The sequence below is a fragment of the Pseudomonas sp. SH10-3B genome (genome assembly GCF_019891415.1).
Taxonomy (GTDB): domain Bacteria; phylum Pseudomonadota; class Gammaproteobacteria; order Pseudomonadales; family Pseudomonadaceae; genus Aquipseudomonas.
In genome coordinates, this window is record NZ_JAFLXD010000042.1 from 1 (window position 1) to 55,482 (window position 55,482).

The 55,482-nt window shown below is 58.8% G+C and carries 48 protein-coding genes, 1 tRNA gene and 3 pseudogenes; 22 read left to right on the forward strand and 30 right to left on the reverse strand.

Going from position 1 to position 55,482, the window contains the following annotated elements:
• A partial coding sequence (locus tag J1G35_RS24290) for a retention module-containing protein (RefSeq protein ID WP_223016221.1) occupies positions 1–3,472 on the reverse strand: 3,472 nt, incomplete at its 3' end.
• 346 nt (positions 3,473–3,818) lie between these two features.
• Between J1G35_RS24290 and J1G35_RS24295 the strand changes: the two genes are divergently transcribed.
• From J1G35_RS24295 to J1G35_RS24315, 5 genes are all read left to right on the forward strand, one after another.
• Positions 3,819–5,171 (forward strand): TolC family outer membrane protein, encoded by a 1,353-nt coding sequence (locus tag J1G35_RS24295; RefSeq protein WP_053140902.1) that lies wholly within the window; start codon positions 3,819–3,821, stop codon positions 5,169–5,171.
• Between the two features lie 45 nt (positions 5,172–5,216).
• Positions 5,217–7,370, forward strand: coding sequence for a type I secretion system permease/ATPase (locus J1G35_RS24300; RefSeq protein WP_053140905.1), 2,154 nt, complete (start codon positions 5,217–5,219; stop codon positions 7,368–7,370).
• Positions 7,360–8,736 carry an HlyD family type I secretion periplasmic adaptor subunit gene (locus J1G35_RS24305; RefSeq protein WP_223016222.1) on the forward strand — a complete coding sequence of 459 codons (1,377 nt, stop codon included), beginning with the start codon at positions 7,360–7,362 and terminating at the stop codon, positions 8,734–8,736. Before J1G35_RS24300 ends, J1G35_RS24305 begins: the two co-directional genes overlap by 11 nt.
• 121 nt (positions 8,737–8,857) lie before the next feature.
• Positions 8,858–8,933 (forward strand) — tRNA-Thr (locus J1G35_RS24310).
• A 350-nt stretch (positions 8,934–9,283) separates the two neighbouring features.
• Positions 9,284–9,517 (forward strand): hypothetical protein, encoded by a 234-nt coding sequence (locus J1G35_RS24315; RefSeq protein ID WP_223016223.1) that lies wholly within the window; start codon positions 9,284–9,286, stop codon positions 9,515–9,517.
• Between the two features lie 132 nt (positions 9,518–9,649).
• Here the strand turns inward: J1G35_RS24315 and J1G35_RS24320 are convergent.
• Positions 9,650–9,847: pseudogene (locus J1G35_RS24320) on the reverse strand (hypothetical protein); the annotation flags it as partial.
• A 1,026-nt stretch (positions 9,848–10,873) separates the two neighbouring features.
• Between J1G35_RS24320 and J1G35_RS24325 the strand changes: the two are divergent.
• A complete protein-coding gene (locus J1G35_RS24325) occupies positions 10,874–12,307 on the forward strand; it encodes a hypothetical protein (RefSeq protein ID WP_223016224.1) in 1,434 nt (477 codons plus the stop codon).
• Between the two features lie 6 nt (positions 12,308–12,313).
• Here the strand turns inward: J1G35_RS24325 and J1G35_RS31060 are convergent.
• Positions 12,314–12,517 (reverse strand): annotated as a pseudogene (locus J1G35_RS31060) (AraC family transcriptional regulator); the annotation flags it as partial.
• Between the two features lie 570 nt (positions 12,518–13,087).
• Positions 13,088–13,825, reverse strand: coding sequence for a hypothetical protein (locus J1G35_RS24335; RefSeq protein ID WP_223016225.1), 738 nt, complete (start codon positions 13,823–13,825; stop codon positions 13,088–13,090).
• A 277-nt stretch (positions 13,826–14,102) separates the two neighbouring features.
• Here J1G35_RS24335 and J1G35_RS24340 point away from each other — a divergent pair, with 277 nt between their 5' ends.
• Entirely contained in the window at positions 14,103–14,921 is an 819-nt protein-coding gene (locus J1G35_RS24340) for a hypothetical protein (protein WP_223016226.1), read from the forward strand.
• Positions 14,922–15,281: 360 nt separating this feature from the next.
• On the opposite strand, the gene J1G35_RS24345 is transcribed toward J1G35_RS24340, so the two are convergent.
• The 3 genes from J1G35_RS24345 to J1G35_RS24355 form a co-directional block, all read right to left on the reverse strand.
• Positions 15,282–15,893 carry a hypothetical protein gene (locus tag J1G35_RS24345; protein ID WP_223016227.1) on the reverse strand — a complete coding sequence of 204 codons (612 nt, stop codon included), beginning with the start codon at positions 15,891–15,893 and terminating at the stop codon, positions 15,282–15,284.
• 325 nt (positions 15,894–16,218) lie between these two features.
• Positions 16,219–16,854: a hypothetical protein gene (locus J1G35_RS24350; protein ID WP_223016228.1), complete on the reverse strand. Its 636-nt coding sequence runs from the start codon at positions 16,852–16,854 to the stop codon at positions 16,219–16,221.
• A 17-nt stretch (positions 16,855–16,871) separates the two neighbouring features.
• Positions 16,872–17,921, reverse strand: coding sequence for a DUF262 domain-containing protein (locus tag J1G35_RS24355; RefSeq protein WP_223016229.1), 1,050 nt, complete (start codon positions 17,919–17,921; stop codon positions 16,872–16,874).
• Between the two features lie 523 nt (positions 17,922–18,444).
• Between J1G35_RS24355 and J1G35_RS24360 the strand changes: the two genes are divergently transcribed.
• Positions 18,445–19,221 carry a hypothetical protein gene (locus J1G35_RS24360; RefSeq protein ID WP_223016230.1) on the forward strand — a complete coding sequence of 259 codons (777 nt, stop codon included), beginning with the start codon at positions 18,445–18,447 and terminating at the stop codon, positions 19,219–19,221.
• Positions 19,222–19,388: 167 nt separating this feature from the next.
• Here J1G35_RS24360 and J1G35_RS24365 read toward each other — a convergent pair whose 3' ends face one another.
• From J1G35_RS24365 to J1G35_RS24440, 16 genes are all read right to left on the reverse strand, one after another.
• Entirely contained in the window at positions 19,389–20,495 is a 1,107-nt protein-coding gene (locus tag J1G35_RS24365) for a hypothetical protein (protein ID WP_223016231.1), read from the reverse strand.
• Positions 20,496–20,642: 147 nt separating this feature from the next.
• Positions 20,643–21,077 carry a hypothetical protein gene (locus J1G35_RS24370; protein ID WP_223016232.1) on the reverse strand — a complete coding sequence of 145 codons (435 nt, stop codon included), beginning with the start codon at positions 21,075–21,077 and terminating at the stop codon, positions 20,643–20,645.
• Positions 21,078–21,120: 43 nt separating this feature from the next.
• Positions 21,121–21,705: a tail assembly protein gene (locus tag J1G35_RS24375; RefSeq protein WP_223016233.1), complete on the reverse strand. Its 585-nt coding sequence runs from the start codon at positions 21,703–21,705 to the stop codon at positions 21,121–21,123.
• Positions 21,702–22,280, reverse strand: a complete 579-nt coding sequence (locus tag J1G35_RS24380; RefSeq protein WP_223016234.1) for a tail assembly protein — start codon at positions 22,278–22,280, stop codon at positions 21,702–21,704. The genes J1G35_RS24375 and J1G35_RS24380 overlap by 4 nt, the downstream gene beginning before the upstream one ends.
• An 8-nt stretch (positions 22,281–22,288) precedes the next feature.
• A complete protein-coding gene (locus tag J1G35_RS24385; protein WP_223016235.1) occupies positions 22,289–22,669 on the reverse strand; it encodes a hypothetical protein in 381 nt (126 codons plus the stop codon).
• Positions 22,670–22,774: 105 nt separating this feature from the next.
• Positions 22,775–23,383 carry a hypothetical protein gene (locus J1G35_RS24390; protein WP_223016236.1) on the reverse strand — a complete coding sequence of 203 codons (609 nt, stop codon included), beginning with the start codon at positions 23,381–23,383 and terminating at the stop codon, positions 22,775–22,777.
• A 323-nt stretch (positions 23,384–23,706) separates the two neighbouring features.
• Complete coding sequence (locus J1G35_RS24395; protein WP_223016237.1) at positions 23,707–24,054, reverse strand: hypothetical protein; 348 nt, start codon at positions 24,052–24,054, stop codon at positions 23,707–23,709.
• Entirely contained in the window at positions 24,044–25,837 is a 1,794-nt protein-coding gene (locus J1G35_RS24400; RefSeq protein ID WP_223016238.1) for a DUF927 domain-containing protein, read from the reverse strand. The genes J1G35_RS24395 and J1G35_RS24400 overlap by 11 nt, the downstream gene beginning before the upstream one ends.
• The gene (locus J1G35_RS24405) at positions 25,824–26,705 is read right to left on the reverse strand and encodes a toprim domain-containing protein (protein ID WP_223016239.1); all 882 of its coding nucleotides are present in this window, start codon (positions 26,703–26,705) and stop codon (positions 25,824–25,826) included. Before J1G35_RS24405 ends, J1G35_RS24400 begins: the two co-directional genes overlap by 14 nt.
• A complete protein-coding gene (locus tag J1G35_RS24410; RefSeq protein WP_223016240.1) occupies positions 26,702–26,929 on the reverse strand; it encodes a hypothetical protein in 228 nt (75 codons plus the stop codon). The genes J1G35_RS24405 and J1G35_RS24410 overlap by 4 nt, the downstream gene beginning before the upstream one ends.
• The gene (locus J1G35_RS24415; RefSeq protein ID WP_223016241.1) at positions 26,922–27,209 is read right to left on the reverse strand and encodes a hypothetical protein; all 288 of its coding nucleotides are present in this window, start codon (positions 27,207–27,209) and stop codon (positions 26,922–26,924) included. The genes J1G35_RS24410 and J1G35_RS24415 overlap by 8 nt, the downstream gene beginning before the upstream one ends.
• 106 nt (positions 27,210–27,315) lie before the next feature.
• Positions 27,316–27,633, reverse strand: a complete 318-nt coding sequence (locus tag J1G35_RS24420; RefSeq protein WP_262417403.1) for a hypothetical protein — start codon at positions 27,631–27,633, stop codon at positions 27,316–27,318.
• Between the two features lie 472 nt (positions 27,634–28,105).
• Positions 28,106–28,624 (reverse strand): Rha family transcriptional regulator, encoded by a 519-nt coding sequence (locus tag J1G35_RS24425; RefSeq protein ID WP_262417404.1) that lies wholly within the window; start codon positions 28,622–28,624, stop codon positions 28,106–28,108.
• Entirely contained in the window at positions 28,621–28,920 is a 300-nt protein-coding gene (locus J1G35_RS24430; RefSeq protein ID WP_218819888.1) for a helix-turn-helix domain-containing protein, read from the reverse strand. The genes J1G35_RS24425 and J1G35_RS24430 overlap by 4 nt, the downstream gene beginning before the upstream one ends.
• A 1-nt stretch (position 28,921) precedes the next feature.
• Complete coding sequence (locus tag J1G35_RS24435; RefSeq protein ID WP_223016242.1) at positions 28,922–29,089, reverse strand: hypothetical protein; 168 nt, start codon at positions 29,087–29,089, stop codon at positions 28,922–28,924.
• A gap of 1,273 nt (positions 29,090–30,362) precedes the next feature.
• Positions 30,363–31,718 (reverse strand): site-specific integrase, encoded by a 1,356-nt coding sequence (locus J1G35_RS24440; RefSeq protein ID WP_223016243.1) that lies wholly within the window; start codon positions 31,716–31,718, stop codon positions 30,363–30,365.
• An 838-nt stretch (positions 31,719–32,556) separates the two neighbouring features.
• Between J1G35_RS24440 and J1G35_RS24445 the strand changes: the two genes are divergently transcribed.
• Positions 32,557–32,841: a DUF3077 domain-containing protein gene (locus tag J1G35_RS24445; protein WP_053140378.1), complete on the forward strand. Its 285-nt coding sequence runs from the start codon at positions 32,557–32,559 to the stop codon at positions 32,839–32,841.
• A 366-nt stretch (positions 32,842–33,207) separates the two neighbouring features.
• Positions 33,208–35,337 (forward strand): M48 family metallopeptidase, encoded by a 2,130-nt coding sequence (locus J1G35_RS24450; protein ID WP_223016244.1) that lies wholly within the window; start codon positions 33,208–33,210, stop codon positions 35,335–35,337.
• A 73-nt stretch (positions 35,338–35,410) separates the two neighbouring features.
• On the opposite strand, the gene J1G35_RS24455 is transcribed toward J1G35_RS24450, so the two are convergent.
• Positions 35,411–36,703, reverse strand: coding sequence for an OprD family porin (locus J1G35_RS24455; protein WP_053140367.1), 1,293 nt, complete (start codon positions 36,701–36,703; stop codon positions 35,411–35,413).
• A gap of 409 nt (positions 36,704–37,112) precedes the next feature.
• Here J1G35_RS24455 and J1G35_RS24460 point away from each other — a divergent pair, with 409 nt between their 5' ends.
• Positions 37,113–39,185: a TonB-dependent siderophore receptor gene (locus tag J1G35_RS24460; protein ID WP_223016245.1), complete on the forward strand. Its 2,073-nt coding sequence runs from the start codon at positions 37,113–37,115 to the stop codon at positions 39,183–39,185.
• A gap of 77 nt (positions 39,186–39,262) precedes the next feature.
• Here J1G35_RS24460 and J1G35_RS24465 read toward each other — a convergent pair whose 3' ends face one another.
• The 3 genes and pseudogenes from J1G35_RS24465 to J1G35_RS31245 all read right to left on the reverse strand — a co-directional run.
• The gene (locus J1G35_RS24465) at positions 39,263–39,478 is read right to left on the reverse strand and encodes a hypothetical protein (RefSeq protein ID WP_223016246.1); all 216 of its coding nucleotides are present in this window, start codon (positions 39,476–39,478) and stop codon (positions 39,263–39,265) included.
• Positions 39,479–39,712: 234 nt separating this feature from the next.
• Positions 39,713–40,819, reverse strand: a complete 1,107-nt coding sequence (aguA, locus tag J1G35_RS24470; RefSeq protein WP_053140357.1) for an agmatine deiminase — start codon at positions 40,817–40,819, stop codon at positions 39,713–39,715.
• A gap of 184 nt (positions 40,820–41,003) precedes the next feature.
• Positions 41,004–41,184 (reverse strand): annotated as a pseudogene (locus J1G35_RS31245) (hypothetical protein); the annotation flags it as partial.
• Between the two features lie 35 nt (positions 41,185–41,219).
• Between J1G35_RS31245 and rfbB the strand changes: the two are divergent.
• Genes rfbB through J1G35_RS24505 form a run of 7 tightly spaced genes read left to right on the forward strand, consistent with a single transcriptional unit; the run spans position 41,220 to position 48,294 of the window.
• The gene (gene rfbB, locus J1G35_RS24475) at positions 41,220–42,302 is read left to right on the forward strand and encodes a dTDP-glucose 4,6-dehydratase (RefSeq protein WP_223016247.1); all 1,083 of its coding nucleotides are present in this window, start codon (positions 41,220–41,222) and stop codon (positions 42,300–42,302) included.
• Positions 42,299–43,174 carry a glucose-1-phosphate thymidylyltransferase RfbA gene (gene rfbA, locus J1G35_RS24480; protein WP_223016248.1) on the forward strand — a complete coding sequence of 292 codons (876 nt, stop codon included), beginning with the start codon at positions 42,299–42,301 and terminating at the stop codon, positions 43,172–43,174. The genes rfbB and rfbA overlap by 4 nt, the downstream gene beginning before the upstream one ends.
• Positions 43,171–43,716: a dTDP-4-dehydrorhamnose 3,5-epimerase gene (gene rfbC / locus J1G35_RS24485; RefSeq protein ID WP_053140347.1), complete on the forward strand. Its 546-nt coding sequence runs from the start codon at positions 43,171–43,173 to the stop codon at positions 43,714–43,716. The genes rfbA and rfbC overlap by 4 nt, the downstream gene beginning before the upstream one ends.
• On the forward strand, positions 43,713–44,594 hold the full coding sequence (gene rfbD, locus J1G35_RS24490; RefSeq protein WP_223016249.1) for a dTDP-4-dehydrorhamnose reductase: 882 nt from the start codon (positions 43,713–43,715) through the stop codon (positions 44,592–44,594). Before rfbC ends, rfbD begins: the two co-directional genes overlap by 4 nt.
• Before the next feature lie 36 nt (positions 44,595–44,630).
• On the forward strand, positions 44,631–46,439 hold the full coding sequence (locus tag J1G35_RS24495) for an ATP-binding protein (protein ID WP_053140339.1): 1,809 nt from the start codon (positions 44,631–44,633) through the stop codon (positions 46,437–46,439).
• Positions 46,436–47,812, forward strand: a complete 1,377-nt coding sequence (locus tag J1G35_RS24500) for a sigma-54 dependent transcriptional regulator (RefSeq protein WP_053140336.1) — start codon at positions 46,436–46,438, stop codon at positions 47,810–47,812. Before J1G35_RS24495 ends, J1G35_RS24500 begins: the two co-directional genes overlap by 4 nt.
• Before the next feature lie 26 nt (positions 47,813–47,838).
• Positions 47,839–48,294 (forward strand): YiiD C-terminal domain-containing protein, encoded by a 456-nt coding sequence (locus J1G35_RS24505; RefSeq protein ID WP_223016250.1) that lies wholly within the window; start codon positions 47,839–47,841, stop codon positions 48,292–48,294.
• Between the two features lie 64 nt (positions 48,295–48,358).
• Here J1G35_RS24505 and cysQ read toward each other — a convergent pair whose 3' ends face one another.
• Together cysQ and nudE are read right to left on the reverse strand one after the other, a co-directional pair.
• Positions 48,359–49,195 (reverse strand): 3'(2'),5'-bisphosphate nucleotidase CysQ, encoded by an 837-nt coding sequence (cysQ, locus tag J1G35_RS24510; protein ID WP_223016251.1) that lies wholly within the window; start codon positions 49,193–49,195, stop codon positions 48,359–48,361.
• Complete coding sequence (gene nudE, locus J1G35_RS24515; RefSeq protein WP_053140327.1) at positions 49,192–49,758, reverse strand: ADP compounds hydrolase NudE; 567 nt, start codon at positions 49,756–49,758, stop codon at positions 49,192–49,194. Before nudE ends, cysQ begins: the two co-directional genes overlap by 4 nt.
• Positions 49,759–49,845: 87 nt before the next feature.
• Between nudE and yrfG the strand changes: the two genes are divergently transcribed.
• Positions 49,846–50,508, forward strand: coding sequence for a GMP/IMP nucleotidase (yrfG, locus tag J1G35_RS24520; protein WP_223016252.1), 663 nt, complete (start codon positions 49,846–49,848; stop codon positions 50,506–50,508).
• A 109-nt stretch (positions 50,509–50,617) separates the two neighbouring features.
• Here the strand turns inward: yrfG and lysM are convergent, their stop codons facing one another.
• On the reverse strand, positions 50,618–51,064 hold the full coding sequence (gene lysM / locus J1G35_RS24525; RefSeq protein WP_223016253.1) for a peptidoglycan-binding protein LysM: 447 nt from the start codon (positions 51,062–51,064) through the stop codon (positions 50,618–50,620).
• Positions 51,065–51,196: 132 nt separating this feature from the next.
• Here lysM and J1G35_RS24530 point away from each other — a divergent pair, with 132 nt between their 5' ends.
• The 3 genes from J1G35_RS24530 to J1G35_RS24540 all read left to right on the forward strand — a co-directional run bounded on the left by J1G35_RS24530 (position 51,197) and on the right by J1G35_RS24540 (position 55,366).
• On the forward strand, positions 51,197–52,084 hold the full coding sequence (locus tag J1G35_RS24530) for a LysR family transcriptional regulator (RefSeq protein WP_048725293.1): 888 nt from the start codon (positions 51,197–51,199) through the stop codon (positions 52,082–52,084).
• A gap of 97 nt (positions 52,085–52,181) precedes the next feature.
• Positions 52,182–53,021, forward strand: coding sequence for a formate dehydrogenase accessory sulfurtransferase FdhD (gene fdhD, locus J1G35_RS24535; RefSeq protein WP_223016254.1), 840 nt, complete (start codon positions 52,182–52,184; stop codon positions 53,019–53,021).
• Positions 53,018–55,366 carry an FdhF/YdeP family oxidoreductase gene (locus J1G35_RS24540; protein ID WP_223016255.1) on the forward strand — a complete coding sequence of 783 codons (2,349 nt, stop codon included), beginning with the start codon at positions 53,018–53,020 and terminating at the stop codon, positions 55,364–55,366. Before fdhD ends, J1G35_RS24540 begins: the two co-directional genes overlap by 4 nt.
• Positions 55,367–55,482: the final 116 nt, after the last annotated feature.

Genomic DNA, 55,482 nt, shown 5'->3' on the forward strand with positions numbered 1-55,482 from the left:
GCAGTTGATTGCCGGCGTTAACGAAGTCAGCGCCCTTCTGCGTCAGTACAACGTTGTTGCCAGACAGGCTGTAGTAACCGTCTACGTTGCTGTTGCCAGTAAAGGAAACAGTCAGACCTTCGCGAGGGGTTTCTTCATCGGTCGCAGTGAAGCGGCCGGCGACAGTACCCGCTGCGGCGGAGTTTTCATCGATGGTTTCTGGCGCGACGCTGATGACCGGCACGTCGTTATGCAGCGTGACGGTTGGTTGGCCGGTGCCATTGGAGCTGAGCCCCTCAGGATCGGTAACGGTCAGGTCGATCTTCGGCAGTTGATTGCCGGCGTTAACGAAGTCAGCGCCCTTCTGCGTCAGTACAACGTTGTTGCCAGACAGGCTGTAGTAACCGTCTACGTTGCTATTACCAGTAAACGAAACAGTCAAACCTTCGCGTGGCGTTTCCTCATCAGTCGCAGTGAAACGGCCAGCGACGGTGCCCGCAGTAGCAGAGTTCTCATCAATGGTGACTGGCGCAACGCTGATCACCGGCACATCGTTATGCAGCGTAACGGTCGGCTGACCGGTGCCATTGGAGCTGAGCCCCTCAGGGTCGGTAACCGTCAGATCAATCTTCGGCAGTTGATTGCCGCCGTTAACGAAGTCGGCGCCTTTTTGAGTCAGTACAACGTTATTGCCAGACAGGCTGTAGTAGCCGTCTACGTTGCTGTTACCGGTGAAGGAAACAGTCAGGCCTTCGCGTGGTGTTTCTTCGTCGGTTGCGGTGAAGCGGCCGGCGACGGTGCCCGCTGTGGCGGAGTTTTCGTCGATGGTTTCTGGGGCGACGCTGATCACTGGCACGTCGTTATGCAAGGTGACAGTCGGCTGGCCGGTGCCATTGGAGCTAAGCCCCTCAGGGTCGGTAACCGTCAGATCGATCTTCGGCAGTTGATTGCCAGCGTTAACGAAGTCGGCACCTTTTTGCGTCAGTACAACGTTGTTGCCGGACAGGCTGTAGTAGCCGTCTACGTTGCTGTTGCCAGTGAAGGAAACAGTCAAACCTTCGCGTGGGGTTTCTTCGTCGGTCGCAGTAAAGCGGCCGGCGACGGTGCCCGCTGTCGCAGAGTTTTCATCGATGGTTTCTGGCGCGACGCTGATGACCGGCACGTCGTTGTGCAGAGTGACGGTTGGTTGACCGGTGCCGTTGGAGCTGGCGCCCTCAGGATCCGCAACGGTCAGGTCGATCTTCGGCAGTTGATTGCCGGCGTTAACAAAGTCGGCGCCCTTTTGAGTCAGTACGACGTTGTTATCAACGATGGCGTAGTAGCCATCCACGTTGCTGTTGCCGGTGAAGGAAACAGTCAGGCCTTCGCGTGGGGTTTCTTCGTCAGTCGCGGTGAAGCGGCCGGCAACGGTACCCGCTGTGGCGGAGTTTTCATCGATGGTTTCCGGAGAAACACTGATGACCGGCACATCGTTATGCAGGGTGACGGTCGGTTGGCCAGTGCCATTGGAGCTAAGCCCCTCAGGATCGGTGACAGTCAGGTCGATCTTCGGCAATTGATTGCCGGCGTTGACGAAATCCGCGCCTTTCTGGGTCAGTACGACGTTGTTATCAACGATGGCGTAGTAGCCATCAACGTTGCTGTTACCAGTAAAGGAAACAGTCAAACCTTCGCGTGGGGTTTCTTCGTCAGTCGCGGTGAAGCGGCCAGCAACGGTGCCCGCTGTGGCGGAATTTTCGTCGATGGTTTCCGGGGAAACACTGATGACCGGCACGTCGTTATGCAGCGTGACCGTCGGCTGACCGGTGCCATTGGAGCTAAGCCCCTCAGGATCGCTGACGGTCAGGTCGATCTTCGGTAGTTGATTGCCGGCGTTAACAAAATCCGCGCCTTTTTGCGTGAGCACAACGTTATTGCCAGACAGGCTGTAATAGCCGTCTGCGTTGCTGTTGCCGGTGAAGGAAATCGTCAGGCCCTGGCGCGGTGTTTCTGCATCGGTGGCGCTGAACGTACCTGCGACGGTACCGGCTGTAGCGGAGTTCTCGTCGATGGTTTGCGGCGCAATGCTGATCACCGGCGCGTCGTTGACCGGTGTAATCGTCACCGTCAGCGTGCTGCTCGACCCGGTATTGGTGGTGTAGCCAATCTGCGGCACTTCACCGCTGTAATCCTTGACCGGCGTGAAGGTATACGCTCCATCGGTGCCAATCGTGATGCTGCCCACGCCCTGGATAATGGCGGTCTGGCCTGCGCTGTAGGTGGTACCACCCACATTGAAGGTCGCGACGGTCAACACGTTATCAATGTCGCTGTCGTTGCTCAGCACGTTGCCGGTAGCGACGTTATCTTCGACGATAGTGTTGGTATCGGCGACCAAAACGCTTGGATCATCCACAGCAACAACAGTGGAAGTGGCCGGCGCGGGATTGATCGCCAGGTTTTCGTAGTTACCACCGGTCGCACTGGTAATGGTGGCGCTGACGGTCAGGTCCTTGCCATCTGCCAGGTTGGCAGGTGTATCGACACTGACCGTGCCGGTGGTTTTACCGGCTTCGATGGTAATGGTCTGGTCGTTGGACAGCTTGATGACAACGTCGGTCTGCGCCGCGTTGGTCACGGTCGCGGTGTAGACGATCTTGCCACCCTCATCCACCGATGCAGTCGCGGTCAGTGTGACGGTGGTGGTGTCGATGGTGTCGTTGACCTGCGTCACCGCCGGCGTCGGGTCGGTGGTGATGATCAGGTTGCCGCCGCCGGAGGTGCCGGCAATGGTGGCGGAAATCGACGAGGCGTCCAGGTAAGGCGTGTCGTTTCCGGCAAACGTGACGTTGAGTGCACCCGAGGTCTGGCCGGCAGCGATCACGACAGAGAGGCCGTTGGACAAGGTCACGGTGAGGTCGCTGGTCGGCGCCTGAGTGATAAACACCGTGTAGACAACAACGCCACCGGCTTCGGTGATGCTCGGCGTGGCGGTCAGGGTGATGGTGACGTTGCGCGGGTCGACGCCGTTATTGTTGGCGCCGGTGAAGGTACTGTTCACTGCATCACCGGCATTCAAGCCGGTCGTCGGGTAGCCAATGGTGGGGTCAACCGCGCCTGCGGTGGCCTCCAGCACGACAAAGCTGTGGCCGCCACCGACGGCACCGTCGGAACCAGCAGCCGTTGGGCCGGCTGCGGTGGCTTCGAGGTCTTGGGTCGGGTCGGCGCCGGCAGCGATGGCTTGCTGGAGTTCGGCGACGGACGGTGCGGCTTGAGCAGTGGCGGCGCTCAGGTCGGTGGACGAGTCAGGAGCGTTTGCGCTCCACTGACTGTCGCGGCCCAGGTCAATCACGCGGCCATCAGCCAGTTCCAGCGACACAGCGCCTGCAGGGCCGGTATCGACCTGCTCCCCAGCGAACAGGCGATCACCTTCTACGAGCAGGCGACGAATCCCTTCCGGGGAAACTGCGAACACTTGACCGACAATGCTTTTGACGACCGCAACGCTGCTCATAAAAGACTCTCCGTGTATTACCGTTCAGGGGGTATCCATCAAGGAGACCGGCCCTCTCGCTGGTGCCGATTCAATAGCTGGAGTACTTAATTTCTTTGATAAAATATTGGCGTCAATATTTTGTTGTTCCGTCGGAATAATTACTTTTCCGTCAAGGTATTGACCTATTGGGCGTCATCCTAAACAATCCGCCCGGTAATGTCACATTGATATTTATGCGGCCTCGCGACTTTCTGTTTGCGCCCTCTGGCGCCCTAGAAAAACGGGCATTTCGAGTTGCCACTCCAATGCAATATTCCAAGTTTGTTGCGGTTTTCAGGCAACCAATCTCCGGGGAAACATCAGAATGCGTTTGCACCTCTTTAAAGCTGTGCCCTTTGCTCTAGCCGCCAGTTTCGTCCAGGCTCAAACCTTGCCTGAAGCCATGCAAAGCGCTGTGGAAAACCACCCGGAGATCCAGGCAGCTATTAATGCGCGCATTGCCGCCGATTATCAGGTCAGAGAGGCGCAGGGCGGTTACCTGCCTAAAGTCGACGTGCTGGGCGGTTATGGCCGTGAAAGCTCCGACAACACCTCGACCCGTGCCGCCAGCAACAGCCATGATTGGAAAACCTTGAATCGCGGCGAGTCGACCATCCGCCTGCAACAAAATTTGTTCCAAGGCTTTGGCACCATCAATGAAGTCGGCCGCCAACAAGCCACCGCCAATTCCCGTGGCTATGCACTGCTCAATACCTCCGAGCGCACCGCACTGACGGTCGCCCAGGTTTATCTGGATGTCTTGACCCGTCGCGAGATGGTGCAATTGGCAGAAGACAACCTGAAAAGCCATGAACGCATTTTTGATCAGATCAAACTGCGCACCAGCCGTGGCGTCGGAAGAATGGCGGACATGGATCAGGCCGAAGCCCGACTGGCTCAGGCGCAAAACAACCTGATCACCGAGCAGACCAACCTGGCGGACGCCAACACCAACTTCCTGAGCGTGGTGGGCAAAGAACCGGACCAGCTGGAAAAACCCATGGGGATTGTGACCGCCCTGCCGGCCAGTCTGGATCAAGCACGCCGTGAGATGATCGCGGACAGCCCGGTATTGCGCTCTGCCGAGTCGGACATCGCCGCTGCCGAAAAGCAGTACGAAGCCGCCAAGTCGACCTTCTACCCGCGCTTTGACGCGGTGCTGCAACGCTCGGCCAACAACAACATCGGCGGCGAAGAAGGCCATGACAATGGCTACTCCGCCATGCTGAACATGCAGTTCAACCTGTACAACGGCGGCAGCGACAAGGCCAGCCTGCAGTCCAAGGCCTCCCAGGCCACTCAGGCGCTGGACATCCGCAACAACGCCCTGCGCCAGTTGAACGAAGAGCTGGGCCTGGCATGGAACGCCTATAACAATGCCAGCCAGCAGGTGCCGATCGCACAGCAATACGTCGACCGCAGCACCAAAGTGCGCACGTCATACCAGCAGCAGTTCAGCCTGGGTGAGCGTACACTGCTCGACTTGCTCGACAGCGAGAACGAACTGTTCACCGCTCAACAGCGTTTGGCACAAATCAAAAGCCTCTATATCTACACCCAGTATCGAATCAAGGCCGACATGGGCCAACTGCTGAGAAGTCAGGGTGTGGTTGCCCCGCTGGCATCAGTTGTGCAGAACGATATTAAACCGTCGGTAAACCTGCCAGGGATGAACTGATTCTTGACGGCGTTGGACCACACAACCGTTTAAGAGAGAGTCAGCTTGGATTCTGAAATAGGTTTGGCGCAACTCAACCATGACCCGCGCACTCAGCATGACGACCCGTTGCTGGATGGGTTGTTGGCTCTCTGCTCACTGCATTACAAGCCCGCCAGCCGGGCCATGCTGACCACCGGCCTGCCCTTGGCGGGGCAGCGCCTGAGCCCAGACTTGCTGCCGCGCGCAGCAGCTCGGGCGGGTTTGCAGGGGCGTTTGCTGCAGCGCACGCTGGAAAAGATCCCATCTATCGCACTGCCAGCCTTGCTGCTGTTAAAGGAAGGACGCAGTGCGGTGCTGTTGGGATGGGACGGTGATACCGCCCGCCTGTTGCTCAGCGAAAGTGACGGCGGCGAAGTCCAGGTCAGCCGTGAGGTGTTGAGTCAGGACTACAGCGGCCGGGTTTTCTTCGCCCAACCGCAACATAAATTCGACATCACCAGCGGCACGCTGATCCCGCGCGCGCACTCGTGGTTCAAAGACACCCTCAAACGCTCGCGCTGGCTGTACGCCGACGCCATCGCCGCGAGCCTGGTGATCAACCTGATCGCCCTGGCTGCACCGTTGTTTGTGATGAACGTGTACGACCGTGTGGTGCCGAACCAGGCCACCGCCACCCTGTGGGTGCTGGCAATCGGTATTTGCGGCGCCTACCTGTTCGACCTGCTGCTCAAGAGCATGCGCAGTCTGTGCCTGGACCTTGCCGGCAAGAAAACCGACCTGATCATCTCCGCGACGCTGTTCGAGCGCATCGTGGGCATGTCGATGAAAATGCGCCCGGCGCGCGTCGGCAGCTACGCCTCCAACATCCACGAGTTTCAGGGGATGCGCGACTTCCTCACCTCCCTGACCCTCACCAGCCTGATCGATTTGCCCTTTACCCTGATTATCCTGGGCGTGATCGCGCTGCTGGGTGGCCACCTGGTGTGGATTCCCATCGTGGCCTTCCCGTTGGCCCTGGGGATCGGCCATTTCCTGCAAAAACCGCTGACCGCGACACTTGAGCGCACCATGGCCCTGGGGGCCGAGCGTCAGTCGAGCCTGATCGAAACCCTCGCCGGGCTGGATGCGGTGAAGGTCAACAACGCCGAAAGCGAACGCCAATACCAGTGGGAACAGACCATTGGCACCCTCAGCCGCCTGGAACTGCGGGTCAAGGTCTTGTCCGGCCTGGCGATGAACATCACGCTGCTGATCCAGCAAGTGGCCGGCGTGGCGATGATCATCTTCGGCGTGTACCAGATCATCGACGGCACCCTCAGCATGGGCGGCCTGGTGGCGTGCTACATGCTCAGCGGCCGCGCGCTTGGCCCGCTGGCCCAACTGTCGGGCCTGCTGACACGCTACCAGCAAGCCAAGGTGACGATGGTCTCGGTGGACCAGATGATGGAGCTCCCGCAGGAACGCAACTTCGACGAGCGCCCGCTCAGCCGCAAGGCGCTGCAAGGTGCGATGACGTTCCGTGAGGTCGACTTTACCTACCCGAACCAGCAAACCCTGGCCCTGCGCGGGATTAACCTGAATGTTCGTCCCGGCGAGAAAATCGGCATCATCGGCCGCAGCGGCTCGGGTAAAAGCTCGCTGGCCAAGCTGCTGGTCGGCCTGTATCAGCCGGACTCCGGCTCGTTGCTGGTCGATGGCGTGGACATCCGCCAGATCGACGTCAGCGAGTTGCGCCACAACATCGGCTATGTCGCCCAGGACATCCAACTGCTGGCCGGCACCTTGCGTGACAACCTGGTCTCGGGTGCGCGCTACGTGGACGATGAGATGGTGCTGCAAGCCGCCGAACTCGCCGGCGTGCACGAATTCGCCAGGCTGCATCCGCAAGGTTACGAACTGCAAGTGGGCGAGCGCGGGCAAAACCTCTCCGGCGGCCAGCGTCAGAACGTCGCCCTGGCGCGCGCGTTGCTGCTGAACCCGCCGATCCTGCTGCTGGATGAACCCACCAGCGCCATGGACAACACCGGTGAAGAGCGCCTGAAACAGCGTCTGCAGTCGGTTATCGAAAACAAGACGGTGATTCTCGTCACCCACCGCGCTTCGCTGCTGAGCCTGGTCGACCGCCTGTTGGTGATCGACCGTGGCCAGATACTCGCAGACGGTCCAAAGGCGGCCGTTATGGAAGCGCTGAAAAAGGGGCAGATCAGTGTTGCTTAAGTCCGGCGCAGGCCGTTTGAAGGACGTCATCTTCCGCTATTTCAAGGGCCGCGACTCACTCGATGACCAGCCACTGCCCGAGGTCGAAAAAGCGCTGATCGACGACGCACCCCGCATCGTGCGCCTGACCATCTGGGGCGTGATCGGCTTCTTTGTGTTCCTGCTGCTCTGGGCCCACTTCGCGATCATCGACGAAGTGACCAAGGGCGAAGGCAAGGCAATCCCCTCGTCGCGCATCCAGAAGATCCAGAACCTGGAAGGCGGCATCGTCGCGCAGATCTACGTGCATGAAGGGCAGATCGTCGAAGCCGGCGCGCCGTTGATCCGCCTGGATGACACCCGATTTGCCTCCAACGTCGGCGAAACCGAAGCCGACCGCGTGGCCATGGAACTGCGCGTGGAACGCCTCAGCGCCGAGGTCGACAATCGACCGCTGAACATCACCGATGCAGCACGCAAAGCCGTGCCCAACCAGGCCTCGAACGAAGAATCCCTGTACCTCAGCCGCCGCCAGCAGTTGGCAGATGAAATTGGCGGGCTGCAACAGCAACTGCTGCAACGCCAGCAGGAACTACGTGAATTCAGCTCCAAGCAGGAGCAATACCGCAACAGCCTGAACCTGCTGCGCCAGGAGATCGGCATGTCCGAACCGCTGGTACAGCAAGGCGCGATCTCGCCGGTAGAAGTGCTGCGCCTCAAGCGCTCCGAGGTCGAAACCCGTGGCATGCTCGACGGCACAACCCTGGCCATCCCCCGCGCCCAGGCCGCCATCAACGAAGTGCAGCGCAAAGTCGACGAAACCCGCGGCAAGTTTCGCAGCGAAGCCCTGGCTCAACTGAACGAAGCCCGCACCAACCTGAGCAAGGCCCAAGCCACCTCCAAAGGCCTGGAAGACCGCGTCAGCCGCACCATGGTCACCTCGCCCGTGCGCGGCATCGTCAAGCAGATGCTGGTCAACACCGTCGGCGGCGTGATCCAGCCCGGCAGCGACATGGCCGAAGTCGTCCCTCTGGACGACACCCTGCTGGTAGAAGCGAAGATCCGCCCACAAGACATCGCCTTCCTGCACCCTGGCCAGGAAGCCATGATCAAATTCACCGCCTACGACTACACCATCTACGGTGGCCTCAAAGGCAAGCTCGAAACCATCGGTGCCGACACCGTGATGGATGAAGAGAAGAAAAACACCTTCTACATCATCAAACTGCGCACCGACCGCAGCCACCTGGGCACCGATGAGAAGCCGTTGCTGATCATCCCCGGCATGGTCGCCTCCGTGGACATCATCACAGGCAAGAAGAGCATCCTGAGCTACCTGCTCAAGCCAATCATCAAATCCCGTGCAGAGGCGATGCACGAGCGTTGATTTTTTGCTGATGGCACAGAGAAATATGGGGAGATTTGCGAAAACTTGGGTTTTCGCAAAAATAGTCAGATTTCAGGGGTTTACAGAACCTTGGCAGTCGCTATAATCGTCGCCCTAACACGCCGGTATAGCTCAGTTGGTAGAGCAACTGACTTGTAATCAGTAGGTCCCGGGTTCGACTCCTGGTGCCGGCACCATATAGAACAACGACTTAGGCTCACCTCACGGTGGGCCTTTTTCGTTTTTGGCTTCTTCCAGTAGAAATTTTCCCCGTTCGTTCCCCGTTTCGCCTGAGGACTGGTGATTCACCCTACGTCAGTTATTCGCACGACAAACCATCTCAGTCACCTATACCTCGTGCATCACCCCCCCGGATCAGGGTAGTGGTCGCTCACGAGCTGTTACCTTTGTTAAGAGTTAAGAAGGCTTATAGGCGCTTTTGCTTGGTTCTACCTCAAAGCCAGAAGCTATGCTCAGCTTTCTCGATGCCCTGCAGTACTCCACAATACTATTCTTGTCATGACGATCAATTTGGATGGATCTGAATATGAATGAAGAGTTGAGCTTGAAGCAGCAGGTGGTTGTGGCCCTAGAGCTCTGTAAGCAGGCCAAGGATCTGATTGATGAGATGTTGGCGTTGACGCCAGTTGAGCAGATGAGCGAGAGACGTCTAGATATTCTCAGCGCCGCTTTGGATAACCAGACCCTTTCTTGGCAAAAGTTGGGCGAGCTCATGCATTCGTACGCTATAGCGAATGACTACAGCTTTGATCAGTTATGAAGTCCGCACATCAAGCGGAGTAAATGCCGGACAGCTTTCTGCTTTTCCACTCTGGCATTGCTATCTGTCCTTCCATTTCCGTAGGGCATGGTAATGATGACCACCGGAGTTCCGGTAGTTTCGCCGCCCCGCTACAAGCGTTTCCCTGATGACTCGCCGAGGCTCCACGCCCTGGGAGAGTGCCCGCAGGGCGTCCTTCGTGAGCTGGTCGAGCGCTTGCTCCTCGAATACTGCCGCCATTGCACTAGCCTTCCTGACGATCAGCAGCGCCAGCTCCGGCGGAAACACCACCTTTTCAGCGGGTAGATAATCACAGTCAATAACGGACACGGCTCTATCCTCCGTGCGCGCCTGATGCTGGCGCTGGAATGAAGCAGGGCCAGCAAATGACCTGTAGATGTTACCAGCGGAACGCGAACGACTACCTAGAAACCGGGGTCTGGCCAAGCTGGCAAGTCGACCGGTTTCCGCTCCAGAGTGAACGACTCGTTCACCACCTGCTCCGACCTGCTGTCAGGTCGCTGGAAGCCCCGGGAAATACTAGACGAGCATCTAGCGCCAGCACGCCATCTTTGATGTTAGAAGCGGCGCATTGCTTGGGCTGCGGGCAACTGCCCCTTGTTCTGTCGTCGGGAATCCGTCTAGTGCCTGTCTAGTATTGCCTGGCGCGCTAAGCATTTTTCTGGCCCGGTATTTCACCACCCCATCGCGCCAGGATATTGATCGAACACCCACCTTGACGGCCGCCTCCCGAATTTTAGACGGGGCTGGTGCTGGTCAGGCAGCCCGAATGCTCGCAAAGCCTTGAACTGCGTGGCTTTCAGAGCGCCAACCGCTGACGGCGCTGGATAAATCCGTCAAGACCTGTCAAGAATTTCGTCAAGGCTGGTCAAGGATTATGGCCGCGTTTGCCGGGTTCGATCGTGTGCTACTTGTCCCGCAAGTGACTTTCGCGGCTCGCCCCTGTTTCTGGACGACGCGGCTATCCGGCTGTTTACCCGATCTGACGCCAGGCCTTGGTGGCTTTGCCTTCTAGGCCGAGCTGGATGATCTGTGACCTCTCAGCCCGTCCAATGCCTGTCCAGAATTCTGGCGAGTGTCATACCTCGCCGAGGCTGCCGGCGACGGTCAGCTCAGCAAGGCCCTGGCGAATGAACACTAGGTTCTGTACGAAAAGTCGGCGAGCGAAGGTCAGGCAAGGCAAAAACAGGCGAGGAACGGTCGGAGTCGCGGCCGACTTTACTGGAGTAAATGAGCATTCCGAGCCGGTTTTTAACGCAGCATGGCCGAGCGCAGGCACTTTACGTACAAAACCTAGTCTGCCACCCTATTCGTTAGACCTTCGGAGACCCGCTGTTGAACACCCTCGCACGGACGCTGACCACCCTGCTGCTCACCTGCCTGCCACTGCTTGCCCATGCCAGCAATGCCGAGGCCCTGATCGCCCGCCACGACTGGCATCAGGCGGCCCGTGCCGTCCTGCTTGAGGCCGGCCAGGAGGAAAATATCGATTCATCACTGCCGCTGGTCCAGGCCAGGGCCGGTTTTGTCGATGACGCCCTCAAGACCATCGCCGGTCTTTATGCTGGCTCGCAGCCCTATCGGCTGGTGGAAGTGGCAGAACTGCCACAGGTAAGCGCGGCGCGCCGTGAAGCGTTGCTGGGTCAGGCGCTGGACATTGCCCGGCAACAGGCCGAGCGCGACAGCACCGCCAGCACCGGGGCCTTCATGTGGCTGGCACTGCACTACTGCGGCGCGGGCGACGAGACTCAGGCCCGTGCGTTGCTTGCTTTGGCGCTGGAGTATGCGCACAAGCTCGACAGTTACGACCGGATGATCTACGCGATGCAGCGCAGCCCGCAGTATACCCGCAGTTGGATGATCGGCCCGGTGACCCAGGCCCTTGCGCGCGAGCGGGAAAATGCCGCCTTCAACTGGCTCGGCCTGGCCGAGCTGGCCTTGAAAATGGGCGACAAGACCCAGGCTCTGGGTTTTGTCGACCAAGGGATCGAGGCCACCGGTCAACTGCGCGACTCGCGCAAAGGCTACGTCCTCAGCCAGCTCAACCTGCTGGCGCTCAAGGCCGGCAGAGCCTCGCTGCCAGAGCCCTTGACGCCCTATCTGAACATGACACGCCTGGCTATCACTGGCGCCCCGGACCAAGCCTATGCGCTGCTCGCCGCCGCGCCCCAGGACGGCAACACCCATTACGGCGCCCGCCTGTGGCCAAAGCTCATCAAGGATGCCAGCGAGCGTAATGACCTGCCCACCGCGCGCTATTTCGCCGAACGCCCGATCAAGCAATCTGCGCTGGAACAGGCCAGCGCCTGGCAGCAGGTGGCTCAACTGCAGTGGCAAGCCCACCAGGACTTCAGCGCCAGCTACCGGCAGGCATTCCAGGCCCTTGAACCCGCCGCCGGCACGCCGCGCAGCCTTGAAGACATCAGCACCTTGGTCAAGCTTCTGGACCTGGCCCGGCAAGCGGGCCTGAAACAGCCCGAGCCAGCACTGCTGCCCCAAGCGGTGGCCATGATCGACCATCTGCCGGCCGACCGCCCCTCTGACCGGATCAAGGCACGGTTGCAGTTGCTGCCCTGGCTATGGCACCAAGGGACAAGGGATCTGGCCACAACCCAGGCGCTGACGGCATACCGTGACCTGAGCGGTTACCGCGACTCTTCGGCCGCCACCCGCGCCGAGTTGCTGACCGAGATGGGGGTGGTGTTCAGTGAGGTAGCGGCGCCCTCGCCCGGAGTCAGGACATCACCGCCCGCTCCCGCAAGGCCATGATGTCGCGCTCAGGCCCAGGCAAGGCTGCTCCGGGCTGCCCAGGGTGACTTCGGAGTTGGCCGGCAGGTCCAGCGACGTCACCAGAAAACGCCCCGTGTCGTAGGGGAAACCCTCGCCGCCCGCCCACATCTGCTTAGCCCCTTGGGCCTCCAGCACGATGCTCGGCGACACCAGGCATATCACCGGCGGTGCCACTTCGTCGAGCCGGTAGGGCACCTCTAGGTTCTCGTCGAGCGTTTCCAGTGCGCCGCGCACGTTGTTGGCAATGTCTGCCGATCCGCGCTGTTCAACCCAGTTGGAAAGCTCCTCCACTGCGGCGCCCAGTGCGAGCTGTTTTGATTGAGGCGATCGAACAGGCTGGCGATCAGCTTGGTATCCGTCATGGCGACTCTCCGTGTTTCGAGAGAGCGTAGCACCGGCGCCGTGAATGCCCGGAATCACCTTTACATGGTTTGCGTCTGCCGGCGGCAAATTGGCCTGGCGATGTGATACGGGATTTCCCCGCACCTAATGCGTGAGCCACGCCCACAGGGGCCGCTACTGGCTCTCAGGCGGCCACATTCGCTGAATCCGTCTCATGCCTGTCTCACATTGGGCAGCGATTCGGTAAAGGTCAGGTAAAAGATAGGAGGGACGAAAGGGCGGCGTTCGTCTGGGGTCTGTCAGGGGTATCAGCGGCCACGGTGCGCTTGTTTGACGGGCTGGGCACGCAATAAGCCTCAGACGCCCACCCGGCGTGGTTTTGGTCTGATGCCTGTCTCGCATTCCGTCAAAGCGTAGTCAAAGTGGAGAGCCAGGTTTTACACGCATTGCGAAGCGCCGTGGGACCGTATGAATCTCCAAGGCCACACCCCATGCTTCCACCACCTCATCAGAGGAGAGCAGTCCGGTTGAGCTGACGCTTCCAGTCGCCTGGATCGTTATGTCCCCCAGCACGGCCATGTAGGCGGCAATGGTTTGTGGCAGAACTAGAAAACCGGAACCATGGCTGTCGTGAACCATGAGTTCGTCCCGGCCGAGTGAAACACTGTGGAGAAGTGCCCGATAAGTGCGATGGGTGAATTTGGACAGTTCCTGATAGAAGACCCTGCGCTCAGTAGCCGCTTCTACCCCGTCTAATGCTTCGATCAGCTTCCGGATTTCGCCATGAGAAATCGTATCGTTCGCGTACCACTTCTTCAAAGCCAATTCGGCCTTTGGGGATTCCGCGTGCAAATAGCGCATCACGTCGATCGCTTCAACTGCGTCACGGAAGACTCGCGCAACTGGGCGGTGTCGTGTCTCCTTCAGTAAGGCCACGCAGTCTAGGAGTGATGCCAGCAAGTCCATGGTGATTAGCCAAGTCGCCTTCTGCAGCGACTGCTCGTCGCGATGGTATTTCAGCGTGTGCGGCCTGAGGCGTTTGATTATTTCTCGAAGCAGGGCATCGCATTCCCTAAGGAATTGCCGTTGGGCTTCATGCTCATACGGGTTGTCATAGGCCTCTTGAGGATGTCGGCCCCAAACGATACTCGGCATTTTGTTCTCTCTAAAGTTTCCGATGTTCAATCATGAGTTTTTCCCCACTGAGGGTAAACGCCTTACACCGGCCAGCCAGACAATATTCCGGCGAGCGCGCAGTTTGCCAGTCAAAACTCCTGCTTTTGGTGGAAACCAAAGTGGAAGCCAGGTATTGATACCCCACTTTTGATACCCAGCCTATCAACGATAGATGCACCTGAATTGCCGATCCGTACATTTATTTGGCTGTGTTTTTAAGGCATCCTTGATTAGTCAGACCCCAAGGAGATGGATCGTGGCGATAGGTACCTGCAAGCTGACATTAAAGACTGGAACATTCGTCAAATCACACCTCATTCCGCTGTGCTTTTCCGGCCCTAGTGAGGGGCAGTATTTCATTGATGGCACACCAGGAGGTCGTCCGACCAGAAGACCAACTAGTTGGTACGATCGAGCTCTTGTAGTTCGCAAGGGTGAAGATGTTCTTTCTGAGCTAGATAGCTCGGCTGCTATTGAACTACGAAAGGGGAAGTTGGTTTGGAGCGGTTGGTCTGGCGATAGCGATGTTCAGGAAGAGGTAGCTCCAAATCCAGGTGAGAAATTTGGGCTTCGCACCGTTTCAGGCTTGGATGTTCTGAACCTAAGGGTTTTTTTCCTGAGTATCTTGTGGCGGGCAGCAGCTTCAAATCTTCCTCAAAACGCCCATGTTCAACTTCCGGCTAATGAGCTAGAGCAGTTGCGACTTATGGTGTTGCACAAAAATCCCTACCCACTCAGCTTCCTGCCTGTTCAGCTGACGCAGCTTACTTCTCTAGGCCCCAGACACAACCTTGGGCCGTTGAAAATGAAGCTCCCGTTTAAGTTAGAGGTGGAAAAGGAAGAGCTGTTTTTGCAAAGTTATCGATTTTATTTTGACGGCCTTGTAGCAAATATTTTTTTCGATATGTCATTTGAACTCCACGAGCCTATGTCTGCGATATATCTCGGCGGAGATGACAGCGTTCTTGCCGTATGTGTTCCATACGATGAGTCATTTCAAGCCTCTAATATCCAACAGCACCAGTATGAAGCAGTAACAAATTATCCCGACACTATGATAAAGCTTTTGCGCTAATCCTGATTTTTGATGTTCATTTTTATTAATGTTTTCTGTCTCCAGCAGATCTACCATGGTTCGCATTGGCTGTTGCGAACCTCAGTGCGAACCTACTGCCGCTACGCCCCGAATGCGCACCAACCGTGCGTACTGAACTGCGTACTTCCTGTGCGCAATTTGCGCAGTTACTGCGCATTCCGATGGTGAGCGGTCGCTGAGGCCGAACCGGTTACATCCCGCCTGGCCATCACGCGGCCCAGTGCGTGAATATGCTGCGTGAAGGGTGCGTGAAACCTTACCTGGGGAGGGTTTCGCGCATTGACTAGGTGCGCGAAGGGCGTGCGCGAAACAATGCGCGAGAACCGCGGATGCCTGCGCCTATTGGATGCCGCACTGACGCAACGCGACCTCCAGCGACTGGTCCAGTACATATTCCCCGGTCGTAGATGCCGCTTGATTCAGGCCTACAGTGCGATAGATAAGCGTCTTGCCGGATCGCATTTCTTTGAGAATTGACTGTGCTTTCTCGCCCGTTGACGCGGTAAACGGCGACATGGACCGTGCTGTAGCATCCATCGCCGTCTTGTAGGCGTTTTCCACTATTTGTTGCTGCTGGGGATCTTTCGGTGCGTAGGCTTGCATCGCTTTGAGCTGACCCTCTGGCACATAGTCCAGCGGGGTTTCGCTGGTGCTTATCGTCCATGCCTTGTTCTGATCGACTCTGAGCTGGACGTCGCCGACCGGGATCAGGAAACGGCCGCCGCTTTTCACGCCCACTCGTAGGTCGCCATTTACCACCTCAATGTATGGGTAGTATTGATTGCTGACTGTGTATATCCCGCCCCTTGTGTAATAGGTGCCCACCGTGACCGCGCAGCTCGATTTATCAGTGAATTTGTCGGTGTTTCGGACAGTCACCCATTCGACGGCGGGACCGGTGGCACAGCCAGATGCCAGTAGGGCGAGTAAAAAGACAGGGACGAGCTTCACATTCACATTCCTTGTATTGGGTTGGGCTGGTCAGATGCCCGGCAATATAACAGGCGGGAAAGCTTTACCGCGTGGATCGGCAGCATTTGGCTCCTCCCGTGGTGTGCTCCTCCGAGAAGGATTGGACGAACAGTTGACCCCCGCGAAAGTCGTCACTGATGGCAGTCACCGCGCCTGGCACCGCCATCGTATCCAGTTTGGATCAGCATCCATCTGTGGATACCGGGGCGGATACCGGCAGGATTCGACCCTTTGACCACTGCTGTCGACAAACAGAAATCGACCATAGCGGACGCTTAGCCATTCCCAAATTATCCTATCTAAATTAACGCACCGCGCCTTGTGCGATGGTTTTCATGTCATCGGTCCAAGATAGAAAAGCGAATTCTTGACTCTGAGGATCTCTCCAAGTCATCACATCTGTCGGATGGACGACTGGTGATGCAATGTAAAAAGGTGCCAGGGTCTTTAGGTCAGCTTTGGTTTGATGATTTCGATGGGCACAGGCATTCCTAACTTGCTGGCAATGCTTTGGGCCAGTTAAACCACCTGCCAAATAACCTTTTAAAGTTCCACCATTACCCGGGCTTAGCGCATTTACAATATCTGATATTTTGGTGCTATCACCCCAGGTGGGTTCTTTTATCAAAAGTGCATTGAGATCCGTAGTCTTAATGGCAGCACCCTTTGCTGCCCTCAGAGCTATGTACGATGCGCGCTGCCATATAGCAGGTGTTATTGATGCTGCATGGGTTACACCATTTGCCGTTTTGCACCCTAGAGATGAATAGATGGTGACTTGCCTTGCGAAGGAACAATATGTTTGCCACGCACTGGAAAGTATCCCCTCTAGAAGATAATGTTTGTTCGATTTATTGTTTGCTATAAGCGCATCCCTAAAATGTTTCTCGGAACGATTTATCTGTAGCTCAAATCGGAAGTAAATGCTTTCCAAGTCCATTTTTCAACGTCCGACCATTAAAGCTCGTCTCTGAGAGCCTTGCACATAGAAAGGGTTCTTTCCATCCGTTGTTTTTCGCGGTTTGTACCGCTACTCATTGCCTCAACGTATGCAGGGAAACGAGACATGTCTTTACTTTCGTGGGCAGCGGCCAACTCTAGAAGGTTTCCGACCGCTCGGTCAGGCGGACAGGTTATAGCTCGGCCAACTGGGGGAAGTCCTGTGGCCTGCTCAAATCCAGGCAGACCAAACATGTTGTGGTAGATGGCGCAGAATAACGCGTGAATCGCGTGAGGTTTTGTGAGATACGACCCTCTAATTCCCGACAGATCTTGGGCAATGACTTCAAAAATACGGCTAATGTCCTCCTCTATCTGTTCACTTCCCGGAAAAACCTGGTCGTATTTTTTATACAATGCATGGAGTTTTGCATCGCTAGTACTGGTAATGCCCTCTTGTAAGGCTAGTACGAGGTCTGCAATAAACGCAGCGTCGTTCATTCTAACAATCTGACGAGTCGTAAAAATCCCCCATTCATACAGCAGTTGGGTGTGATCTAAAGCTCTAGTTATCAAGTCTTTGAATTCACCAAAGAACTCAGAGTGACGCTTTTCCGCGGCATTAAGCGGAAGCGTATAGGCGTTCATTCTTCGGAACATTTGAAGTATTTCCGAGTATCCCGCATCTCGAATCACATCGGTGGATACCGTATAAAAGATAAATTTGTCTTGTGTGTCTTCGTCAAGATCGGAAAACTTGGCTCCGCTGTAGTTGTTGGAGTTTTTGCCAAGGGCGAATTTATCATTTAGGAAGTCATAAATAGTGGTAATTCTTTGCTGTCCATCGACAATTTCAGTTCTTACCCTCTTCGTTTTCCTGTCTAGATACTCGTGGAAGTAAATTTTAGGGAAGGGATATCCCTCTAAAATAGTATCAATAAAATAGCTTCGGGACGCGTTTGGCCAAAGACCGGGCGAGCGCTGGTATCCGTGGTTTGCTACGAGATCTCCGCGAGCCAGCATGTCCCTTAGATTTGCTATTGATAGCTTGCTTTCATCAACCTTCATTCGTAGCTGTCCTTGATAGTCGTTTCTGTGGTGGCATTGGTACTACCAGATTGCGAAATTCGCAACCTTTGCTCAAATCTGCATTTTGGTATGAGCCCTGGTTGTATTGAGGGCGTCTATCCTGCATAGAGGCTATCGCGCTCAATGGCGCGCGCGCGGATCGCGAGGTATATCGGCCTCCAATGGAGAGTATTTCACATTAATAGCCAGACAGGTCGAGGGCTACTGAGCTGGAGGTTCCCTCACCGAATTTTCTTGTTGATCCTTGACTGCTTCCAATTCAGCGCGCCGCTGAACCTAGCATCGGATCAAGTGCGCGGTCAGGCGCGATGTTGACATCACGCCAGCCTGGAGCCGGTGGTGGCGCTCGCAGCCTGTTAGCAAATGTTAGTCCCTTGAGAGGTGTGCCCCAAGTGGTAAGACTAGCTTCAGTCTCTCCATCTACGACTATCATTGCGCTTTCAAGTGGCCAGCCTGAATCGTCGACAATTCCAAATATCTCTAGATCGCAAGGAGCCGTCCGATGGGATTTTTTTTCGAACCATATCAAGCTGACCGCTGCTGTCTGTGTGGCTCCCCTGAATCTCTCACGGGAGAGCACAAGGTAAAAGCTTCTGCTTTACGAAAGATCTTTGGCAGAGAGCCTATGGTCATCGGCACCTTTGATGGCACCAGCGTCCCCCGCGACGCGCAAGGTCCAAAGTCCCAGGCCTTTCATTTCTCGGCTCGCATATGTGCATTATGTAATAGCACTCAAACCCAAGCTGCTGATCGCGAGTTTGACCGGTTTCATGCCTTGGTATCTGAGCTGCTTTCGAAAGGTAAGGCTCCAGAAACCGTATTCAGCCTGCCGCAATATGATCTGTCCTCCACGCCGTACCTCAACGTATTCCGCTACTTTGCCAAACTCCTCTGTTGTCACGTTGCAGAGTCTGGCGGCCCGCGAGCATTAGCTTTAAGCGAATTTGCCTTGGGCCGGGCGGGTAGGAACACCGTATGTTTGTATATCGATGCAGACCCTACATATGAAACCTTTCATGAGCAGTTTGGTGAGCATAAATTCGCCGGGCACGGTGGGCTCATTGTGCCTGTAGATTCAAAAACACAGCTTCCTACCAGCTTTCGCAGTTCGCTCACGCTAGGTGCGGTTCGCTATATATTTTGGGTCAGGTTTGGCGCACTGGCTGGACTAGCTCTTCAAGTGTTTCACCGGCCTTTTTTCGAAAAATGCCAAGCGGCATATCGTGAAGCGCTAAGAAACCCACTGTCAGATGATGAAAGGCGTCGCCTAGGTATCTAATGGTGCTGACCGGATATTCCTTTGATGGATGGTAACCAGGAGAGGCGGTTTCATTTGGTAATTGACAGGTGATCTGGTCCACGCCGAAAACTTGTCAAAACTTGACATAGGGGCAGCGTGGAACCTGACAAAGCCTGACATCAAGCGAGTAACCGAACTCCTGTAGATCATGCCACTAGAACTTTTTCAACAACGGGCAGCGAGGCTTTGAATTGCTTCCCGTTTGAGATTTTTTGAAATCCAAAAGGTGTCGACATGAGCACACTTCCAAAATCATTTTCCGGAATTAGCCCTGGGCTCCACAATTGATGCCTCTCTACTTCAGCTACAAGATCTGCAAATTGATCGTCACTCTCGAATTCCACTATTAAAACCTCAAATCCAATTGTTGAGATCTCTGCAATGAGCCCGGGTGGCAAGTCCGCGCCTGGTTCAATGTAAGCCGCCACCATACGCCCGCCCAAACGGTCATTAATCCGCTTCTGTCGTTCATACCCTTCGTCGTATTGTGGGCCAGGCGCATCGCTAGAAAGGGAGAAGCTCCCATCATCGGATAATTCGATTTTCCAGGCCATGGGTGGGTTCTCGCTGAACCTTCCAACAATAGTTCGGGCCGGGCGAAATGACTCTGCAATTTCCTGTTGGAAGGATTGGAGCATTTCAAAGAAGAAAATTGCTATCTGTAAAGCCTCTCCGATCTCTGCGTGGGAGACAATGACTGGCTGGCCTCCGTTTCTTCGCCTTACTCGCAACCCTTCAGGAACGAGAATGTAGTCGGCATGCGCTATGGCATTTCTGATGTCGTCCCGAAAGGTGGTCTCTAACAACCTCGCCAGGCTGCTCATCCCTATTTCAGTCGCAACCCGTGCTAGGTGCCGAAACATCGCGTTAGCGTTTGGGCCGATTATAGCTCTGGGTTCAGGACGCACTCGGACGAGCTTTTGAAACGGCCAGAGGTTGTAAGCCTTCAACTGAGGGATCTGCATGGTGTTCAGCAGCCCCTCGTACACACCACCCGCCTCGGCAAGATGCGCATAGAGGCATAGCACTTGGCGAAGCTCAGGCCTAGTCAGAGGGGCGCCCTTCGATCCAAGCACTTTCAGCTCATCGAATACCTCGATAGCGGTTGCGATCGTATTCCAGCCGGCATCTTGAATGCCACGAAACTCAGCGAACAGGGCAGCAGCAGTGTCTATCTCGTTAATTTTTCGCGCATATTCAAACAAGTAGGTGAGCTGGGTGTTCAGCTCCCGAAGATAGGCTTGAGCTTCCATGTTTTGCCTCTGAATGCATGTGGTTGCTAAGGGATTACGATTAAGCAGAGTGGTTACTTTTGGTGGTTACCAGCGTGGTTACCAGCGAGGTGACGAAACAGACGATTTGGTCTGAGTGAGACCAGATCGTCTGTTTCGATCAGTCAGTTAAATGGAGCTTGGGCGTATGTCCGTTCCGTTCTGAGTACCCGAAATTCGGAATTTTTGGGTTTCTCCTGGGCTGACCTCGGCTGCCGTTTCCTTCACGGGCTGACCGATCTGCATTGCACAGAGGCCGTTGCCTTCGTCATCGCCGGCAATGCCAACGATATGCCGACCTGGCTTGACCTTGAATTTCACAATTTCGCCGGTGTCGATGCGGGCGACCTTTTTTCCGTCGATGAGCACGGTGGCCATGCAGCCGCCAGACGCCCAAAAACCGTTGTCTCGACTAACTGCCAGTGTCGCACCACCCGGAACGTCTGACTGATAGGCGTAGACCCGGTCGGCAGGCACCCGCTTTGCAGAGCCAGGCGCTACTGGTGTGCTTGAACATCCCGCCAGTAGTGTGAAGGTGACGGTGGCGAGCAAAATCCTGTGCATATTTCTTCCTCCGGGGTTGATGGATCACTTTACACCAGCCCCCCTACATCTGGTCTTCGGCATAAATTGCAGCGCTGATGATCGCGCCACCCACCCGCCGCCTTCCGTAGCAGAGCGGTACCGGGTTACCCGATGCAGTGGTGTTCTTGGCGCTGCCGAAGGCGTACCCGGGGGTGTTCTCTGGTGCGGCACTGGTCTTGAGGCCGCCGGCCTGGGGGCTGAGCATTTGGATAACACCTCCAGCAGCGAGAGCGATCCCTGGGGCAAGCGTAGCGCCGTTGGTGAACGGACTGGCCACGATCAACACAATTCCGATGATGGTCTGAAGTATCCCTGCACGCTTGCTGCCGGTGATCACGGGGACAACCCGTATCTCCCTGGCCCCGCCGAGAGTCAACTCGGATTCGCCTACGTTCTTCCTGTTGCGGAAAATTGCGAACTCCAGGCCGATAGAGCGTGCTCGGGCGATGTCGCCCAAGAACCCAGGGTGATTTACATCGATTGCTCTCAATGCCTCCCTCGTATCGCCATGAGCGGAAAGCGCATAGGTGTGTCTCCTTCCGTACTTTTTGGCCAAAGAGCCGCTGAGTAGGATGGTTGTTTTTGGGGTGTACTTGATCGCGGTCATACCCGGTCCTCTGCATAGATGGCGGCGCTGATGATCGCGCCACCCCAGCGGCGGCGGCCGATGCAAAGAGGCACGGGCAAGCCTGATGCCACGGTGTTTTTTGCACTACCAAAAGCATAACCAGGAGTGTTCTCGGGCGCGACGCTAGACTTCAAGCCCTGGGCTTGCGGGCTCAACATCTGAATTACACCGCCGGCGGCCAGTGCGATACCGGGCGCAAGTGTTGCGCCATTTGTGAAAGGGCTCATAACGATCAGTACGGCCCCTATGATCGTTTGCAAGATACCTGCCCGCTTACTGCCGACGATCACGGGGGCGATAATGATGTCGCCATGGCCTTGATAATTGAGCTCACTCTCCCCGATGTTTTTCTTTCCTCGGAAAACAGCAAATACAAGTCCGCGCGACCTGGCGTTTGAGATGAATCGCTCAAGGCCAGGAATCTGCACGCATAGCGCTTTCAAGGCTTCCGCCGGCGTGCGCACGGCAAGGTCGTAGGACCTGCCGAACTGCCGGAGTTGTCCGTAGAGTTTGATGGTGGTCATAGGGGAGTTATCGAATGCGGTAGCGGCCATGTGGCCTCCTATACGGTGATCGAAGGGGCAGGTAGCCCAAGGCGAATGGCGAGTACTGCCCGCGACATATGCGCCTGGTCGATGGTCAGTTGTTCCTGGCGCGGGTCGTAGTTCCACACCCGGTTGTAAATCGTTTCGCTTGCCCTGGCGCCGCGGAATGTGCCCCGCATCAGGTCCGCCGAAACCCGGGCTTCTTCCTCGGTGAAGTAGGGGCCGTCGATGGTCACTTGCTGGCCATTGCGGACGTGCTGGACCTCCCAAACCAGGTAGCCTGCGTCCGGCCCCTGAATCAGCTCGTAGGGTTTGAATTTAAGTGTGTTGCATGCGTCGGTGAATCGCTCCTGATAGGTGGGCGTGTGGCCCGTTGTGTTGTTGTCGTGGTCAGTCATGTTTCCTCTGTGCGCCGCTGGCGCTGGTCATGGGCTGCTGCCCGGTGGTGTTGCTCGGTGTCGCGCCACGTTTTGCGAATCACGAAAACGTGGCGCGGAAAATGGTCAGTTGCCGACGATGCTGAGGGCTGGCGGCAGCTTCGGGCCGAACGGCGCACCAGGGGCGAATGGGTCGGGCAGCTGATCTTCTGGACATTGCCTGATGAACCGGATCATGGCGGCGTGGCAGGCTTGATACAGCGGGCCACCGGCGCCCCATTCGTCGCTCTTGCGGTCGGCGCTGTCCTCTAGCTGGGATAGGTACGCCACTCCGCGGAGGCTGGTATCACCGTCTGCGCTGGCCCGATGGCGATGTACTGGGTTGACGCCCAGCAGGTCGCACATCTGGTCGAAGCCCAGCGTCTGCGCCAGCCCCTCGCGGTCCAACATTAGTGATTGGCCAAACCCTGCTAGTGCGCTCCACGCTCCGCTGCGAGCAGCCTCCTGATGTTCGCTGGCCTGCTCCTCCAGTTCCGCAATGGTCTGCCGGGTGAATGGGAGAAACGCTTTCAGCTTTCCCGCTTGCCGGCGTAGGGCTCGCCGTTCACCGCGGATAACGTCGAGCTGGTCAGCAATGGCGCGACATATTCGCCGGGTGGTGATGAGCTGCGTGGCGGCGCTGATGCCGGGTTTCATACCGATGTTGCACAAGCGGGTGATAAGGCTGGGCCTCATTGGTGCGCCTCCATAGGTGTGGCGTCGTAGCTGGCACGCAGGTGGGCGCCAGCCGTGCAATGGCGGCCGTTGGGCGCGTAGCAGCTCCGACAAACCATAATGTGGTTGAGGTACTGGTCACGGGCGTGTCGCCATTCGGGCGTGGCGGTGGCGGCGCTTGCGTTTGGGTTTGTGATGAGCCGGGGAGTGCGCTCGACAGAGCTGTCCAGCACTAGGCGCGGGCGAGGCTGGCTATCCACTTTTGGCGAGTCGACTCCGGCGATAGCTGGCGGCAAGTGATCGAGGAGACCGGAAAGCAGGCTCATGCCGTCACCTCGACCCGATCACTGCTGATCCAATGTTCCTGTGATCTCAAAAACACCGGCAACAGCGGCAACAATGGCAACAGCCCCGTAAACCGTGACCTCCACGCGTTGCCGATGCTGCCAAACTGTTGCCACCGGTTTTTTACCGGCAACGGTGATAAGCAAATGAAGGGAAAGTGCGGGTCTCTTATGTTCAAAATGAGGTGTGCGTTGCCAGTTGTTGCCACTTTTTTTATAGGGTGGCAACGGCTGTAAGCCACGCCACACAGGGCCGTTGCCGGTGTTGCCACTGTTGCCAGTGATTCTAGGTTCCTGTGAACTTGGGCAATCTGGATTGCTGGTCTTTGAGTGACGTTCATACGCCACCGCCTTCACGATCGATGACGTCTGGGTCGATCACGTAGAGACGCGCCTGGCCACCACCAGGGAGTCGGTAGTTTTTGGTTTTACGTTCGTTGTCGCGGCGCGCAAGGACGTTAGCCCCCTCCAAGGCTTTGATGATGCGAGACAGGCCATAGCCTTGAGCCGCCTCGATGAGCGCCGGCTTGTTGAATAGGTACAGACGGTTGGTGCCCACCAGCTCCCAGTAACCGGCCCGGTTGAACACCTTGGTGTCAGGCGTTTGATCGTCGACATCTGAAAAGCGGCTGCTACCGTGGCGGTCGATAAAGTCCAGGATGCCCGCCAGGATCTGCCGATCCTCGGCGTTGCCGCTGCCCACCCTGCTGAGCCATTCGCCGTAAAGCAAACGGCAGTCGGCTAGGGCGGTACCCGGCACCCATGGCAGCAGGCCATAGGCGATGGCCATCTCGCCGGCAAGCGCGATCACGGCGAACCGATCAGCCACCCGGCCGGCCTGAGCGTTGTCTTCCACAAAGCTGGCGCGTACCCCGGCGAAATCTTCCAGCAGGCCGGCCCGGTCGTCGCTCTCGAGCAGCTTCTCGACAAAGGCCGGTCCGAGGTGTCCATGGTGGGAGCCGACCGACACGGTGAGCTGCCGGTGGAAGTCCGCACCCTCAAGCCCGTGTAACTCGTCGAAGGCCCGGTGTGTGCGGGTGCCTGCGTTCACGTCGACCATGCGCAACTCGGCGCCAGCGTGTGCGGCATTGCCGGATATGGCCGCGTGCTCGGATAGAGAGCGCTCGCCGCTTGAGAGTGTCAGCAGGCGCCAGCTCAATTTGGCGCGGCCTTCGCGCTCGCGGGTCATGGTGCCTTTGCCCTGGCCGTTGGCGAGGGAGTAGGCCATTTCCTGTACGCGCTTGGGGTCGGCGCGCTTGATCTCATCCAAGGGCAGGATGGTGTCATTGCGGCTCGACGCTTCGATCTCCAGGCCGCCTTTGGTCATGTCCCAACTGGCGGCGAACACGCCCGGGTCGCCCCATACCGACGACCCGATCAGTTGCGCCAGCGACTTGCCGCTGGAGCTGTCGCCCACCAGGTGCACACCGCCGCCCAGCACGCCTACCAAACTCAGCAGTGGGCCAGCCAGCGAGCAGCCAATCGCCAATGTCAGTACAGGATTGCCCGCGCACTTGGCGGCCACCTCCGATTGCCACAGCGCCAGCTCGCCGCGCCGGCTGAAAAGTACCTGAGCCTTGTTGCTGGCCTGGTACCGCACATTGGCGCTGCCGATGGTTCGCCCAGGCAGCACGAACGCGCCCGACTCATGCCAGCCAGGCCGGCTGGTGGTGGCAAACACTTCTGCAGGATGCTGGTCGAGCAGGTACTCCATAAATGTGCCGCGCTTCTTGAGGGCAATGATGACGCCCATCCCGAACAATGCGCGCCTGGCGTCCTCGCCGCTGCCGCCGAACACTTCCATGGCGATGATCCACTCCTTGATGCCGCCCTCTGTGACCAGGCGCAGCAACCGGCCCTCGCTGCCATCGTCGCTGTTGGTGGTTCGGGCCACGACCGTGACGGGGCTGGAGATCCACTCATCGGTGATAGGTCGGTCGCCGGAATCGCCCTCGGCGTCCTCTTGGTCAGCGCCGGCGCGCTTGAAGCTATGCCAGTAAACGCCCGGGCGCAGCTTGCGGCCCTTCTCATTGATTACCCAATGCTCATACACCGCCCAGCAGGGGCGATCTGGCGCAATGGTCGCGGCGTCCGTCCGAAGGTTGATCACGTTGGTGTCAGGCTTGGACATGGGCGAGTTTCCAGTTGGCGAGGTCGTTGAAGTCGGTGAGGTCATCGGGGGCGCTTTCCGGCCATTCAGGGAAAGCCACTTGGCCACCCACGGCCGCCGCCGCGGCGTTTGCCGCTGCGCGCCCCGGGTTGCCATCGGTGAGCCGGTCGTCGTCGCCGGCGATGACGATTGGCTGGCCCGGGTAGCGAGCGCGAAGTGCCATCGCCGCTGGGATCAAGTTGCCCGCGTTCATGGCAGCGGCAACGACATAGCCGCCGTGCTGGTGGAGGCTGGCGGCCGTCGCCCACCCTTCGCAGATGCAAAGCACAGAACCTGGCTCGATGATGCCCAGCGGTGAATAGGTGCCCTTGATCCGGCCGCCGAACAGGAAGCGCTTCTCGCCGTCCGGAGCAATTCGTTGCAGATTGACCAAGCGCCCATCCAGGTACAGCGGGATCAGTAGGTCAGTGCCACGCTGGCGCAGGCCGTAGGAGCGAACGGCCTTGGCTACCAGATACGGGTGGTCGGGTGAGGCGCGGCGCGCATTGCGCCACCAGTGGTTGGCCTTCTCGGCGGCCTGCTGCTGGCGCTGGTGTTGTTCGGCTTCGCGCTGGCGCCGTGCTAGATCAACCCGCTCGCGGATTTGTGCTGCTTCGCGAGCGTCCACCGGTTCGCGACTACACCAGGTGCTGGCGCAACCGGCTTTCCAACTGCCGAACGCGCCGGATGCGATGCCGTCCAGGTACAGCACATACCACCCGTTGAGCGAGCCGGGCTTATCCTCCGGCACACGGAACCGGTGGATTGCACCGTCGGGCTCTGGCAGCCAGTCGAGAGGGCCATAGATGGCCTGGAGGGCATCACGGAATTGGATCGTTGCGTCCGTCATGCGGCCCCCTTCGGCGGGGTAAACCGCTTGGCCAAGTTCTCCAGTTTCTGAGTCAGGCGCTCCAGCTCATCGCAGTGGCGGCCTTGATCGCCTTCCGAGATGCGCAGCTCCAGGAAGCCAACCAGGGCTTCCACCAGCAGCACATAGCTGGCGCTGTCGATATAAGCGCCAGCAGCGGGTGGGCCGCCACTGCCCTTGCGCTTGATGGGGGTGACGTTACCCATGGCTGACCTCCCGGCGATCAGCGCCAGCAAAAGCCCGGCAAACTTGACCGTTGTTCACGCCGTGCCAGTCGGTGATGTCGTCGATCCCGTCAACTAGGCAGGCCGTTACCTGAGCGCCAGCACTACGCATAACTACGCGCCCGCACTCTGCGTCGGCCTCGCTCAAGAACGGCCCTAGCAAAGCCTTGGGCACCTTCGGGTGGGTGACGAACCAAAGCTCTGTGGCTTTTTTCGGGCAAGCCGATCCCGTCGACGCAGATGCGCCGTTTTGAATTTTCATGCTTAACCTCTTAGATCAGGGCGTCGGCGCTGCGCGTCAGTACACGGCTGCTGAAAGAAAAAAGTGAGGCTGATAAATAGGATCGAGGGTGAGCGCTCTGGCTGGTTCATAGGGCTACCCCGCGGTACGGCTGATCGCCGCCCAGATCGTCCGATCCGAATAGGGCTTGATTGACGGCTTTCCGGCTATCAAGCATGCGGTCGTGTTCCTCATGCGTACCGATCTCCGCCGCCACCCATTCAGGAAGCTCATTGCGCCGACGCATTTCATTGAGGTGCGTCCACCAGCGAGTTGCGTGACGTCGCTCCGCGGCGATGAACTCGGCCAGCGAGGCGCTTTGTTCGTCCAGCAGGTAGTGGGGTAACGGCAGCTGAGAGGCTGATGACGGGCTGCTCGTGTTGCGGGCCTCGCTGGCGTTGATCATTCCGCACCTCCGGAATGCTCCAGCTTGCGAACGATGGTCATGTGGGAGTTGTAACGGGCGAGGCGAACAGAAAGTGATGAGTTTGCGCGGAGGGCGCTCAGAGTCATGCGGCGATGAGCAAAGGCGCGAATCGCGGACGGACTTAGGGTAGGCATCGGTGTAGCTCCTAACGTTGAGGAACTGCCACCGTTCGCGGCCAAGCGAATTAGGGTGGCAGGTTGCGCGGGGTTGGCCGACCGGGACGTTAGGAACCCGGCACACCCGAAGGTGTCCCCACGCAACCCGCCATAACACGTAACTGCGGGCACAAAAAAAGCGCCAGCAATCGTAATGGGGGCGCTATTGCGCCTAACGTTCCTCGAGCGGCCAAGCCCGATCGCTGAATTTGCAGCGACGGGCAAACCATACCGACGACCACGACTGCTTGCAACAAAACTTATCGACCGTTTATCGCTGATCATGAGCATAGCTGTCATGGGCGGAAGTCCTCCAAACCGAGCGGCAGCTTCAGTTGCTCCCTCAGATGAGCAACGTGCGCGTACACACCCGGCTTTTCATAGCGCCAGTGAGCCAACCGGCGGCCACTGCTGCTGGCTTCCTTCTTGCGGGCCTCCAGCGTCTGGCAGGCGTTCCCATACCGTGCTTCGCGGAACGCCATGATCAGGCTCGCTTTCAGCTCCACAACGCGGTCGGTATTGCGGGACAACGACAGCAGGAAGAACGCTTGATCTTCGTTCAGCAGGGCGAAGCGCTCCGGCCTACCACCAGCGGTTCCGGCCAAGGGTTTCTCCGTTTGAAACGGAACAACCCCGAACTCTTCGAACTTCGCCAGGTAGCGCTCGATCAGCGCCATTGGGTTTTTGTGCTTGGTTCCCAGCTGCTTCGCGAGCTGGCGGCTATCCACGCGAGGTTCGCCCTGGTAATCAGTCACGGCAATGTGAGGATCTCCCGGATCACCCTCACCCATCGGCTCAATGATCTTGGTTGTCATGAGGCCACCTTCTGCACTGGGCCAGTACTCAGGTAGTAGGTCGCAACCTTCTGGTGATCGCGGCCTTGATCATCCTTCAGCGTACCCAGGTGGGTAACGATGCCGTGCCCCTGCGCACGCAGCTCAGATATTCGCGCACCAGGGCGCAGGATGTTCAGAAACATGATGGCTTGGAAGGTGTTGATCGAACCATGCAGATGCAGGTAAGCCAAAAGGCGCATGCGCTGGGCACTACCACTGGTGTCGCTAATGCTTTGCGCCGAGCAACTCTTCTCGGAATGCAGGATCTTTTCCATGTCAGGCCACCCCACTATCAGAGTCAGCTTCGGGATGGACGAATTGATGGCGGCAAACTAAACGACGATTAAGCACCAAAGCGTTTAAGGGTACAGGAAGGGGTAAAGCCGCTTTTTTCAGACAAAGCGATCCTGTCCCCGCATCAGCGCAGAGTTGATTGGTCATCATTGGTTATGCCTCCTGACTGATCAGGAAGGATTCCACAGACTCGGGCTCCCAACGGACGGAACGACCGAAGCGAATAGGAGCGGGAAAGCCGGGAGTCTTGGACCAGCGCCACCAAGTAGCGCGGCTGACTTGGTATTTGGCGCAGAGCTGGGCAGCGGTAGCGCGTGCACCAGGTATGGGCAGATTGGGTACATCGGTACTGCGGGTTGCTATTTGTGCCATTCACGGAATCTCCAAAGGCTGGAAAAACCGAGAGGAGCGCTCTGTAGGCCACCAGCGCCTGAAAAAAGGTCGAAAGGTGGCAAGTCATCGGAAACACAGCACCTGTATAGGACACCAGTGTTGCGCAATATTCCCGCAGGTACTACAGTCCGCCCGTGAACCAATTAGGCGCTTTTAGCCTAACTGAATCACTTAGAAGCCCGTCAAAATGCTTCTCCCCTCGGGGTTGTGTACTGGCCTAGCTGGTATGCAGAGGACGTTGGTAGCGTCTTTCCCGAACAGGCCCCGGCGTTGGTAGCGTCCGGGGCTTTTCTTTGTCTGATAATCCAACCGTCAGCGATTCTAACTCCAGCCATTGATGTTCTATGGCGTTTCATTTGTTGTTAGAAAGCTCTAGCCGTGGTCGCATGTTAACTGCCGCTAGAAAAACATCAACCAGATTTTTTGAATCACCTGTGTGCAATAACTATCCCCGTACATCTCTAACGCTAAACTTACTGTCTCTTGCTTACCCCTGAGCACCCCTGAGCACCCAAAATCATCGCAATGACCGTTCGTCGGATCGCTCATGAAGCGCTACGGACGGGGGTTTTAGAGGGACTTATGAGGGCCTCAGTAGGTTCAAGCAATGATTATGCATCGATTTGACGATGATATTTTGACGATGATTGCCCCAGTGTTTTGTCGTGCGCGCCACGAAACACAAGCTAAGTAAAACGTGGCGCGGAAATCGCAGCTGCGCTAAGTAATCGCAGTGTCGCGACACAAAATTTGAATTAAGAAACCGTGTCGCGACATATCTCGCCAGCTCAAACTACCAAACTAACAACGTACCGTATTACTAAACGTTGTTTATTCCCGCTTATTCGCTGTTATTCCCACTTATTCGCAGTTTCAGCGTGTTTTGAGCAGAGTTTGCGGAACTGAAATGTGCTGTAGGGCGCGTACTACGGGGATTCAGCAGCGGACTGATGGTGGTGCCCTATGTGCGACAAGATTCGGGCATGGCCCGGGGATTTTCTTTTTCAGATTCGGATCAGTTGCACGACATTCACGACATTGCATCGGGTTTTTTCTTTTTCCGGCGCGAGATGGAAAGCACGTTGCCCGTATCAGTGACCTCCCCCAAAGCCTTAGCCAAAGCTCGGTCAAAGAGCTCGATAGCTTTACGTTTCTCTGGCAGCGCCGCTTCGGGATTATTTCGGTAGTGTCGAGAAACGACACCTGTTTGGCCATGAGCTTGAAGAAGATCCGACAGTCGATCATCAATCCCATGTTTCTGCATTAGCTGTGTACAGGTGCGGCGCAAATCTCTCGGGGAGAACGTCGGGATCTTCCCGCCAGCGATTAGCGCATGCTTGGAATCCAGCCAGTCTGCAACGGCATGGGTCGGGCTACTGATCACAAAAGGTTGTTTACCATGTGTAGTCCAGGGCCATGGATGATCCCCATTGATTTCCCGAACTTGCCGCACTATGGCAATGGCTCGATCAGAGAGCGGTACCAGGTGCGGTCGGCTCAGGGTTTGGCCACCTCTACCTTTACGGTGAATCAATAGCACCGTACCCGCGTCCAGATCGTAGTCCGCCCAAGTGGTTTCGATTAGGTTCTTGATCCGCTGGCCGCCCGTTGATATGACGAACTTGAATAACAGTGCCATAACCGGACCGATACCGTCAGTATCCTCAACCGTCTCCCAGAATTGCTTCAGCTCTGCATCAGACAAGGCTCGTTCGACAGGGGCCGAGACTTTATCGACCTTCACCATTGCTGCAGGGTTGATCTCAAGGCTATAGGTCTTCGCATTGGAGCGACCGACCACACTCTCAGCCGTGAGCCCATGGTTGAATGCCGCCACCAGAAACGAACGCATACGATCCGCCTGCACTTTGGAGCCGCGCTCCCAGATCGGATTGAGAATGGTGAGGATGTGGTCAGCCCTAATATCTCGGGCCTTCATCCGCATTACCTCTGGATGGGGCTCTTGCATGTTCGTCTTGAGCAGCCGTTCCAACTCCTTCACGACGCCTGGTGTCGCCTTCACGCGGCGCGACTCAATGTAATCCAGGAACAAATCGTGAAAGCTTCCGCGGGCCGCTTCAATTTCGTCGAGGCGGAAACGTTCTAGCCGTTCCGCTTCTTCCAATGCGGCTGTGGCTGCACGACTAGCCGCGGCCGCTACTTGTTGCACCGAGATGTGCTCCAAGTACTTGGCAATACCGCCAGCGGCAGCGGCCTCAACTGAAATTCGCAAAGCCTCACCACGGATACCATCCAAGCTCTGCTCGTCTGTACCCACACGCGGCTTCTTCGCGAGCGTCCCGAGAGGCAGCCGCTTGTCGCTGTCCGATGTGCGTTCCCGGTAGTAAGCCTGAATAGCTCCGGAAGCTTTACGTTCGAGCAGCAAAGTCCCCTTTCCGCGAGAGCCGACCGGCTCCGACTGACGAGTCTTTACCGCATAGGCCTCCATCTCGGTCATTCGCGTACGCTTAGCCATTCTTTCCCCGTTTTCCCCATCCGTTCCCCGTTTCTCATGCAAAGGTACGCTAACAGGTGAAACATAGAAAGACACCGAATTGGCTACAGACCAAGTAAAACTTAGACCAAGAGAAACAAGTGATACTCGATGAAGTGGGGTGAAGCCTCAGAGCAAACGGCTTGTAATCAGTAGTTCCCGGGTTCGACTCCTGGTGCCGCACCATATCTCAAAGCCCCGCAATGCGGGGCTTTGTGGTTTCTGGGGTTTAACAATCATTGGAAAATTGGTCGATCGTTTTCGTCAAAACGTCCACAAAATGTCCAAACTCATTTCCTGAGCTGGCTCTTCAAGCGCTACCCATCTGACAAAGACGGCCCAGTAAACTGAGTTCCGACCTCAATTGTCGCGCCCCTAATCGCCCCAGTTTCTTCATACGACTCATGATCGATACGGCCTAGGGCCAAGAAGCCACCGGGTGTCACGTCCGCTCGAGCATTTATACGAAATTATGGGTAGCCAATAATTATGGCGTATCCATAAAACAAATAATGGCATCGACACCTGGTCGCTACCTTTCAGAACGAGCTGAAAATCAATCGATCTATTTTCCCGATTGCTCCCCACGCTCCTCCACGCTAACCTCCCGCCGTCGCTGCACACTCAGCGACCGGGCCTGAGAACCCGACTTGATGCAGGCGCTAACCACGCCGCCCATTCGCCTTGATTACGAACGTGGTAGCTCTCACTCGATATGGGAGTTTTACCGATGACCGCTCCAAATCCCTCTGCGTTAACCACCCTCGGCGTCACCCCGTTCTCCTTTCACTCCGACCAACCTCTGTTCCGCGTCAACAGCGGTGTTTCCCTGCATGAAGCCTTGCATCACGTTTCCGACTTGCTCCACGTTGCCAAGCTGCTCGCTGAAGATGCAGCGATGACCAAGGAGACGGACCGTTATGCCTGGGCGTCGCATTATTTGCAGGAGATGAGCAAGGCGGTGATTGATGATGTGGTGAAGGTGTTGGAGTCGCCTGGGAATACCGGGCAATAAGAAGGGCTGTGCTGGCTGGGCAGGCGCCATCGCGGCATGGGTATCTACACAACTTTTCAGACCCTGACAAATCTCCCCGTGGCGAGCGGGCTTGTCCCGCGTTGGGCTGCGTAGCAGCCCCAGTAAAGAAGAACGGGGTGTGTCAGAAACTCTGTAGAGGCTGGTTTTGGGGCTGCTACGCAGCCCAACGCGGGACAAGCCCGCTCGCCACAACAGCCCTATCTGCCGGGCGTTCAGCGTTGAGCCCAAGTTGTGTAGATACCTATGGCCATCGCGGGCAAGCCCGGCTCCCATAGAAGAGCGCCTCGGCCTGGGGCGTTTTTTTCGGTATAACCCTGAACACCCCCGCGTCGTGAACGGACTCCCATGAACGCTCTGAAACTGATCTGTCTGCTGGTGATTTTCCCGCTGCTGCTGGCCACCCTCGGCGGCTGGGAGCGTCAGCGTGGCGAGGACGCAACCACAGCGTTGATGGATTACCACCTCAACCTTGATAAAGCCAAGCACCCGTTGCAAGCGCTGGCAGCCAGACAGCCCGCGAGTAGTGTCGACCTGCCTGATGGCGTCATCAGCGTTGCGGAGGCCCTCTCGCGTCTGGAAAAAATCGAAGCCGAACTACCCTCCGCCCACCGCGTGAACCGTGCGATGCGCGCCATCGCGCCGTGGGTGATGGGTTTGGGTCTGTTGGCGGCGTTGATTGGTGTGGCGGCGTTGGCGGGTACGTACTGGGCGGGGCGGCGGGCACGGCAGTCACGGGAGAGGTTATTGCAGGTGTTCTCCCTGGGCAGCCGCCTGTTGCCCTACGTGCTGGTGGGTCATGTGGTGGCGGTGGCGGCGGCCGTCGCGTTGACGTTGAGTTTCGAAGGCTTGGCGATGTGGCATATCGGCCGGCTGGGCAGTGGCGAGGTCAAGCTGATGGCGGTGCTGGGGGTGATCGCGGCGTTTTGTCTGTATTCGATCTGGCAGTTGCTCAAACAGCTGCGCCCTATGCTGGGGATGTTCAAGCCTGAGCCGCTGGAGATGTTCGGCCAGGTGGTGACGCCCGCGCAGGCTCCAGGGTTGTGGCGCCATGTGGACGAGTTGGCGGGTCGGCTCGGCGCGCTGCCACCGGACCACATCGTGGTGAGCCTGGCCCAGGGCTTTTACGTGACGTCCAGCGCGGCCACTGTGCAACCGGCGAACACTTCGCTGCACGGGCGCACCTTGCATGTGCCGCTGCTGTATCTGGGCCTGCTGAGCAGCGAGGAAATCAGCGCGGTGATCGGCCATGAGCTGGCGCACTTTGTGGGGCAGGACACGGAATACAGCCTGCGCTTTTTGCCGATCTACGACGGGGTCAATCGCAGCCTGGAAGCGCTGTTGAACACGATGCTGGCCAGCGATTTTATCCAGGGACGGCTGATGCGGCCGTCGTTCATGTTCGGTGTGTTTTTCATGCAGCGCTTTGATGACGCGGTGAACCACTGGAGCCGTGAGCGCGAATTGCTGGCGGACGCTGCCGGCGCGCAATTGGCCGGTCCTGCTGCGGCGGCTTCGGCGTTGTTGCGTGTGTCGGTGTTGCAGCCGCACGTTGAGGATGCCTTGTTGGCGTTGTGTGAAACAGGGTCGACGACAGACCTGCCCGACGCGGTGTTCGCGCGCTTGCGTGAGTGTGAATTGCAACCATCACCCGAAGCCCTGGAGATTCACCAACCGCATCCGACCGACTCCCACCCCTCCAATGGCGAACGCCTGCAAGCGCTGAACGTTCCCCTGAACGATACGCTGCGAGGCGCCACCCGCGTGGTGGATCGCGACGTGGCGAATGCGCAGATGGATGCCTATTTCAGCGCACCCCAGGCACTGCGCGAGCAGCTGTCTCGGGATGTGATGGACGTGGCCGTGTCGGAGAACACCGCGCACACCCATCTGCTGGAAACCTTGGCCGCTTCGGCCGAGGGTGAGCGTAGAGTGCATGAAGGCGGCCAGTGGCGCGGGGTACTGATGGCCGTGTCGGGCCTGCCCTTTGTGCTGGCTGCAGTGTTTATCCTGAGTCGAGTCTGGCTCGCCCCGGAGCGTTTGAAAGGCACACCCCTGTCGGCAGTCGGCGCAGGCGCGTGTCTCGGCATTATCGGGCTGGGCCTGCTGTGGCTGGGTGTCCGTCGATTCAAGCGTGCGCCGCAGACCGCGTTGCGCCTGACGCCGGAGCATTTTGTGTTCAATAACCTGGCACAACCGCTGCCCATCGAACATATCGAAGAGATCACGATGCAATGTGTCCAGGGCATCTGGGTCATCGTTCAACTGACCCCCGAGGCGCCGTTACCCGTAACGCGCAAGACGGCGTTCGGCGTACCCGGCGTGCGGATCAACAAGAAGAAACGCCAGGTGTTGCTGCTGATGGCACAGCTCTGTATCGACAATAAAAAGATCGAACCCTATGAGGGGTTGTCCTTGATGCTCGACTACAAGAATGCAGCGTTGGCGCGTAAGATTTTGCAGAGCCGCCAGGACTGATGCGCGCCCATAAAAAAACCCCGAACCAGTCGGGGTTTTTTATCGCCTGGAATCAGGCGCGACCTGCGATCAGTTAGAAAACGTTGATCGGGTAGTCGGCGAACAGACGGATTTCGTTACCGCCTACGTTGTACTTGTCGGCATTGCTGGAAACGCGCAACCACGAGGCACGAGCACGCAGGCTCAGGTCTTTGGCCGGGCCGCTCTGCACGACGTATTTGAACTGGTTGAAGATCTCGCGCTCGGTGCCATTGCCACGGCCACTGCCGTCGTCAATGTTGGTGCCGCGCACGTAGGCCACGTTGTAGGTCAGGCCAGGCACGCCGAAGGTGCTGAAGTCCAGACCGTAGCCGGCTTGCCAGGAGCGCTCGTCCTTGCCGTTGAAGTCGGACCAGTAGGAGTTGGCCAGCAGGATGGTGTTGCCGCCGTCGCCGATGCCGGTGTCCGCGGTATTGTCACGGTAGCCGCCATACAGGTAACCGGTATCGCCGGTACTGCGCTGATGGGCCAAGGTGAAGCTGTGCGCACCAACAGCCCATGTAGCGCCCAGGCTCCAGATTTTGTTGTCGCGCGCGTCGCCATTACCGCGTTGCTCGGCGAAGCTCCTGTCCAGCTTGGTTTTGTAGCCGTTGAAGTCAAAGGTCAGCGACTGTTTCTCTGGCAGGGCCAGTACGTAGTTGACGTTGACGTATTGCTTCTTCAGCACGTCTTCCATGTCGGAAGCGTACAGCGCAGCCGACAGGTTTTCGGTGAACTTGTAGCTGCCGCCCAGGTAGCTGATGTTCTTCAGGTTACCGCTGTCGGTGCCTTCAGCACCTTTTTGGGCTTCCTTGGTGAAGCGACCTGCATCCAGTTGCAGACCTTCGATCTCTTTGGAAACGATCGAGGTACCGGTGTAGGTTTCCGACAACAGACGAGAGTTGTCGTACTGCAATACAGGAACGGCAGGCATTTGCTCGCCGTACTTGAGCACGGTGTTCGATACGCGGAACTTCACCGCCGCGCCGCCTTTGGCCAAGTCGTCAGCTGCTGCGCCGCTGTCACCTTGCTTGAAGAAGTTAATGCCGCCAGCGCCGCTGCGACCTTTACCACCGTCCAGACGAATCGCATATTGGCCAATCACATCCACACCCACACCAACGGTGCCTTGGGTGAAGCCGGACTCGAACTTGCCGATGAAGCCTTGGCCCCACTCGGCTTTGTCTTGCTTGCCGTTCTTATAGTCACGGCTGATGTAGGCGTTACGTGCTGCGATGTTCAGGTGGCTGTCTTCAACAAAACCCTTGGATTGCTCCTGGTCGTTGGCCATTGCTGTCGATGCGCTCAAGATCCCCAGCGCGATCAGACTCATCCGTTGCTTCAACATTTTTTTGTATTCCTTATTACGGGTTGAGTACGCGTTCTGACCCCAGGCTCCATGTCGCTTTCTGGTGTCGACTTTTTCCGAAAAAAGAAAGCCCGCGGACGACTGAACATGCCGCGGGCCTTTTCTTATTGGATGAGTCATGGCTGTTAGCCACAGGCGTTGGGCGCAATCCTAGTCGCGCGTTGAACTATGTGTCAATTTCGTGAATCGTCTGTATTTAGGCGAAATAATTCTAAGCAACGGCCTATGGCCTTTCTGAAAACGACTAATTTCGTTCTTCAATGACCAAAAAAACACATCTCGTAACATATTTCAAAGTCGATACGTTTGGTAATAGATAACGCGCGCAAATGCAAAGCATTACCATTAGCGCGCTTTTTCCTGCCAAACACTTTGGATACATTCACCCATGCCTGCCCTTCGCCTGACGCCCATGACCCTTGGGCTTTCTGTTCTGCTGTCTGCCGGTTTTGCCTGTGCGGCCACCACCTTGCCCGAAACCTCGATCAGCGCCGAAGCTGACGAAGACGACCCGCGCGTCAAGGAAACCAGCACTGCCACCCGCACCGCCACACCTGTGCGTTATGTGCCCCAGGCCATCGACTCAGTGAAGACCGAAAGCCTGCGCGCCTACGGCACCAACGACCTGGGCCGGGCCTTGAGCGGCATCCCCAACGTCAGCAGCGGTGCCGACACGCGCTTCGACAGTTTGCGCATCCGTGGCTTCGACGCGAGCAACGACTTCTACCTCGATGGCATTCGCGACGACAGCCAGTACGTGCGCGACCTGCACAACATCGAACGCATCGAAGTGCTCAAAGGGCCGGCAGCCGTGCTTTACGGGCGAGGCGGCCAGGGAGGGATCGTCAACCGCGTGAGCAAACTGCCAACGGCCGGACATAAGTCGAGCATCGAAGCCCAGGGCGGCAGCAACGATTTGCGCAGTGTGTATGCCGACCTGAGCACCGACCCCAGCGATAACATCAGCCTGCGCCTGAACATGGGCAACCAGGACAACAACAGCTTCCGCGACGGCGTGAGCGGCAACCGCCAACTGTTCGCACCGTCCATGAGCTGGCAGCTCACACCGGATCTGAACTGGCTGGTGCAATACGAATACAGCCGCTACAACCGCACGCCGGATCGCGGCATCCCCGGCGTCAACGGCCGCCCCGCCGACGTCAGTCGCAGCACCACCTACGGCGACAGCCGCGATTACATCGACGACAAGTCCCAGTCCCTGCGCTCCAAGCTGGCCTACGAACTCAACGACAACTGGCAACTGCGCCAGACCCTGGGCGTGTTCAAGCTCGACAGCGATTTCGACAACACCTACCAGACCGCCTACGTTGCCTCGACCAATCGGGTGACGCGCCAACGCTGGCAGCAAGACCTGACTACCCTCAACGTCTTCAACAACGTCGAGTTGGAGGGAGGTTTCAGCACCTTCGGCCTCGAGCACCGCCTGCTCACCGGCCTTGAGCTGGGCAGCCAGCGCCGCGATCCAAAGCTGTACAACGCCCCCGCCTCGGCCGTGCCAACCCTGGACCTCAACCAGCCCAACCGTAATCTGAGCCACACCGGGCGCATGAGCGTATCGAGCAACAACCACACCGAAGTCGAAAGCCGCGCTCTGTATGTGCAAGACCAACTGCGCCTGAACGACCAGTGGCAAGTGCTGGCCGGCTTGCGTTACGACCGTTTCGAAGTGGACACCAAAAACAAACTGCTCAATACCCGGCAAGACGTCAAAAGCCACAGCACCAGCCCGCGCTTTGGCCTGGTGTGGACGCCCCTGGAACACCACTCGTTCTATGCCTCGTGGAGCAAGACCTTCTCCCCGGCGGGTGGCGGCCTGATCGGTATCACCCCGAACGCCGCCGGCAGCGTCAACGACCTGAGCCCCGAGCTGACCAAGCAAAAAGAGATCGGCGTGAAAAGCGACTGGCTCGACGACCGCCTGAGCACCACCCTGGCGGTGTACGAACTGGAACTCTATAACCGCCGCACCAGCGACCCGCTGGACCGCACCATTACCCTGCTCAGCGGCCTGCAGCGCTCGCGCGGCGTGGAGCTGACGGCCACCGGCAAGATCGTCGACAACTGGTACGTACGCGGCGGCATCGGCCTGCAGGACGCCAAGGTCGAGAAGGACAACAACGGCTTTGAAGGCAAGCGCGTCAGCGACGTGGCCAAGCGCAACGGCAGCCTGTTCCTCACCTGGAAACCGGAGATGGGCTGGTACGCGGAAACCGGTTTGACGCTGGTAGGCGACCGTTATGCCGACAGCCTCAACACCGTGGTGCTGCCGGGTTATGGCCGTTGGGACGCATTGCTCGGGTTCCGGCAGAAAGAATGGGATGTGCGCGCGGCGCTGAACAACATCGCCGACAAGACCTACTACGAATCGGCGACCAGCGTGGCGCAGATTCAGCCGGGCGAGCCGCGTAACCTGGTGGTGACAGGCACCTACAGCTTCTAACCCGATACAAAAACACCAATCCCGTAACAGCTGTCGAGCGCAAGCGAGGCAACTGCTACGGGGTCAACGATATTTTTTCAGTTGCTCATCAACTCGCACAACGCGTGCACTTCATCCTCACTGAACAATCCCACCGGGTAGCGTTCACTCATCACACTGCGCAAATCCGGCTGGTGCCTGACCTGTCGCGAGCCGTTTTCCTTCAACCACAGCCCCAGCGCATGGATCGCGTCACTGTCAACCCGCGAAGGGTGGAAGGGGCGCGTGTACATCGGGTTGATATTGGCATTCATTTCGGCGCTCTCTCCTGCTGCGTGAGCGGCTAACTTACTCAAGGTTTGTGACAGAACTGTGCAGTCATCACCCTGGGCCACTGTGGGAACACCGATACAAGAGCTATGCCAATGTCGCGTGTTTGTACGCGTGCAGACACAAAAAAGCCCACGACCGTGCTGGGCCGTGGGCTTGCTGTGAATGCTCAGACTGAGTAGAGCCCGTTCGCAGGAAAGGCGCTGTTACAACTGCACTCAGTTTTTGTGCGGCGCCGGCTGTTGTTGGGTCAGGCAATGGATATTACCGCCACCCAGTAACAGTTCACGGCCGGGCACCATCACCACTTCGTGCTGCGGGAACAGGTTCTGCAGGATGGCCTTGGCTTCACTGTCCAACGGGTCGTCGAAGCTTGGCGCGATAATGCCGCCGTTGACGATCAGGAAGTTGACGTAGGAACCCGCCAACCGCACGGTCGGATTACGTTCCTGTGTACCGTCCACCGGGTCGACCCCTGCGCACTCTTCCTCAGTGGCATACAACGGCCCCGGGATCGGCATTTTATGCACTGTGAACGCGCGCCCCTGAGCGTCGGTGCTGCTTTGCAGGACGTCCATGGCGGCGTGGCAACGCGGGTAGTTCGGGTCTTGCGGGTCGTCGGTCCAGGCCAGCAACACTTCGCCCGGACGCACGTAGCAGCAGAAGTTATCCACATGGCCGTCGGTTTCGTCGTTGAACAGGCCGTCTGGCAGCCAAATGATCTTATCCACAGCCAGGTTGGCGCTGAGCACCGCTTCGATCTCGGCACGGTCAAGGTGCGGATTACGGTTGCGGTTGAGCAGGCATTCCTCGGTGGTGATCAAGGTGCCTTCGCCGTCGACGTGGATCGAGCCGCCTTCCAACACAAAGCCTTCTGTGCGGTAACGCGGTGCGCGTTCGATTTCGAGGATCTTGCCGCCCACCTGCGAGTCACGGTTCCACGGCGAGTACAGGCCACCGTCAAAGCCGCCCCAAGCGTTGAAATCCCAGTTCACGCCGCGCACTTCGCCACGGTCGTTGATCACGAAAGTCGGGCCGGTATCGCGCACCCAGGCGTCATCGCTGGACATTTCCACCACACGAATATTCGGCACATCCAAACGGGCGCGGGCGTTTTCGTACTGGCCTGCAGAAACCGCCACAGTTACCGGTTCAAAACGAGCGATGGCCTTGGCCACGGCCACGTGAGCCGCCTGCGCCGGCTTGCCGCCCAGGCGCCAGTTGTCCGGGCGCTCGGGCCAGACCATCCAGATTTGCGTCTGTGGCGCCCATTCGGCGGGCATGTGGAAGCCATCGGCGCGGGGGGTGCTGTGCAGGGTGGTCATGGCGATCAGGACTCCGAATGGGGGGTAAAGGCCGACTTTATAACGGATAAAAATCGGCTTTAAAAGCGAACAAACAGCATAAAAGAAAATTATTACAGCCAATAACCGATAACAATCGATTATTTACAACTGCTCATCCAGCACCTTCGACAGCACGTCGACAAAGAAGTCCACGCGGGCAATCGACGGCAGCGTTCTGGGCCTGCAACTCTAGCGCAGCGTAATCGCCGTGGCAGATTGTTCAGAACAAACTGGCCGCGAGTGCTGTCGACTTTGTAATTGAGGTGTTGCTGGCTGCCCAATGACTGCGACGTGCCCGCAAAGCCGTAATGCTGCCCAGCGCCACAACACAGGCTATGCTGCACTCGCTAAACGCCAGTCTAAGGAAAGGGCCCCCGACATGCGCATTCTCATTACCGGTGGCGCCGGTTTTATCGGTTCTGCCTTGATACGTCATCTCATTCAGCACACCGAGCACGAAGTGCTCAACCTGGACAAACTCACCTACGCCGGCAACCTGGAATCGCTGACCAGCATCGCGTCCAACAGCCGCTATGAATTCGTCCAGGCCGACATCATCGACCAGCCCACCGTCAGCGCCGTGCTCGCGCGCTTTGAGCCACAGGCGATCATGCACCTGGCCGCAGAGTCCCATGTCGACCGTTCGATTGACGGTCCGTCGGATTTTATCCAGACCAATATCGTCGGCACCTACAGCCTGCTGGAGGCCGCCCGTGGCTATTGGCAAACACTCGCCGAGCCAGACAAACGTAAGTTTCGCTTCCACCATATTTCTACCGACGAAGTGTACGGCGACCTCCACGGCGTGGACGACCTGTTCACCGAAACCACGCCCTACGCGCCCAGCTCGCCGTACTCGGCCAGCAAAGCCGCGTCCGACCATCTGGTCCGCGCCTGGCAACGCACGTACGGCCTGCCCGTGCTGCTGACCAACTGCTCCAACAACTACGGCCCCTTCCACTTCCCCGAGAAGTTGATCCCGCTGGTCATCCTCAACGCCCTCGCGGGCAAGCCATTGCCGGTCTATGGTGATGGTTTGCAAGTGCGCGACTGGTTGTTTGTCGAAGACCATGCGCGGGCACTGCTCACCGTCGTGACACAAGGCGTGGTCGGCGAGACCTACAACATCGGCGGCCACAATGAGCAGAAGAATATCGACGTGGTGCGCAGCATCTGCACGCTGCTGGAGGAACTGGCACCGCAGCATCCCCACGGCGTGGAGAAGTACACCGACCTGATCACGTTCGTTAAAGACCGTCCAGGCCACGACCAACGCTACGCGATCGATGCCAGCAAGATCGAACGCGAGCTGCACTGGGTACCCGAAGAAACCTTTGCAACCGGGCTGCGCAAAACCGTGCAGTGGTACCTCGATAACCTGGAATGGTGCCGCAGGGTCCAGGACGGCAGTTATCAGGGTGAACGATTGGGCAATACCGACATGAGGGATCTGATTGCATGATGAAAGGAATCGTATTGGCCGGTGGCTCCGGCACGCGCCTGCACCCCATCACCCTGGGTGTGTCCAAGCAACTTCTACCGGTGTATGACAAGCCGATGATCTATTACCCGATCTCGGTGCTGATGCTGGCCGGCATCAGAGAGATCCTGGTGATATCCACCCCCGCGGACTTGCCCCAATACCGCAACCTGCTAGGCGATGGCAGCCAGTTTGGCGTCAGCTTCAGCTACGCCGAACAACCGCAGCCGGACGGCTTGGCACAGGCTTTTCTGATTGGCGAACAGTTCATCGGCACCAACCCTGTGTGCCTGATCCTGGGCGACAACATTTTCCACGGCCAGCGTTTCAGCGAGCAGTTGCATGCAGCGGTCAAGCGCGGCAAAGGCGCCACGGTATTTGGCTATTGGGTCAAGGATCCGCAGCGCTTCGGCGTGATCGACTTCGACAGCGAAGGCCGCGCCCTGTCCATCGAAGAAAAACCGACCACGCCCAAATCAAGCTATGCCGTCACCGGCCTGTATTTCTACGACAACGACGTGATCAGCATCGCCAAGTCCGTCAAACCTTCAGCCCGTGGCGAACTGGAAATCACCGACGTCAACAACGCCTATTTGAAGCGCGGTGACTTGCAGGTGGAGCGCTTTGGTCGAGGGTTCGCCTGGCTGGACACCGGCACCCACGACAGCTTGCTGGAAGCCTCACAGTACGTGCAGACCATCGAACACCGTCAGGGCCTCAAAGTGGCGTGCCTCGAAGAAATCGCCTACGGCAACGGCTGGATCGACCGCGACCATCTGCTCGAACGCGCCAAATACTTCGGCAAAACCGGCTATGGCCAATACCTCTACAGCCTGGCTGGAGAAGACCGGTGAACGTCGTTGACACCTCGCTTCCCGGCGTAATGATCATCGAGCCCAAGGTGTTCGGTGACGAGCGTGGTTTTTTCTACGAAAGCTTCAATGCTCGCGCGTTTGCAGAGGCCACCGGGCTCAAGCGCGAGTTTGTCCAGGACAACCATTCGCGCTCACTAAAAGGCGTGCTGCGGGGCCTGCATTACCAACTGCAGCACACCCAGGGCAAACTGGTGCGGGTGACCGCCGGTGAAGTGTTGGACGTGGCTGTGGATATTCGCCGCAGTTCGCCGAACTTCGGCCGATGGGTGGGCGTGCGTCTGTCGGCGCAGAATCATCGGCAGTTGTGGATACCGGAAGGCTTTGCCCATGGTTTTGTGGTGTTGAGCGATTCCGCCGAGTTCCTGTACAAGACCACCGACTACTACCAGCCAAGCGCGGAACGCAGCATCCTGTGGAACGACCCGACGCTGGCCATCGACTGGGAACTGAGCGAACCGCCGCAACTGTCCGCCAAGGACCAGGCTGGAAAACTGCTGATGGACGCCGATCTGTTCCCATGACGAGCCCTTTAAAGATCCTGATCACCGGCCAACATGGCCAAGTCTCCCAGGCCCTGCAACAGCAGCTTCAGGGCCTGGGCGAACTGATTGTGCTCGGCCGCGAGCAACTCGACCTGGCCAACGCCGAGCACATCCGCCAGCAGGTGCGTGCGCACCTTCCCGACCTGATCATCAACGCCGCCGCCCACACGGCTGTCGATCAAGCCGAAAGCGAACCGGACCTCGCCTTTGCCATCAACGCCATCGCCCCCGGTATTCTTGCCGAGGAAGCCAAGGCCCTGGGCATCCCGTTGATCCACTACTCCACCGACTACGTGTTCGACGGCAGCAAGCCTGCGCCCTACACCGAAGCCGACGCGCCAAATCCGCTGGGTGTATACGGTCAGAGCAAGCTGGCCGGCGAGCAGGCGATTGCCGCAGTGGGAGGCCAGTACCTGATCCTGCGCACCAGTTGGGTCTACTCCAACCACGGCAAGAACTTCCTGCTGACCATGCAGCGTCTGCTGCAGGAGAAACCCCACCTGCGCATCGTCGCCGACCAGATCGGCGCGCCGACATGGGCCGGGACCATTGCCGGCAGTACGCGGGCCCTGATCGAGCGTTGGCAGGCCGGCAAGGCCGGGGAATGGGGCATCTATCACCTGAGCGCCGAGGGTGAAACCTCGTGGTTCGGCTTTGCCCAAGCGATTGGCGAGCATCTGCGCGCCGGCGGCCGCGCCTGTGCCGAACTGGAGGCGATCCCTTCCAGCGCCTATCCGACGCCCGCCCGGCGCCCGCTGAACTCACGCCTCGACTGCAGCCACCTGCGCCAGCAATGGCACGTCAGTCAGCCGCTGTGGCAAGACGCATTGCGCGAGTGTCTTGCCGGGCAGCACTAGGCATAATGCGCCTGTACCCATAGGCGCAAGACTCCCATGACTCCACCCCTTCCGCGAAGACCCCGCTGGCGCAGCCTCGCCCTGTTGGCCTTGTGCCTGGCACCGCTGCTGTGGCCGCTGGAGCATTTGGCCGAGCGCTACTATCGCAGCGAACTGGCCGGACAAAACCGCCAGACCCTCGACCTGTACGTCGCCAACCTGCTGGGCACCCTGCATCGCTATGAAGTGCTGCCGCAGATCCTCGGCGACTTGCCGGCCTTGCGCACGGCACTGGGCGCACCGCAGGTCAGCACCAACCTGGTCAACGCCAACATGCTGCTCAAGGACGTCGCCGCCCAGGCCGGGGTGGAAGTGATGTATTTGATGGACACCACCGGCAAGACCCTCGCCGCGTCCAATTGGGACAAGCAGGACAGTTTCGTCGGCCGCAACTTCTCGTTCCGGCCCTATTTCAGCGAAGCCATGGCCGGGCGCCTGGGGCGATTTTTCGGACTGGGCACCACCTCGGCCAAGCGTGGCTATTTCTTCGCCGCCGCCGTGCGCGATGGCGACAAAATAATCGGCGTCCTGGTGGTCAAGGTCGACCTGGACCACACCGAAAGCCTATGGGGCAATACCCCGGAGCAACTGCTGGTCACCGATCACAACGGCGTGGTGATCCTCACGTCGCGCCCGCAATGGCGCTTCCGTGCCACCCGGCCGCTGACTGCCGAAGAACGCCAGGCCATCATTGCCATCCAGCCCTACCCCACACGTGACCCGCAGCCGCTGACCCTGAGCAACAGCGCGTGGCTGCGCCAATCCACCGCCATCGCCGAGACCGGCTGGAATGTGGAAATCCTGGCACCGCAATCCTTGATCAGCCGCCCGGTGCGCACGGTGGTCGCGGTGGGCGGCGCTACGTTGCTGGTGTTGATGCTGCTGTTGGGGCTGTTGATGCAGCGCCGTCGCCACTACCTGGAACGCATCGCCTTCGAAGCCAAGGCGCGCCGCGAGCTGGAGATGCGCGTGGTCGAACGGACCAGTGACCTGGAAGGCCTCAACCGTCGCCTCAAACAGGAGGTGCTGGAGCGCGAACACGCCCAGCAGGAACTGGTGCGCGCCCAGGATGACTTGGTGCAGGCCGGCAAGCTGTCAGCGCTGGGCACCATGTCGGCAAGTATCAGCCACGAACTCAATCAACCCCTGGCGGCGATCCGCAGCTATGCGGAAAACGCCGAGATCCTGCTCGACCACGAGCGCACCAGCGATGCCCGGGGCAATCTCAAGCTGATCAGCGAACTGACCGGGCGCATGGCCTCGATCATCGCCCACCTGCGCGCCTTTGCCCGGCGCGATCGCCATGCCCCGGAGAGCGTGGCCCTGCAACCGGCGCTGGACGATGCGCTGGCCTTGCTGGCCAAGCGGCGGCGGTCGATGGAAGTCGAGCTGATCCGCGATTTGCCGGAAGCGACGCTGTGGGTGCAGGCCGGCGAAACCCGCTTGCGCCAGGTGCTGGGCAACCTGCTGGCCAACGCCCTCGACGCCCTTACCGAAAAAGGCCCGCCGCGCAAACTGTGGCTCAGTGCCGAAACCACCGCCCAGGGCGTCAACCTGTACATTCGCGACAATGGCCCGGGCTTTTGCATGGAAGCGTTGGGCCGCGCCAGCGAACCGTTCTACACCACCAAGACGCGCACCCAAGGCTTGGGCCTGGGCCTGGCGATCTGTGAAACCCTGATGCGTGCCTTTGGCGGCGAACTGCTGTTTGCCAACCACAAGGAAGGCGGCGCGCTGTTAACCCTGAAATTGCGCGCCGGCTCGCCGGGCGTCAGTCTGCAACCGTCCGAGGACCGCAGTGTATGAGTATCGATAACCAGATTCAGGTGGTGTTGATCGACGATGATCCACACTTGCGTCAGGCCCTGTGCCAGACCCTGGACCTGGCCGGGCTGAAAGTCCTGACCCTGGGCGAAGCCACCGGCCTCACCGCGCGCCTGTCGCGGGATTGGCCGGGCGTGGTGGTCAGCGACATCCGCATGCCCGGCATGGACGGCCTGGAGCTGCTGGCCGAGCTGCACGGCCAGGATCCGGACCTGCCGGTGCTGCTGATCACCGGCCACGGCGATGTACCGTTGGCGGTGCAGGCCATGCGCGCGGGTGCGTATGACTTCCTCGAAAAACCCTTCGCCAGCGATGCCCTGCTCGACAGCGTGCGCCGTGCCCTGGCCCTGCGCCGCCTGGTGTTGGACAACCGCAGCCTGCGCCTGGCCCTGAGTGACCGCCAGCAGTTGAGCACGCGCCTCGTTGGGCACTCCCCGCAAATGCTGCGCCTGCGCGAGCAGATCGGTGCCCTGGCTGCGACCCGCGCCGACGTGCTGATCCTTGGCGAAACCGGCGCCGGCAAGGAAGTGGTGGCCCGTGCGCTGCACGACCTGTCGAGCCGGCGCAGCGGGCCGTTCGTCGCGATCAACGCCGGTGCCCTCGCCGAGTCGGTAGTCGAAAGCGAGCTGTTCGGCCATGAGCCCGGCGCCTTTACCGGGGCGCAGAAGCGGCGCATCGGCAAATTCGAATTCGCCAATGGCGGCACGTTGTTCCTGGATGAAATCGAGAGCATGAGCCTGGATGTGCAGGTCAAGCTGCTGCGCCTGTTGCAGGAGCGCGTGGTCGAGCGCCTCGGCGGCAATCAGTTGATCCCGCTGGATATCCGCATCATCGCCGCCACCAAGGAAGACCTGCGCCAGTCTGCCGACCAGGGCCGTTTCCGCGCCGACTTGTACTACCGCCTCAACGTCGCGCCGCTGCGCATTCCGCCGCTGCGCGAACGCGGTGAAGATGCGTTGATGCTGTTCCAGCATTTTGCCGATGAAGCCAGCAGCCGCCACGGCCTGCCGTTGCACGAGTTGCAACCGGGCCAACGCGCGCTGCTGTTACGTCACAATTGGCCGGGCAATGTGCGCGAATTGCAGAACGCCGCCGAGCGCTTTGCGTTGGGCCTGGAGTTGGCGCTGGACAACACACCGGACAGTCCCGCCAGCGGCGTGCTGACTTCTACGCCGGGCGGCTTGAGCGAGCAGGTCGAGCAGTTCGAAAAAAGCCTGATCGCCGCCGAACTGACCCGCCCCCACAGCTCCATGCGCAGCCTCGCCGAAGCACTCGGCGTACCGCGCAAGACCCTGCACGACAAACTGCGCAAGCACGGCCTGAACTTCGCCAACCAAAGTGCTGACGACGAATGACCCTGCCCACCCACCCAGAGGTCCCCATGAGCCGCGATAGCCGTTACCTGGAATCCATCCTCCACCACGACATCCCCCTGACCCGCGAAATGGGCCTCAAGGTAGTCGACTGGCAACACGGGCAACTGCGGCTGCACCTGCCCCTGCAAGCCAATATCAACCACAAGAGCACCATGTTCGGCGGCAGCCTCTACTGCGGCGCGGTGCTGGCCGGTTGGGGCTGGATGCACCTGCAACTGCGCGAGGAAGGGATTGAAGACGGGCATATCGTGATTCAGGAAGGGCAGATCAGTTATCCGCTGCCGGTGACGCAAGACGCGACCGCCATTTGCGCGGCGCCGGAGGAGAAGGTGTGGAAGCGCTTTTTAGCGACGTACAAGCGCTATGGCCGGGCGCGGTTGACGTTGGACACGTGGATCGTGAATGAGGGCAGTGAAGAGCGGGCCGTTACGTTTACCGGCCAATACGTCCTGCACCGCTAGAAGCCGATACACAAAAAAATGTGGGAGGGGCACCGCCCCTCCCACATTTAGATCGGCTGAGGTATTAAGAGCGGGCCAAGGTCAGCAAGCGCTCACGCCACGCCGCCTTCGCCGGCAACGCCAGGAAAAACGGATTCAACAACGATGCCCGCGCCGGATAGCTGAACGGCTCGCCACTCAGCTCCAGCACCTCGCCCCCTGCCCCTTCCAGCACGCCCTGCGCCGCCGCCGTATCCCACTGCGAAGTCGGCGCCAGGCGCGGGTAGCAATCGGCGCTGCCTTCAGCCAACAGGCAGAACTTCAACGAACTGCCGATATTCGCCAGCTTCAACTCCCCCAACCCTGCGCTCAAACCGTCCAGCAAACGCTCTTGCTCGGGGCTGGTATGCCGACGGCTGGCGACCACGGTAAACGCCTCACCCACTGCCGGCGCCTCACGCACCTGGATCTGCCGGGGCGCTTCTTTCACATCCGAACGCCACGCGCCCAACCCCGCGCCACCGAAGTAGCAACGGCCACTGGTGGGCATGGACACCACGCCAAACACCACGCGGCCCTGTTCGATCAGGGCGATATTGACGGTGAATTCTTCGCTGCCGGCGATAAATTCCTTGGTGCCATCGAGCGGATCTACTAACCACCAACGCGTCCAGCCGGCGCGCACGCTCTGGTCGATATCAGCATCTTCCTCAGACAGCACCGGAATGCTCGGGTCCAGTGCGGTAAGGCCTGCGAGAATCAGGTGGTGAGCGGCCAGGTCGGCGGCCGTTACCGGCGAGTCGTCGACCTTGGAGGTCACCGCCACATCGGCGCGCCAGTAAGGGAGGATAACTTCACCCGCCTGGCGAGCCAGCTCGATCACAGGGGCGATAAACGGGTGGCCTAAAAACAGTTCGCTCATGCGGTAAACGCTCCACGTTGAATCAACAAATCTCGTACCAGATACAGCGCGGCCAGGGCGCGGCCTTCGCTGAATTGCTCGTTTTGCGCAAGCTGCGACAGCTCGCGCAGGTTGACCCGCTCCACGCGCATCGGCTCGGGCTCATCGCCTTCCAGGCGCTCTTCGTAGAGTTCGGTGGCGAGCACCACCTGAATTTTCTGGCTCATGTAGCCAGGGGACAACGACAACTCGGTAATGTGTTCCAACTGCCGTGCGCCGTAGCCAGCTTCTTCCTTGAGTTCACGGTCGGCCGCCGCCAGCACGTCTTCGCCGGGTTCGATCAGGCCCTTGGGCAAGGACAGCTCATATTCATCGGTGCCGCCGCAGTACTCTTCCACCAGCAACGCATGATCTTCGTCGATCATCGCCACGATCATCACCGCGCCGTAACCGGCACCACGGCCCACCAGGCGCTCGTAGGTCCGTTCAACGCCATTGGAAAAGCGCAATTGCACTTCCTCCACGCGGAACAAACGGCTACTGGCGACTATTTCGCGGGCGAGGACGGTGGGTTTCTGGCGCATGAGCGGCTCCTTGGCGTGATCGGGTTACTATACCGTGGCTTTTCCGATTGTCTGTGTCGGATATCTTTACTTACATGAGACCGCACCATGCCCTCTTTGCCCTGGCACGCCATCGACACTGTCCTGCTGGACATGGACGGCACCCTGCTCGACCTGCATTACGACAACCACTTCTGGATGGAGCACCTGCCCCAGCGTTACGCCGAGCTGCACGGGGTGAGCCAAGCCATGGCCGAGATGGAGTTGCAGCCTCTGTTCGAGCGTAACGCCGGACAGTTGCAATGGTATTGCCTGGATTTCTGGAGCGCCGAGCTGAACATTCCAGTGCGCGAGCTCAAATTGGAGACGGCCCACCTGATTGCGCTGCGCCCGGATGCCGATACCTTCCTGGCGGCGATCAAACAGGCCGGCAAGCGCGTGATCCTGATCACCAACGCTCATCGTGATTCGCTGTCATTGAAGTTGGAACGCATTGAACTGGCGCCGTATTTCGAGCGATTGATCAGCTCCCACGACTACGGTTTCGCCAAGGAAAACCCACAGTTCTGGGATGCCTTGCAAGCCGACATCCAATTCGACCCGGCCCGTAGCCTGTTTATCGACGATACCCTGCCGATCCTGCGCAGTGCCCAGGCGTTTGGCGTGGGGCACTTGCTGGCGGTGAAAGAACCGGACAGCCAAAAAGGGCCGAAGGACACGGCTGAATTTGCAGCAGTCGGTGATTACCGCGATCTCATTGTCGGACTCTGATCAAATGTGGGAGGGGGCTTGCTCCCGATAGCGGTGCATCAGTCACCTTGATGTCGACTGACACTCCGCTATCGGGAGCAAGCCCCCTCCCACATTTTTACTTTGTGTATTACTCAGGAATACGCAGCGTCTGCCCTGGGTAAATCTTGTCTGGATGAGACAACAGCGGCTTGTTTGCCTCGAAGATCTTGTTGTACTTGTTGGCATCTTTGTAGAAGTGGAGAGAGATCTTGCTCAGCGTGTCGCCACTGACCACTGTGTAAAAGACGGCGGCCGCCACGACTGGGCCGGGGCCGGATACGGTGATCTGGTCATCCACACTGGCCACACCGGCAATATTGCCCAGGGCCAGCAGAATCTTCTCTTTCTCTTCCTGGGTCGCGACTTCACCGGTTACGGTCACTTTGTCGCCATCCACCGTGGTCTGCACATTCGGATTACCCAGACCCACCTTCGCCACGTGTTCCTTCAACTGCTCACTGGCGTTTGCATTACCCGGCGTCAACAGATCGATCAACTTCTCGCCGGCTTCCTTTACAAAGCTCAAAAGACTCATGGTGCGCTCTCCTTGATGTTTGATTTCCAGATGCCCAAGACTAGACCAACCCTAAACGCTTGGGTTCCAGCCCGACCAAAGACCCAAACGCGCTAGAATCCCCCCGCCATTGGAATAAGCCCTGGAGCGAAGATGGACATCAAGCAGCTGAAATTCCTCATCGCCCTCGACGAGACCCGTCACTTCGGCCAGGCCGCGGCGCGTTGCCACATCACCCAGCCAACCTTGTCGATGCGTCTGCGCAGCCTTGAAGAAGAGCTGGACTTGCCGCTGGTCAATCGCGGCCAGCGTTTCGAAGGTTTTACCGCCCCTGGCGAACGAGTACTGGCCTGGGCACGCACGGTGCTGGCGGCCTATGACGGCTTGCAGGCCGAAGCCGCCGCCTGTCGTGGCAACCTCGTCGGTACACTGCGCCTGGGTGTGGTGCCGCTGTCGAGTTTTGATCCGCTGGCGTTGATGCAACAACTGCACAAGGAACATCCGAGCCTGCGCTTTGAGCTCTCGGCCCTCAGTTCCGAGCAGATTCTCGAACAGTTGGCGAGCAATCGCCTGGACCTGGGCGTGTCCTACCTCGACCGCCTGGACAACGAGCGCTTCGACTCCCTGGCCCTCGGCGAAACCCGCATGGGCCTGCTCTACGACCAGCGCTATTTCAGCTTTGGCGACAAACCGCTGAGCTGGGAGGCATTGATCGAACTGCCCCTGGGCATGCTCACCAGTGGCATGCACTTCCGTCAGTCCATCGACCACAACTTCCACAGCCGAGGCCTGCACCCGCAGCCACTGTTACAAACCGACGCCGTTCATCAGTTGTTACAAGCTGTGCATGGCGGACTGTGCTGCGCCGTCATGCCGCTGGACGGTGGCCTGGACGCCCTCACCGAACACTTACGCCTGCAACCTATCGAAGACGCCCACACGCTCGCGCGCCTGGGCCTGATCATGCGGCGCAGCGCGCCGCGCTCGGCGCTGGCGGAGGCGTGTTTCGCGCTGTTTCAGAAATCGCAAACAGAGTCTTGATCGACGTCATCTATCGGTAGATCAGTACTGGCAATTAGACGCGACGCTTTGTCGCGCCTAGTCTAAACGCTGATCAATCCGCCGGTGGTACTGCCCCATGAACGCCAAGCGCCCAGTCTGCGCGGCGCCCGCTCCGGAAACGTCCGCGCCCGTTGCCAGCCAGAGCTACCAGTTTTGCAACCTTGAACGCACTGAAGTCGCCAGCACAGCCTTGGCGGAAGAAGTGGCGTTGGCGATTGCCTATAACGACATCAGCCAGGCGGTGATGCTGGTCACGCCGACCGACCTTGAAGACTTCATTGTCGGATTCAGCATCGGCAGCGGCATTATCAGCGACGTTAGCGACATTTATGATCTAAAACTCAGCGGTTCGGGTTCGGCCCAATACGCTCAGGTACAGATCTCCAGCCGTGCGTTCTGGAACCTCAAGCAGCAGCGCCGCCAATTGGCGGGCACCAGCGGCTGCGGCCTGTGCGGAGTGGAAGCAGTGGAACAGGCCCTGCCGGACCTTCAAGTGCTGTCCGGCGCGCCCTTGCCGCCTGCCGAATGGCTTGACGGCCTGCGCCAGCGCATCAGTGCGTTCCAGCCCCTGGGCCAGTACAGCGGCGCGGTGCATGCGGCCGTGTTCATGAATAACCAGGGCGAATTGCTCATGGGCCGTGAAGACATCGGCCGGCACAACGCCCTCGACAAGTTGATCGGCGCGCTGATCCGCCAACAGATCCCAACCGACGGCGGGCTGGCGATTGTCACCAGCCGTTGCAGTCTCGAATTGATCCAGAAAGTCCTGCGCGCGGGCATCCAGACCCTGGTCAGCCTGTCGTCGCCCACCGGCCTGGCCCTGCAATGGGCCCGCCGGCATAACCTCAATCTCATCCACCTGCCGCAGAAAAGTGCGCCGCGGGTCTACAGCCCTGCGATGGAGAACCAGCCGTGAGCAATCATCATCAAGCCGACCAAACCCCAACCCCGCGCTACAAGCCCTACAAGGGCCCGGCTGGCGGCTGGGGTGCGCTGATCAGCGTGGCACAGGCGTGGTTGACCAGCGACAACGCGCTGAAAAACCTGCGCATGATGCTCAAGACCAACCAGAACGGCGGCTTCGACTGTCCAGGCTGCGCCTGGGGCGACTCGCCGGAAAGCGGCATGGTCAAGTTCTGCGAGAACGGCGCCAAGGCGGTCAACTGGGAAGCCACCAAGCGCCGTGTCGATGCGGCATTCTTCGCCAAGCACAGCGTCACCGCGTTGCTGGAACAAAGCGACTATTGGCTGGAATACCAGGGCCGCCTGACTGAGCCAATGCGCTACGACGCTGAAACCGACCGCTACACCCCCATCAGTTGGGAAGCGGCCTTCGACCTGGTCGGCAAACACCTCAACGCCCTACCCAGCCCGGACATGGCCGAGTTCTACACCTCGGGCCGTGCCAGTAACGAAGCGGCGTACCTGTACCAGCTGTTCGTGCGCGCCTACGGCACCAACAACTTCCCGGATTGCTCGAACATGTGCCACGAGGCCAGCGGCGTGGCCCTGGCGCAGAGCGTGGGCGTCGGCAAAGGCACCGTGACCTTTGATGACTTCGAACATGCCGATGCGATTTTCGTGTGGGGCCAGAACCCCGGCACCAACCACCCACGCATGCTCGAACCGCTACGTGAAGCGGTGAAACGCGGCGCCCAGGTGGTGTGTATCAACCCACTCAAAGAGCGTGGCCTGGAACGCTTCCAGCATCCGCAGCACCCGCTGGAAATGCTCACCAACGGCGACAAGCCGACCAACACCGCGTACTTCCGCCCAGCGTTGGGTGGCGACATGGCGATCCTGCGCGGCATGGCCAAGTTCCTGCTGCTGTGGGAGCGCCAGGCTCAGGCCGAAGGCAAGGAAGCCGTGTTCGACCACGATTTCCTCAATGAACACACCGCCAACGTGCTCGATTACCTGGGCCAGATTGACGATACCTCGTGGGATGAAATCGTCGCCCAGTCCGGCCTGCCGCTGGTCGAGATCGAGCAAGCGGCGCGCATGTACGCCAAGGGCAAGAACGTGATCATGTGCTGGGCGATGGGTATCACCCAGCACCGCCACTCGGTGCCGACTATCCAGGAAATCGCCAACCTGATGCTGCTGCGCGGCAATATCGGCCGCCCCGGCGCCGGCCTGTGCCCGGTGCGTGGCCACAGCAACGTGCAGGGCGACCGCACCATGGGCATCAACGAACGCCCACCGGTGGCATTCCTCGACGCCCTGGAGCGGCGTTTCCAGTTCCAGGTGCCGCGTACCAACGGGCACAACGTGGTGGAAGCGATCCACGCCATGCTCGAAGGCCGCTCCAAGGTGTTTATCGGCCTGGGTGGCAACTTCGCCCAAGCCACCCCGGACAGCCCGCGCACCTTCGAAGCGCTGCGCAATTGCGACCTGACCGTGCAGATCAGCACCAAGCTCAACCGCAGCCACCTGATGCATGGTAAAGACGCGCTGATCCTGCCGTGCCTGGGCCGCACCGACATCGACATCCAGGCCGAAGGCCCGCAAGCGGTGACGGTTGAAGACTCGTTCAGCATGGTCCACGACTCCAACGGCCAACTGCAGCCGCTGTCGAAGCTGATGAAATCGGAGCCGGCCATCCTCGCCGGCATCGCCGCCGCGACCCTGGGCAGCAAACCGGTGGACTGGAACTGGTTGGTGGCCGACTACAGCCGCATTCGCGACCTGATCGCCGACACCATTCCAGGCTTCAAGGATTTCAACGAACGCCTCAAACACCCCGGTGGTTTCTACCTGGGCAACTCCGCCGGTGCACGCCGCTGGAACACGCCTTCGGGCCGTGCCAACTTCCGCCCGAACATCCTGCCCAAGGACCTGATCCACGAGCGTACCCACGCCACCGGCCGTATACCCGATCTGATCATGCAATCGATGCGCTCCCACGATCAGTACAACACCACCATTTATGGCTTGGACGACCGCTATCGCGGGGTCAAAGGCCAGCGTGACGTGCTGTTCGTCAACGAAGCCGACATCATCCGCCTGGGCTTCAAGCCGGGGCAGAAAGCCGACATCGTGTCGTTGTGGGAAGACGGTCGTGAGCGTCGGGTGAAGGGCTTCACCTTGTTGGCGTTTGATATTCCGGCGGGGCAGGCTGCGGCTTACTACCCAGAAGTGAACCCGCTGGTACCGCTGGAAAGCACCGGCGATGGCAGCCATACACCGACGTCGAAGTTCGTGGCGATCCGCTTGGAAGCTGCAAGTGACAATGGGCTGATCATGGCGCGTTCAGCCTGACAAGAACCGGGCAGACTGCTTTCATTGTGGCGAGCGGGCTTGCCCCGCGTTGGGCTGCGCAGCAGCCCCAAAACCTGACGCCGCGATTTGCCTGACACGCCGGGGCGGCCCTAATA

Coding starts and splice junctions, on each gene's coding strand:
- J1G35_RS24295 (WP_053140902.1), top strand. CDS start 3,819: ATGCGTTTGCACCTCTTTAAAGCTGTGCCCTTTGCTCTAGCCGCCAGT.
- J1G35_RS24315 (WP_223016223.1), top strand. CDS start 9,284: ATGAATGAAGAGTTGAGCTTGAAGCAGCAGGTGGTTGTGGCCCTAGAG.
- J1G35_RS24335 (WP_223016225.1), bottom strand. CDS start 13,825: ATGCCGAGTATCGTTTGGGGCCGACATCCTCAAGAGGCCTATGACAAC.
- J1G35_RS24350 (WP_223016228.1), bottom strand. CDS start 16,854: ATGGACTTGGAAAGCATTTACTTCCGATTTGAGCTACAGATAAATCGT.
- J1G35_RS24355 (WP_223016229.1), bottom strand. CDS start 17,921: ATGAAGGTTGATGAAAGCAAGCTATCAATAGCAAATCTAAGGGACATG.
- J1G35_RS24360 (WP_223016230.1), top strand. CDS start 18,445: ATGGGATTTTTTTTCGAACCATATCAAGCTGACCGCTGCTGTCTGTGT.
- J1G35_RS24365 (WP_223016231.1), bottom strand. CDS start 20,495: ATGGAAGCTCAAGCCTATCTTCGGGAGCTGAACACCCAGCTCACCTAC.
- J1G35_RS24370 (WP_223016232.1), bottom strand. CDS start 21,077: ATGCACAGGATTTTGCTCGCCACCGTCACCTTCACACTACTGGCGGGA.
- J1G35_RS24375 (WP_223016233.1), bottom strand. CDS start 21,705: ATGACCGCGATCAAGTACACCCCAAAAACAACCATCCTACTCAGCGGC.
- J1G35_RS24380 (WP_223016234.1), bottom strand. CDS start 22,280: ATGGCCGCTACCGCATTCGATAACTCCCCTATGACCACCATCAAACTC.
- J1G35_RS24385 (WP_223016235.1), bottom strand. CDS start 22,669: ATGACTGACCACGACAACAACACAACGGGCCACACGCCCACCTATCAG.
- J1G35_RS24390 (WP_223016236.1), bottom strand. CDS start 23,383: ATGAGGCCCAGCCTTATCACCCGCTTGTGCAACATCGGTATGAAACCC.
- J1G35_RS24400 (WP_223016238.1), bottom strand. CDS start 25,837: ATGTCCAAGCCTGACACCAACGTGATCAACCTTCGGACGGACGCCGCG.
- J1G35_RS24405 (WP_223016239.1), bottom strand. CDS start 26,705: ATGACGGACGCAACGATCCAATTCCGTGATGCCCTCCAGGCCATCTAT.
- J1G35_RS24410 (WP_223016240.1), bottom strand. CDS start 26,929: ATGGGTAACGTCACCCCCATCAAGCGCAAGGGCAGTGGCGGCCCACCC.
- J1G35_RS24415 (WP_223016241.1), bottom strand. CDS start 27,209: ATGAAAATTCAAAACGGCGCATCTGCGTCGACGGGATCGGCTTGCCCG.
- J1G35_RS24420 (WP_262417403.1), bottom strand. CDS start 27,633: ATGATCAACGCCAGCGAGGCCCGCAACACGAGCAGCCCGTCATCAGCC.
- J1G35_RS24425 (WP_262417404.1), bottom strand. CDS start 28,624: ATGACAACCAAGATCATTGAGCCGATGGGTGAGGGTGATCCGGGAGAT.
- J1G35_RS24430 (WP_218819888.1), bottom strand. CDS start 28,920: ATGGAAAAGATCCTGCATTCCGAGAAGAGTTGCTCGGCGCAAAGCATT.
- J1G35_RS24435 (WP_223016242.1), bottom strand. CDS start 29,089: ATGATGACCAATCAACTCTGCGCTGATGCGGGGACAGGATCGCTTTGT.
- J1G35_RS24445 (WP_053140378.1), top strand. CDS start 32,557: ATGACCGCTCCAAATCCCTCTGCGTTAACCACCCTCGGCGTCACCCCG.
- J1G35_RS24450 (WP_223016244.1), top strand. CDS start 33,208: ATGAACGCTCTGAAACTGATCTGTCTGCTGGTGATTTTCCCGCTGCTG.
- J1G35_RS24455 (WP_053140367.1), bottom strand. CDS start 36,703: ATGTTGAAGCAACGGATGAGTCTGATCGCGCTGGGGATCTTGAGCGCA.
- J1G35_RS24460 (WP_223016245.1), top strand. CDS start 37,113: ATGCCTGCCCTTCGCCTGACGCCCATGACCCTTGGGCTTTCTGTTCTG.
- J1G35_RS24465 (WP_223016246.1), bottom strand. CDS start 39,478: ATGAATGCCAATATCAACCCGATGTACACGCGCCCCTTCCACCCTTCG.
- aguA (WP_053140357.1), bottom strand. CDS start 40,819: ATGACCACCCTGCACAGCACCCCCCGCGCCGATGGCTTCCACATGCCC.
- rfbB (WP_223016247.1), top strand. CDS start 41,220: ATGCGCATTCTCATTACCGGTGGCGCCGGTTTTATCGGTTCTGCCTTG.
- rfbA (WP_223016248.1), top strand. CDS start 42,299: ATGATGAAAGGAATCGTATTGGCCGGTGGCTCCGGCACGCGCCTGCAC.
- rfbD (WP_223016249.1), top strand. CDS start 43,713: ATGACGAGCCCTTTAAAGATCCTGATCACCGGCCAACATGGCCAAGTC.
- J1G35_RS24495 (WP_053140339.1), top strand. CDS start 44,631: ATGACTCCACCCCTTCCGCGAAGACCCCGCTGGCGCAGCCTCGCCCTG.
- J1G35_RS24500 (WP_053140336.1), top strand. CDS start 46,436: ATGAGTATCGATAACCAGATTCAGGTGGTGTTGATCGACGATGATCCA.
- J1G35_RS24505 (WP_223016250.1), top strand. CDS start 47,839: ATGAGCCGCGATAGCCGTTACCTGGAATCCATCCTCCACCACGACATC.
- cysQ (WP_223016251.1), bottom strand. CDS start 49,195: ATGAGCGAACTGTTTTTAGGCCACCCGTTTATCGCCCCTGTGATCGAG.
- nudE (WP_053140327.1), bottom strand. CDS start 49,758: ATGCGCCAGAAACCCACCGTCCTCGCCCGCGAAATAGTCGCCAGTAGC.
- yrfG (WP_223016252.1), top strand. CDS start 49,846: ATGCCCTCTTTGCCCTGGCACGCCATCGACACTGTCCTGCTGGACATG.
- lysM (WP_223016253.1), bottom strand. CDS start 51,064: ATGAGTCTTTTGAGCTTTGTAAAGGAAGCCGGCGAGAAGTTGATCGAT.
- J1G35_RS24530 (WP_048725293.1), top strand. CDS start 51,197: ATGGACATCAAGCAGCTGAAATTCCTCATCGCCCTCGACGAGACCCGT.
- fdhD (WP_223016254.1), top strand. CDS start 52,182: ATGAACGCCAAGCGCCCAGTCTGCGCGGCGCCCGCTCCGGAAACGTCC.